We start from the raw sequence: 57,671 nt of genomic DNA on the forward strand, positions 1-57,671 counted from the left end.
CTCAATCGAGATATACTATGGCCATTGGATCTTTGTTCATTCATAAGGCTAAGGTAAAGTTTTTAGAAGCTAAAGCGAAATGCACTAAAGTACATAGTTTGAACTACCTTTGAGACCAATCAAGGTTTACTATTAGCTCAGATAACATCCAAATCTAATCATTTAGATTTTCTTTCAAGCAAGGTATTAAGCGGAGACACCTCTAATATGGAAGCCGTAGCGGCTAGTTACTATTGGAAAGCATTTTTCGAAATTAGTTTTAAAAGAGAACGTTTTGGAACATATCCCAATAATTTTTTAAATTATGGTTATGCCATATTAAGAGCAGCAACTGCTCGGGCACTATCCGCCAGTGGATTATTAAATACTTTAGGCATACATCATAAAAGTAAGTACAATGCTTTTGCCTTGGCAGACGATATTATGGAACCGTTCCGCCCAATTGTAGACGAAGCTGTACATAACATTATGCAGCATTGCGATAAAGAAGAGCTAGATACAGAAATAAAATCTTTACTTCTACAAATACTTACCAAAACCGTCTATTTCAAAAATGAAAAAAGCCCTTTAATGGTAGCTCTACAAAAAACAGCAAGTTCGTTGCAGCAATGTTATTGCGGCGAGCGAAAAAAAATGAAGTACCCCAAATTATGGAATTAAACGGATATAGAATTATGTGGCTATTTGTGTTTTTTGATTTACCTACCGATACGGCTAAAGACCGAAAAAATGCCTCCGGTTTTAGAAAAAATCTACTAAAAGATGGATTTAATATGATGCAATATTCGGTTTATATGCGGCATTGTGCAAGTAGCGAAAGTGCTGATGCCCATGAAAAGCGAATTAAACATTTATTACCACCTCTAGGCAAAGTAAGCGTATTAAGAATAACCGATAAACAATTCGGAAAAATAATGAATTTCTGGGGAAGGGCTGAAGTCCGCAAGGAACCTCAACCCACGCAACTCGAATTGTTTTAAATAAAAAAACGCATCAATCTTGCCTTATCACTGCAAAAAAGAAGCGTTTTTTTAAACGATATTCACTATTAAACACATGGTAATCAATACACAACAGCTTAACTAATATCGTGTTTTCTAATCTTTAATCAAACCACAACCGCCGAGCTGTAACCGAATTACAGATTATTAATATCGTGTTTTCTAATCTTTAATCAAACCACAACACTTCCTAGATTGTTTAGAATCTTAGAAACAATATCGTGTTTTCTAATCTTTAATCAAACCACAACATAGTTGTCTTGTCATAATTAAAATGGTATAATATCGTGTTTTCTAATCTTTAATCAAACCACAACATTCTAATGGCTGTATGTAAAACATACGGCAATATCGTGTTTTCTAATCTTTAATCAAACCACAACGTCGTGCTTAAAATGTGATCGGATGTAATAAATATCGTGTTTTCTAATCTTTAATCAAACCACAACGTTGGAGAACTTAATAAGCAACATGCCGAAAATATCGTGTTTTCTAATCTTTAATCAAACCACAACACATGATCTACTACTACACCCGTGTAGCTAATATCGTGTTTTCTAATCTTTAATCAAACCACAACATAATTTGATTTCTGCTACTGGCATCATTTAATATCGTGTTTTCTAATCTTTAATCAAACCACAACGTTTGTATGAAACAGTCTTCTTTAATTGATAATATCGTGTTTTCTAATCTTTAATCAAACCACAACATGTTCGCATCAATGTGTGTTGATGCGTTGAATATCGTGTTTTCTAATCTTTAATCAAACCACAACTTACTGGTGACGTTTTAGGAGTAGTCAAGGAATATCGTGTTTTCTAATCTTTAATCAAACCACAACATCTTAACCACGAATAAAATTGAAGTCTATAATATCGTGTTTTCTAATCTTTAATCAAACCACAACTCGATTTATAGGATTCAGTAAATGAATATTAATATCGTGTTTTCTAATCTTTAATCAAACCACAACCATTTGCCAGTGCAGAGCTTCCAGAAGAAAATATCGTGTTTTCTAATCTTTAATCAAACCACAACTGCAGCACGGCGCATGGTGTTTGTAGGCTTAATATCGTGTTTTCTAATCTTTAATCAAACCACAACGATATAGTAGTAATGCAGAAGTTGATACAGAATATCGTGTTTTCTAATCTTTAATCAAACCACAACAGTCCTGCGGAGTTAAAAGGAATGAAAGATAATATCGTGTTTTCTAATCTTTAATCAAACCACAACGATAAAGTGAATATTAACGAGGCTATTTTTAATATCGTGTTTTCTAATCTTTAATCAAACCACAACCTCTTTTACCTCCTTACCGTCCGAACCCTTAATATCGTGTTTTCTAATCTTTAATCAAACCACAACACGGTGAACGCTATGAAAAAAGGAGGTTCAATATCGTGTTTTCTAATCTTTAATCAAACCACAACATTGTCACTTGCAGGGGGATCGCTTGGTTCAATATCGTGTTTTCTAATCTTTAATCAAACCACAACTATAGAAGCGATTTAACCGCTAGTATTAGAATATCGTGTTTTCTAATCTTTAATCAAACCACAACTTACACAAGGGGGCGGACGTCCTCTGGTGAATATCGTGTTTTCTAATCTTTAATCAAACCACAACTCGTTACGGCGTACAGGAGCGTCGCGGTTAATATCGTGTTTTCTAATCTTTAATCAAACCACAACTTAATAGTTGTAATTTGAATTATATACCAAAATATCGTGTTTTCTAATCTTTAATCAAACCACAACTTTGGTTGTTTCCTATTCATCGGACGTTTTAATATCGTGTTTTCTAATCTTTAATCAAACCACAACACTTTCGGCAGAAGTACATTTTTTACTAAGAATATCGTGTTTTCTAATCTTTAATCAAACCACAACCAGTTAATATCAGCTGTGTTAATTAACACAATATCGTGTTTTCTAATCTTTAATCAAACCACAACAATGTCCTGCCAGAACGTGTTCATGTTATAATATCGTGTTTTCTAATCTTTAATCAAACCACAACCCTTCATCACCTGCGGTTCAAAAAAAAATAAATATCGTGTTTTCTAATCTTTAATCAAACCACAACACATTTAAAGAGCCTTCTAATTCATGATATAATATCGTGTTTTCTAATCTTTAATCAAACCACAACGCGTTGCATATCATATCGCTGTAAATTATAAATATCGTGTTTTCTAATCTTTAATCAAACCACAACTATTTAACATCATATCCTAATAAACTAAACATTATCGTGTTTTCTAATCTTTAATCAAACCACAACTGTGAACCCTCCTATTACAAACATTCAGAAATTATCGTGTTTTCTAATCTTTAATCAAACCACAACATCATCAATGCGGTTAGGGTAGCAGCACCAATTATCGTGTTTTCTAATCTTTAATCAAACCACAACCATCTACGAGACACTTTAAAGTTTTCAGTTATTATCGTGTTTTCTAATCTTTAATCAAACCTATGTCAAAGAACTAAATGTAAAATTTATATTTTCTCAAATTTACCTGTTGGTAATACTTTAAAATCAATACCTTCAATAAAAGCAGAAAATTGATTGTGATTCATTTTACGTAATGGTTTCTCTTCATTTAATTTAAAAGTACCATCTGGTTTAAATTTATCTTTTTTAATATCGTCTGCCTTTCTAGCCTCTTTATAATATCTCAACTTGATATCTCCATATTCATCAACCTTACCTGATTTCCTAGTAACTCTATTAATAGACAATCCTTCTATAATATAAATGCGATTCCTAAAATCTAATATTTCTGTAATATCCTTTGGGGTTTCAGTGTCTCTTTCATAAAAAACAACTTGTTGTCCTTTTTTTAAAACCACATCTCGATTATTACTTTTAGCAATTGTCATATCTACCATATTGCCTTTAATTTCTTTTGATTTAAATAAAGGATAAAAACCTTGATCTTGCTTTATCAATTTGGAAACATCAAAATTATTTATGAGTTCAAAATCCTTTTTACCGCTTAATTCATAAATAGCCATACAGTAGTTTTCGTCATTTTGCCCATAAACCATTTGCTTGTGTTCATGTCTTGATTTAGATAACAAACTATGTTTCTTTATTTCTAGAGGATTTTTCACCGAATTGGAATAGACTCGTACTTTTTTAATAGGCACATGCTTTTCCTTATTCATCCAAACAATTTCAGTTAATTTGTTCTTTTGCTGTGCGTTTGAAGAAAATACTAAAGTTTTTTCTACTATAGCCTGTTTAATCTTTTCCCTAACAACCTCATCGATTATATTTTCAACATCATTTTTGCTAAGACTTTCTAAATCTTTTCTAATAACATATCTAATATCATCATTATTTAATGGGTCTTTAATAGCTCCATAAATACTGTCTTGATGCAGTGAACCCCTTACCGTATCTCCTTCTTGATATCTAGGTATTCGATTCCCCTCATTATCTAACTTATAAATGGTCTTTCCTTTAGAATCTGTTTTAGCTATTGCTTTTCCATTAATATCTCGCTCAATTTCTGCTACATATTGCTTTTTGCCTCTTAGTCTAACTATTTTTTTAGATTGTTTTTTTAATTTGTCTGGCGTATAATGAGATACTAAAATTTCTTCTTCTAACTTTTCTAAATCCTCTTTAAACGTTTTCCAAGGTTTTGCTACTTCAATAATAGCCTTAGCTTCTTTTTTATTTTGTTCATCTTCAAGCTTCCAAGCATTTGCCAAAACATCATATTTGTCTTTAGTCATACAGGCTATGGTTATAGCATCAATGGTATGATGTGTATGACTGCTTCTATCTTTTGGTTTATATTGTTTAAAGCCATTTTTATCTATATAGGATTCTTGAATTCCCCATTGTTTTCTGAACTCCGCAACCATACCTCCTTTTACAGATTCTACTCTTTTAAAATACGATTTTAAATAAGCTTGGGCATAACGGGTAATAATTCCCGTATCTGGAATTTGACTATTTTTAAAGCCTGCTTTTGGTTCTTCCAAAATAAATCGGTCGTACTTTTCTTGTAAATAATTGCGTTTTAGGTTTAAATAATGTCTTCTACGTATCTTTTTATCTTTTGCCTCTTTAGTTGCAACAGACTTAATAGAACGTGTAATAATTTCTATTTCCTTTGCATAATTTTCTGCTTCTTTTTTCCAATGTGCTATTCGGGGAAGTATTTCTAAATGATTTACCAATTCAAAAGGCATTTTACTCCCTTTAATGTCTCTATTAAACGCTTTGCTACAAAGCGTTTTATTCATCTGTGAATTATCTTGCGAAATACTTCTAGGAATCGTATGCTCAATATCAAAATCTGGATTACTACCTATAATTTGAGAAACGCCTATACAATTGCCTTCTTCGTATATCTCTTTTTTGTCTTGTTCAATCCATAGCTGATAACGTAATATATCATCTTCTGTTGGTTCAACGTCTTTATGGTTTTCCTCTAAATAAAGTTTCTTTATTTCTTTTATAGCATCTTCGCGTTTCTTTTTATTTTCATTCTGATAATCTTGAATCGCTTTTCGTTTATTTGCATTATTAAGTTCACGAGCCATTTCTATATGGATTATCGTTTTTTCATCTATTAGATCTTCCAAAATTAAAGTATTCAACACTTTTCGTAGTTGATGTAACGCGCGCATTGCCATTGGATTTTTAATTGAAGCTGTTATTGGGCTTCCTAAAACCACTTTTTCGTTACCATTTTCATCTTTAATTAATTTCTTTTTAAAAACATCTATATCTGAAGGATGATACAGATTAGTTAGTTGCTTTTCATTGGCACAATAAATCTGTCCATCTTCATTATTACCCAAAATGAAATCAATTACTTTTTCATCTAGCCTCTTAATTTTAGCATATTTATAAACTTTTAATTGCTTTATGAATAAGTTATAAGTTTCACTTCTAATAATTTCTTTGTTAACGCTATCTTCAATTTTAAATCTATTATAAAATGGAACTAATATGTCATTTAATTGTTTTTCATATAAAGGTTTTGACTCTTGGGAATAAAAATAATTATTCTCTTTGCTGTCTTTTATTATAGAGTTAATAATACCTAAACGTACATTTTCAAATGTATGATTTTCAATAATCTTTGCAATTCCATGTTGAATATTTAATCTCTCTTTCTCATTTCCCCATATTTCTTTATCAACTACTTTCTCTATGTTTGCCATAAATACAGCGTGAGAATATAGCAAACCTTGCTTGAGATAAGGTGTAATTTTAGTTATAGCATTTAGGCTTAAACCTGAAAAATCTTTTTTTAGATTAATTTTACTAAAGGCTTTAGAAGTTCTTTCATTCAATTTTAATTTTTCTTTTGCAAAGTCGTATAAGTAAGCATCCGAAGTTGATACCGAAAGTAAGTGCCATAAATCAGTATAGTTTACTGTCCTGTTTACTTCTTGATTTTTCGAATTATACGTTTTATAGATGTATGTTTTTGTTTTCCACTCGTCTCCAAAAATAGTTTTTAATGAAGCCGAAACTGGACATCCAGAAACCGTATCTGTTGGCCTATAATTAAACCAATAATGATAATCGTTCCGTTTAGATGATTTATAAAATCCGAAGGAAGCACCTTTTTCAATTAATTCCTTGGCTAAATCCTCAAAATTGAAATGCACTTTTTTTCTTAAAAATTTTGGAATTATTAGCATTTTCTCATCATGAGTTAAAAATCGCATCACTTTTTCTGATTGCCTTCCTATTTTTATAGTATTCAAATAAGTCCACATTCTGTATTCTTCAAAGTCTGGATGAGAGACAGCACACCGTGATTTATTTTTTTCAAAGGAACATTTGCCAAGTAAACCTTTTTGAGATTTTAAAGGACGTTGAAAAAAAATAGCTCGATATAAATCTCTTACTAATCCTGAAAACCGTTTTTCAGGTAATTTTTCGCTTTCATTAATATCCTGAAGCCCTTGTGCTTTACATATAATTACAAATTCTTCTAAATAATGCTCTTCTCTTGATGTATATTGATTCCTAATTCTCTCCTTATTATATAAACTATAAAAATACTGTCCAAGTGTTTTATAATTTCCATCAGCCATAGCTTGAGAAATCTCTTTAATTTTCCCTTTTACTTTTCCTAAATCCTCTTTTTTGTTTAATCGTGCAATAAGTTCATCATTACATTTTTCAAAATCAGTTCTATTTTTATTTATGATGGCTTTTAAAGAATTATATAACGTTCTCAGCTTCTTTTCGCCTTCGTCTAAATCTTTTATAAAACCTGTTTTATTACTATCATCAAGAATTCCAACGTTTTGAAAATAATCTTTCAATTCTTGTAAAATAGCATCAGGAGAATTTAAATCTTCAATTTGATTTTGAATCTGTGGACAATGTTCTTCAAAAATTCCTTCTGCAGATTGATCTAATCGATTACTCAAAAAACCTCGTCTTTGTGAGATATGGTATAAGGCTCTACCTAACTCAAATAAAGAAACTTTTTGCTTACTCGCTCTATCTCTAAATGCATAAGGATTGGTATTGCTATCTTCACTAGTTCTCAACCATTTTAAAAATTCTGGATTTAGAGGATAATTTTTAAAACCAGATTTTTTCCATTCTTTAACCTCATCGACAGACAATGGACACATTCCATTTTTAGAAAGCACTTTTAAAGTTTCATACTTTCTTAATTTTCTTCTGTATTTAAGTTTTCTTGCACTTCTAAAACCTGTACGTTCTGCCGCACGCGAACTTTCAATACCTTTTTCTGTTTTTACCCCTTCCGAAAATATTCTTACACCCTTATCAATTAAAGAAAATTCAGTATCACCTTTTTCTACTACAGCCCAACCAATCGAGTTAGTCCCCAAATCCAATCCTAAAATCTTACTCATAATGCCAAAATTTATATCCGACATCAAAATACAAAAAAGTTTATTGTCCGCTTTACGGAAATCCGTAATGCCTATTAAAATTTATTTTCTATATTTGGAATAGATTAAAATTTCTAATCTTTAATCTTATCACAATAAGGCTATATGCCGTAGACGAAAGTCTTAAGTCCTGCTTCGGTGGGACTTTTTTATGTGTGTGTTTTTAGATTAAAACGAATCTTAAATCGAGTTAGAAGGAGTTTAGGTACACAAACCATCAGTACTTAATAGTGGTATGTATTTAACATAGAATTTTAGTTTTAAACAATTAATTTAGTCACAAAAAAAATAACACTATCCCTAAGTTATAAAACAAACTATAATAATGCAAATGATTAATATCTATATACCAAGTATATACCGACTATATAACATATTAATATAATAACAGCTTACAACTAACAGCGAAGAACTAAAAAAAACTGTACTAACATAATTCATATTAAGAACAGTAAACTATAAAAGCAAATGAAGCATACAGAATTACACACAAAAGAACACCCAAAACCGTTTCAATAATAAAAAGATTATATATACAACATCAATATAATACCTATCCAAAAAACCTATTAAATTAATGAATATCTAAAACATAAATTTTAAATATCATAATAATCATCCCCACAATACCACCAACGATGGCACCGTTTAAACGAATATATTGAAGATCTTCCCCGACTTTACTTTCAATTTGTTTTACCAATTCTACATTCGATAGTTTCTCTAAACTTTCACCTACCAATTCCCCTATTTTATGATGATGAGTTTCTATAAGTTGAAGTAAAGTGGATTTTAACCACAAGTCCGTTTGTTCTATTTTTGAAGCATCGTCGTGAAACGAATGTAACATAGTATTCACTTTATCGCGTATTAATAACGTGTACTCATTTTCATCTTCAAACAAATTCTCTTTAATCATCGCTTTTAATCGCGTTAAGGCTTGCTTCACAATACCTGAATCGACTAAACGTTCTAAAAATTGTTCTCCAAACTCATTAACATCGGCTTGAGCCTTTTCGTCTCCAGAAGTTAATCGTTCTCCATATTGGTAAAGTTGCTCATCTAAAGCGATAACAATTTTATGATTTTCCGGATCGTCTTTAATATCTTCTATAAGTTGAATTAATTGAGCTTGAATACCTTCAGCAATACGTTGTGGTTTTATTGCACCAAAAAGCTGCCCAGCACCAACTAACCATCCTTTTATTTGGGAACCTTCTTTTTGCTTATTCACTAAAACTTGCACTTCGGCAACTAAAAATTCTAAAGTAGAATCTAAACTTACTTTATCTTTCACCACATCTAAAAACACGTATAAAATACGATAATGATCTTTCTGATTTACGGTTTGCTTTAATAAATCTCCAAGTGGTTTTGCTAAATTATTACCTTTAACAGCTGGTCTGATAATGCCCTCCAACGTATGAACAACATCTTCATGATCTAATTTTAACACTAAAGCCTCTAATTCGGGTTTTAAAGTTTTTCGAATAGTTTCTTGATTATCGGCTTCCAATAAATAATCGACTATAGGTTTTGCCAAAGATATTGCCGAAATCTTATCGCGAATCATGTCTTTAGACAACCATTCGTTATTTACTAAATCGACTATACCAGCCGAAAGTTTCTCACGACTTTTAACAATAATGTTAGTATGTTTTCTAACTATAGGAATAGGAATTTCCTGAAACAAGGCACGAACAGCAAACCAATCGGCTACACCACCAACAACGGCAGCTTCAAAACCAGCAAGTAAAATATCGAGAGCGTTGCCTTGGTAAATATTTAAGTATTTTAAAACCAAACATCCAGCCATACATATAACGGCGATGGCCAAGGAGCGATTTCCTAATCTGTTTTTTTTCATGACAACTTCTATTTACAAGACAAGGTTATAAAAAAAACTGAGATACGATATCTTTATTCAATTAAATACAGACTGAAAAGCATCCAACCAAAAAAAGATAATGCAATATATTGTTTAGTCTAAACTTCAAACTTATAAGCATCAAACATAAAAGAGTTTTCAAAACGCTCTAATCTAGAATCAAAAGCATCTGCAAATACGGCATATTGACATTTATTGACACTTTCTGCCAAACGTAATACTTCGTTATAGGTGTTTTGACGGATTAAGAACTGAGCATCTTCAATACAAATTAATTGCACATCGGTTAAATGAATACTATTTAAAAAGTACAATTTATTTAAACGCTTTACAGTCGCAATTAAAATATCTGTACCCATATAAATTTCGTTACGCTGTGTCTCAATTATAAGTTCGTCGTAAATGCAATACACACGTAAATCTGTAGGTTTAGTAAAAACATCAAATTTCTCTTTTAGCGCCAGAGCTTCTGCTTTATCTTTTACTAAAATAATAGCTCTAGGAGCATCTCCAACAGCTTCGCCTTGTAATTTCTGAATTACACTTAAAACTATGGCGGTTGTTTTTCCGCTACCTTCTGCTCCAATACCGAAAACATTTGCTCCACTTTTTATTGTAGAAAGCACTTTTTTCTGCAACGGCGTTGTAGTTTCAAATTCTAAATGATCTAGAGTTTCTTTAAGAACAGGAAGTATTTTTTTAAAAGACATAAATTTAAGATTATTTTGAAGTTGCAAAGAACGTGCTTATACAGTCTCCTACCTAATTTGAAGACGGTTTTCAATACGAAACTAAATTGAGTTCTCTTTTTTATTCTAAAGTATCCTCTTATTTTTGCTAGATGAGTGACGACACCTTACCAAAGATAATACAGAACGACGATGAGCAACTGCAACTTCAAATTTCTATTGAAGCCATTAAGCAAGAACTTGAAACAATTACAATTCAAATTCAAGCTTTCGAAACTGTTTTAAGACAACATCTTACTGATTATATTATAGAATCGCAAGAACTAAATACGCTTTATAAGCAACAAAAACGCGCTAAAAAAGATAAGCGTTTATCGCAAAAACAGCGTGGGAAACATTATATATCGCCTACAGGCTTGCAAACTAAAATACAAGAGGAACCGTCGAATTCTAATTTAGATTCTGAAACACTTCAGCATAAAAAACGCTTATATCGTGAAGCGATGTTACAAGTGCATCCAGATAAATTTAGTTTATCTCCGCACGAGCAAGAATCGGCTACAGAGATTACAACTCAGCTTATTCATATTTATAAGAATGAAGATTTAAATGCCTTGCAGACATTTCATGCACACATTTTTTCGGAGACTCTAGGTTTAAATTTAAACGATAAAACGGTGACTAAACCTTCAATTAACAAAATGGAAGCGTTGCAATTCACATTAAAACAATTGGAAATAGAACTGCAAACAATAAAAGAATCGGAACTTTATAATATTATTTCGACTTATCAAAATCCGTTACATTTTATAGATGAATTGATTTTGTATTACAAAGACAAAATTGCGAAATTAAAAAAACGTACCCGTACAAAAAATTAACAATTTCCTTAAAACGGAAACAAATGAGAAGTTTTATATTTGCTCAAAATTTTGAAATACATAAAAACACATATCACATGAAAAAAAATTACATCAGTTTAGTGATTTTCGCACTTTTTACAAGCATAGGTTGGGCTCAAGACTTCAATGTTAACTTATATGGATCGTATACGTTCGCAGATAGTTTTGATTCTTATTACGATGCTAACAATTATTACGATGGAAAAATTGAAGACGGATTCCAATGGGGAGTTGGTTTAGAGTACAAGGCCGATCTTCTTACCGGTGTTGAATTATTATATCTGCGTCAAGATACTACTGCTCCTACATCTTACTTAGATCAGGGCTTTTTTCCAACTTTACAAACTACAAATTTTGATTTAGCAATTAATTACATTTTACTTGGTGGTACTCGATATTTTGGAGCACCTGATTCTCAATTACAAGGATTTGGAGGTTTAATGGCCGGTGCTGTAATTGCAAATTTAGAAAACCCTAGAAATGGAAATACTGAAACAGCTACCAAGTTTGCATGGGGCGCTAAACTAGGAGGAATTTATTGGATGAGTCCTAAAGTAGGTATAAAAATGCAAGCACAATTATTATCTGCGGTACAAACTATGGGAGGTGGATTTTACTTTGGTGGCTACGGAGGTTCTGTTGGTTTAAGTACATACTCTACAATATACCAATTTAGTTTAGGTGGTGGTTTAGTATTTAATATGAACTAAATCTCTTTTTAGATTAATCAACCATTTAAATCATAAAAAATCCCGAGCAGTTCTGTTCGGGATTTTAGCTTTTATATACTTATAGCTTTCATTTTATATCTTGGAAAATTAAAATACACGTATTTATAGGTAAATCTCTTCGGCATCAAATCCTTCTTTTATAAATTAATTGCACCAACAGTATCAATACTGAAAGTACCAATCCTAATACAGAAACACCAATCCATTGATAGTATTCCCAAGCCAATGCTCCTAAAGTTGTCCCTAAAGCACCACCGATAAAAAACGACACCATATAAATAGTATTTACTCGATTTCTACCCTCTGGATTCTTTGAAAAAATGATATTCTGATTGGTAATATGTAGTGCTTGCATACCTAAATCAACTAAAACAACTCCTATAATTAAGCCAAAAATAGAATACCCTGAAACTAGAAAAATTATCCAAGACACTATAAGTAGTAAAGCCGAGAAAAGAATGATACGATTTTTCGGGAATTTATTGTTCAATTTTCCCACAACAGTTGCGCCTAGCGCTCCCACCATTCCTATTAAACCAAATAATCCAGTTATGGTACTTCCATATCCAAAATGGTCTTCCATTAAAAATACTAAAGTCGTCCAAAAGACACTCAAGCCTGCAAAAGCCAATGCGCCACGAAGCGATGCTAACCGTAATTCTGGCTCTGTTTTAAAATAATGAATCATCGATTTCAATAACGTCCCATAACTTCCTTTAAAATGCGGAGTCAGTCTAGGCAACTTAAACCGAAGCAATATAAAGAGCAGGATCATTAAAGCAGTAGCTGCAAAATACATAGTTCGCCATCCAAACTGTTCTCCTACAAATCCACTAATTACACGACTACCCAAAATACCAATTAACAAACCGCTCATTACAATACCAATGGCTCGTCCGCGTCCTGCATCGTCACTTAATTGTGCAGCCATCGGCACGAAAAGTTGTGGCAAAGCTGAAGTAAAACCAATAAAAAAACTACTGATTATAAGCACCCATAACGACCCTGCGGTAGCCGCAACTAGCAACGAAATAACCATAAGAACAAAATCGATCTGTAGTATTTTATAATTAGAAAGTTTATCTCCTAACGGAATTATAAAAAACAAACCAAACGCATATCCTAATTGTGTGCTTAAAGCAACTTGACTTACTTGAGATTCTGTCACGCCTTAATCCACGGCTATTTGATGTAATAACGGCTGGTTATAGTACAAATTTGCTACTACTAAACCAGCCGAAAAACTCATTAAATATAAAACCGAATTACTTAATTTGTTCATAGTATATATTATGAAGCAAAATTAAGCAAAAATTCTAAACATGAATACTTCTATAACTATAGAATTACAACTTATATATTTGCACTACATATTTCTTCGATATTGACCTCCAACTTCAAATAGAGCTTCTGTAATTTCACCTAAAGAACATATTTTACAAACATCCATTAATGCATCAAAAATGTTTTCGTTATGAATGGCTTTATACTGAAGTTCTTGTAATAAATCTGCTGTATCGTTTCCTTTATGAAGATTTTCCAGTGTTTTAATCTGAAATTGTTTCTCTTCTTCTGTAGCGCGAATTACTTCTTTTGGCACAACTGTAGGCGACCCTTTTGAGCTTAAAAATGTATTTACACCAACAATAGGAAACTCGCCATTATGTTTTAAGGTTTCGTAATACAAACTTTCTTCTTGTATTTTACTACGTTGATACATGGTTTCCATGGCTCCTAAAACACCACCTCGTTCTGTAATTCTATCGAATTCTAAAAGCACAGCCTCTTCTACTAAATCGGTTAATTCTTCAATAATGAAAGAACCTTGAATTGGGTTTTCATTTTTAGCTAATCCCAATTCTTTATTAATAATTAACTGAATTGCCATCGCACGACGTACAGATTCTTCGGTTGGCGTTGTAATGGCTTCATCGTAAGCATTTGTATGTAATGAATTACAATTATCGTAAATAGCATAAAGCGCTTGCAATGTTGTACGAATATCATTAAAATCAATTTCCTGAGCGTGCAAACTACGTCCAGACGTCTGAATATGATATTTTAACATTTGTGCTCTTGAGTTTGCTCCGTATTTCAACTTTAAAGCTTTCGCCCAAATTTTACGAGCCACACGACCAATAACAGCATATTCTGGATCGATACCATTCGAGAAAAAGAAAGATAAATTCGGTCCAAATTTATTAATATCCATACCACGACTTAAATAGTACTCTACATATGTAAACCCGTTAGACAATGTTAACGCTAATTGAGTGATTGGATTTGCTCCTGCTTCGGCAATATGATATCCTGAAATAGATACCGAATAAAAGTTACGCACATTATTATCGATAAAATACTCTTGCACATCGCCCATTAAACGTAGAGCAAATTCAGTAGAAAAGATACACGTATTTTGTGCTTGATCTTCTTTTAAAATATCTGCTTGAACCGTTCCTCTAACTTGAGCTATGGTTTTCGTTTTAATATCTAAATACACATCGGCAGGTAAGACTTTATCTCCTGTAACTCCTAAAAGCATTAATCCTAATCCATTATTACCTTCTGGAAGTTCTCCATTATATATAGGACACTCAACTCCTTTTACTTTATAAATAGACTGAATTTTAGCATTAACGTCTCCCTCTAATCCGTTGTCCTTTATATAAAGCTCACATTGCTGATCGATAGCCGCATTCATAAAAAAGCCAAGCAACATTGGAGCAGGCCCATTAATAGTCATACTTACAGACGTCATAACATCGGCTAAATTGAAACCAGAATATAATTTTTTAGCATCGTCTAAACAACAAATACTAACTCCTGCATTACCAATTTTACCATAGATATCTGGTCGTAAATCGGGGTCGTTACCATATAAGGTCACACTATCGAAAGCAGTAGATAAACGTTTTGCAGGCAACCCGGCACTTACATAATGAAAACGTCTATTTGTACGTTCTGGTCCACCTTCTCCAGCAAACATACGTGCTGGATCTTCGCCTGTACGCTTAAACGGATATAATCCCGAAGTGTACGGAAATTCTCCTGGTACATTTTCTTGCAAACACCAACGCAAAATGTCTCCCCAAGCTTTATACTTTGGCAAAGCTACTTTTGGAATTTGTAAATGAGAAAGCGATTCTGTATGTGTTTCTATTTTTATTTCCTTATCTCTCACTTTAAATGAATAGATAGGATTTTTGTATTTGCTTACTTTTTCATTCCAATTTAAGATAACTTCCCAGTTATAAGGATCAAGATTTAATTTCACCTTTTCAAATTGAGCAACAAGTAAGTTAATAAATGGAACATCATCTTTTTGAACATCCTTTAGAATGTCATCTAAATCCAATCCTGTTTTAGTAATTTCCGAATCTACATTTGTTATAGATTCTATAGTTTTAAAAATTCCATATAATTTCTGAGCAACAACAACTTGATCATTTGCCGTTTTATCGTAAGCACGATTATTCTCTGCAATTTCAGATAAATAACGTGTACGAGCTGGCGGAATCACATAAATTTTCTCGCTCATTTCTTTCGAAATTATAAAACTGGATTTTAAATCGGAATCCAATTTATCTACTAAACCATCCATTACAGCTTTATAAAGCGTATTCATTCCTGGATCGTTAAATTGAGATGCAATAGTTCCAAAAACCGGCATAGTATTCGGATCTGCATGCCACATATTATGGTTGCGCATGTATTGCTTTTTCACATCGCGAATGGCATCAAGTGCTCCACGTTTATCGAATTTATTAATAGCAACCAAATCAGCAAAATCCAACATATCAATTTTTTCCAATTGTGTAGCTGCACCAAATTCTGGTGTCATAACATATAATGATAAATCACTATGCTCGATAATTTCTGTATCCGACTGACCGATTCCTGACGTTTCTAAAATAATTAAATCGTATTCTGCAGCTTTTAAAACTTCTACAGCTTCGTTAACATGCTTAGACAATGCTAAATTAGATTGACGTGTTGCCAAACTACGCATATACACACGAGAATTATTAATTGCATTCATGCGAATACGGTCTCCTAAAAGAGCTCCACCTGTTTTTCGTTTAGAAGGATCTACAGAAATTAATCCGATAGTTTTCTCAGGAAAATCGACAAGGAAACGACGTACTAACTCATCGACTAAAGAAGATTTACCTGAACCACCAGTTCCTGTAATCCCTAAAACGGCTGTATCTTTTCCCGTTTTCTCTACAGAAGAAAAGCTTTCTTCGAATGAATCATGGTCATTTTCCGCAAAAGAAATTAACCTTGCAATGGTAGTAATATCTTTGTCTTTTAAAGATTCTGATATTCCCTTTCCTTTGGGAAGCGTTAGTGATGGATTTTTAAAATCGGCTTGTTTAACCAAATCGTTAATCATGCCTTGTAAGCCAAGTTCACGACCATCGTCTGGAGAGTAGATTCTAGAGATACCATAATCCATAAGTTCTTTGATTTCCGAAGGCAAAATAACACCACCACCACCACCAAAAATCTTGATGTGTTCTGAGCCTTTTTCCTTTAGTAAATCGAACATATATTTAAAATACTCATTATGTCCGCCTTGGTAAGATGTTAAACAAATGGCATTCGCATCTTCTTGGATCGCTGTGTTCACAACTTCTTCTACACTGCGATCATGACCAAGATGAATCACTTCTACTCCGGTCGATTGAATAATACGACGCATGATATTAATAGACGCATCGTGCCCATCGAAAAGCGATGCTGCGGTTACTATACGTACTTTATATGTTGGTTTGTATGGTTCTATTTGTTTCATTATCAATAAAAACTATTTAATTGTTACGCAATTTACGGAATATTCAAAAAATACTAAGATTTAAGTTAATTTATCTAAAATGATTTTAAATTGCAACGGCCTACATATTTCTCAGTATTTTTACTCACATATAGAAACAGACTTAAATGAATAAAATCACGCTTTTAATGCACTGCAATGACCAATCTGGAATAATAGCAGCTGTATCTAATTTTATCGCCAAACATCACGGAAACATTGTATATATTGACCAACATGTAGATCGTGAACAGAATATCTTTTTTATGCGTTTAGAAAGTGAATTCGAAACAGACGTTTTGGATCTAGAGCATTTAAAAAAGGCTTTCAAAAACACTCTAGTTAAACAATTTCTAATGAAATGGCGTATTTATACTTCGGAAGTCCAGCCACGTATGGCGCTTTTTGTATCTAAATACGACCATTGTTTATACGATATATTAGGACGTTACAAATCAGGTGAACTTAAAGCTGAAATCCCTTTTATTTTGAGTAATCACCTAGACTTAAAACCTATTGCCGATAGTTTTAATGTTCCGTTTTATTATGTTCCAGTTACTAAAGACACTAAGCCTGAGGCTGAAGCTAAACAACTTGAACTGTTAAAAAAGCATAAGATTGATTTTATCGTGCTAGCTCGTTATATGCAAATTATTTCTCCAAAGTTAATTAGCGAATACCCTAATAAAATTATTAATATTCACCATTCGTTTTTACCCGCTTTTGTTGGTGCCAAACCTTACCATTCTGCATATAAACGCGGAGTTAAGATTATTGGAGCAACAAGCCATTACGTTACAGAAGACTTAGATGCTGGACCAATTATAGAACAAGATGTTGCAAGAGTATCACACACACAAGCTATTGAAGATTTAATTGCTAAAGGTCGTGACTTAGAAAAAATTGTATTAGCGACAGCAATAAAACATCATATAAATAGAAAAGTAATGGTGTTTAATAATAAGACACTTATATTTTATTAGAAATTATTTATTGATTTAAAGCTGACTTTAATTTTCACATTTGTTGGAAACTTTTTTTGGAACGTAAGTAGATAGAACAAAATAGACGTAAAAACCGTTTAATTATGAATATTGCTCCGATTAGAAAATAAATTTAGACCTTCAAATTCCGTTAATATGTTAACTAACATAAATCCTAAATTACCGATGCGTGACAAAAATGTTACCAGAGCGTTTTATATTAATAAGTTAGGGTTTAAGGAATTTGGAGATGCTGATTTTGAAGGTTATTTAATGATGGAAAAAGACAAAATTCAAATTCATTTTTTTGAATTTAAAACACTTGATCCTAAAGAGAATTACGGTCAAGTTTATATTAGGACTGACAATATTGATGGTTTTTATCAATCTTTATTAGCAATTAAAACTCCTATTCACCCTAACGGAAAATTGGAGGTCAAACCTTGGGGACAACGGGAATTTTCAATACTGGATCCTGATAGTAATCTATTAACTTTTGGGCAACCTATTTAATAAGAAAACATTCGGAAACCTTTAAGCAATTCGATTTACTAATTACAGTGCTCAACATCTAAAGCCGATTTTATTAAATCCTGTAATTCTAGCTTACACGATTGTTGTATATAGGTAGATTGTAAATTAGACAAGAAAGATCGCAAGACATAAACTTGCAAATCAGTATTGTTTAAACACAGTAATTCTTCTTGCCAAATTAAAAATAAGGCCTGAATAATTTTAGAGTTTTCGGTATAATTCACATTAATTTGATGACATAAACTTTTAGAGTAGCTTTTAAACAGCATAGGATGCTCTATTAATCGTTTAAAAAAAAGATGCGTGTTCAAGCTAATATCTTCAGAAGTATTGAAATCTCTAATAAAAAAATCAAAAATACTCCTACCCTTCTTTGCTAATAATAAAAGAATGCTATTTTCTATTATTACTTTCTGATTTTTTATACTAACATAATACACATCTAAACCCAAGTTTGTGTTTATAATTAAGACTTCACACGACAGACTTTCTATCAAAAAGGTTCGCAAAACGGCGACTTGCTTCGAAGAAATAATCAGTTGTTTTTTATATCCTTTACTAGAAAAACTAACCATTTTAAGTTGAGACGTTTTCATTTGTATATCGTTTTGCAGAGTTTTATCGTTTTGATTTTAATTAATAATCTATGATTACACTTACCTTTTCTTACTAAATATTAATAAAATACAAAATAATCGACTAATAATTAACTAATTAAAAACAAACAAGCTTCTTTAATAACAATTTGTTTGATTATTGAATTCATATAAATTTATGCAATATTTTAAAATTATACACATATTTTTGCATCTCAAATCTTAAACACAAAACTTTTGAAATTTACAATTATAGCTTGCCTTCTTGTTTTTACGTTAAACACATCGGCTCAGTCATTAGGAGATCTTGCGAATTCTTTGAAAAAAGCAGCAACATCAACATCAAAAACATCATCAACCTCGGAATCCGAATCAGAAACAACTTCTTCTTCTTCTTCTTCATCTTTATCAAATTCGATAATAAACATGTCTAATACAGACATTGCAGCTGGATTAAGACAAGCATTAAATTTAGGTATCGAGGATCAGGTTAATAAACTGACGCAACCGAACGGTTTTTACAATAATAGTTTAGTAAAAATTATGCTACCTGAAGAATTAGAGAAAGTAGATAGTGGATTACGCTCGGTAGGATTAGGAAGCTTAGCAGACGAAGGTATTAAAGTATTAAACAGTGCTGCAGAAGATGCCGTAAAAGAAGCGACTCCTATTTTTGTTAATGCAGTAAAAGGTATTTCTTTCGACGATGCTAAAACTATTTTATTAGGAAACGACGATGCAGCAACGGTTTACTTGACAGATAAAACACAATTGGAACTTTACGAAAAATTTCAACCTATAATAAACCAATCATTTAAAAAAGTAGGTGCGGATACTGTTTGGAACACAATAATTACGAAATACAATAGCTTACCTTTTGTATCTAAAGTAAATCCAGATTTAACAGATTACGTAACCAGCGAAGCATTAAATGGAGTGTATATTATGATTGCTGTGGAAGAAAAAGAAATTAGAAGCTCGACAGCAGCACGATCTACAAACCTTTTACAATCCGTATTTAAATTACAAGATTAGCCTGCTAACTGTAAAATAATTTAGCGGTAACATAAAACTAACACCATACAGATTGTTTTAAAATATCTTTGATGATATTTCATATACATTTAGTTAGTTAGTTTGTAAACAATTAGAAGCAACTCTTTAATTAGGGTTGCTTTTTTTTTAAAAAAATTTTATGATTTATCTTTTCCATGATTCCTTTTTTTTAGTGTATATTTAAAACACTAATTTTCAGCAAGATGGATCGTAACGATATAATAACAAAAACCCAAAAGAGACTCAATAAACGTTACAAGCAACTTATTGAGCAGGCATACAATTTTAGACAAACAGATTGCGCAATGAGTGATATTTCTGAATTTCAAGCCATTAAACTTTTAAACAAATTAAACCGCTTAAAATATTTGCACAGAGGTGAAGCCACCAATATTCCAATACAATAAAATTTTATCATTTTATTAACTAATCCAGTATATGCTCTGGCATGATTTTTACGTTATTACTAATACAAAGAATGTAATATTATGAAAAATCAATTTAGTAAAGTGGGACAAATAAAACCAAATTTAAAAAAACTATTAAAGATAGAAGAACTACAAAATCTTTATAAGTCTTTTATAGAAGAAGCATATAACGTTATGCAAACAGATAGTGGGTTAAGCGATTATTTATATTTTGAAGCTTCGAAATTAAGAAAACAAATGATTCGTGTTGAAACTAATAATAACAATAAGTTTCCCTCAGCGCTTTAAAATAGTCGAAAGCCTTTAGTAAACGAGATCCATACCAAGAGAACATCTCTCCATCGACCAAAATAATTTTTGATTCGGGGAAATATGTTTTAAATTCTTCTATGTGATCTTTTTTAAACGGATAAGGTTCGCTCGACAAAAACACCAAATCGGGTTTGATTTTAATATTATTAATATCAATTTCAGGATAACGCTCTATATTAGAGTACAAGTTATCTAATCCGTTTTGTAATAATAAGTGATTGATAAACGTATCATTTCCGGCAACCATCCAAGGTGATTTCCAAATAAAGTAAGCAACCGTTTTTATGGGTTTTATAGCAATAAAATCTTCAAATTCTGACTTACTTTTTTTTATGCCTTCTATTATTATTTTAGCTTTTTCTGCAGTATTGAAAAGCTCGGCATACATTGCAATTAATTCTAGGCTATCCTCTATAGTATAAATATCGGAAATATGTACAGGTGTAATTTTTTCGAGATCAGGAATCATACCCTTAGCATTTTCCTCTTTATTACATAAAATAATATCTGGCTGTAATGCTATTATTTTATCGTAATGAACTTGTTTTGTCCCTCCGACTATTGTTTTCTCAGATAATAAATGATTAGGATGTACACAGAATTTTGTAATTCCAACAATTGTATTTTCTAAACCTAAATCACATAAAAGTTCCGTCTGACTAGGCACTAAAGATACGATGCGTTTTGGCACACCATTAGTTAGAAAAACTCTTTGTAATTGGTCTTTAAAAACTGACATTAGTAACTTATTGAGCGTTTAAAATGGCTTCCATTTCTTGCTGAAGTACTTTAGCGTTTTTTGCTGCAGCTTCAGCAAAATCAGTTCCGTTAGATGCATAAATAATACCACGAGACGAATTGATTAATAGACCAATATCTTTGGTCATTCCGTATTTACAAACGTCTTGTAAACTTCCGCCTTGAGCGCCAACACCAGGAACTAACAAGAAACTATCTGGAATAATTGTTCTAATATCTGTTAAGTATTCTGCTTTTGTAGCACCAACAACATACATTAGGTTTTCTGAATTCTCCCAAGTTTTAGACGTTTCTAAAACATGTTTGTAAACTTCTTTTCCATCTATTAATTTCGTCTGAAAATCGAAAGCACCTTGATTGGATGTTAATGCCAATAATATGGTATGTTTATCTTTAAAAGCCAAGAATGGCTCGACAGAATCTTTTCCCATATATGGAGCAACTGTTACACTATCAAAGGCTAAATCTTCAAGAAAAGCTTTTGCATACATAGAACTTGTATTCCCTATATCTCCACGTTTAGCATCGGCAATTGTAAAAATCTCGGGGTAGTTTTCATTTAAATAATTAATTGTTTTCTCTAAAGCCTTCCACCCTTGTAAACCATAAGCTTCGTAAAACGCCGTGTTTGGCTTATAAGACACACATAAATGATGAGTGGCATCAATAATCGCTTTATTAAATTCGAAAATAGGATCTTCCGTTTCTAATAAATGTTTTGGAATCTTATTTAAATCGACATCTAGACCAATGGCTAGAAATGATTTTTTTAATTTTATTTGTTCTACTAATTGGTGTTGGGTCATGTTTTTTAGGTGTTGGGTATTAGAGCTTCGATTAATATTTAGATTTGGATTACTTCATTAAAGCCTTTATTCTTTTTGGAGTAGATTAATTTTTTCAGTCAATAACGATTCATCTTCTTAACTAATAAATGAAAGTTCTCTACAAATTATAAGGTGTGTTTCTAATTCAAAAGCAGATCCCAAACTGATTTGAAGAAAACCAACAAAATCTTTTTGGGAATCTTTAGCACAACCTTCGGCTATATTAGCTGGAATAGAAACAACACACCTAGATATTTTAAGATTTTAAGCTAAATTTTTCAGAATCGGGGAGTTTTTCAACTAATTCATAGACTTCTTTCACAAGAACTACTGAATCTTTCCAAACACTTAATACTCTAAAATTTCTCATTGAAATATTAATTCATAAAACCAAAACCTAATACCTAAGATTAAATGACATCGTCATTAGCTTTTAACTTTTCAGTATTATCTGCCAATCGCAATTCATCAATTATTTTCTGAATATCACCATTTACTATATTTCCTAGATCGTAAAGTGTTAATCCAATTCTATGATCGGTTACACGACCTTGCGAATAATTATAAGTTCTAATTTTAGCACTTCTATCTCCAGAAGTTACCATCGTACCACGTTTTTCTGCATCGGCAGCATTCTTTTTCGCCAATTCCATTTCGTATAAACGAGAACGTAATACTTTGAAAGCTTTTTCTTTATTCTTATGTTGTGATTTCTGATCCTGACATTGTGCCACTAATCCTGTTGGAATATGCGTTAAACGCACTGCCGAATAGGTCGTGTTTACCGATTGTCCTCCTGGTCCTGATGAACAGAAAAAATCGACTCTTACTTCTTTCGGATTAATTTCTACATCAAACTCTTCAGCTTCTGGGAATACCATAACAGTCGCGGCACTTGTATGCACACGCCCTTGAGTTTCTGTTTGTGGCACACGTTGTACACGGTGAACACCAGCTTCAAACTTCAATGTTCCATAAACATCTTCACCCGTAACTTCAAACTGAATCTCTTTAAATCCGCCATTTGTTCCTTCACTATAATCTACAGTATCAACTTTCCAACCCCTAGCTTCACAATATTTAGAATACATTCTAAACAAATCTCCAGCAAAAATACTCGCTTCATCTCCACCTGTTCCTGCTCGTAATTCTAGAACAGCATTTTTAGTATCTTCCGGATCTTTCGGAATTAACATCACTTTAATTTCTTCTTCTAAAAGAGGTATACGTGTTTTAGCTTCATCATATTGCATTTTGGCCATATCAACCATTTCTGCATCGCTTCCATCCGATATAATGTCTTCAGATTCTTTAATGTTTTCCGTTAAGGCAATGTACTCCTCACGCTTATCCATTAAACCTCTTAAGTCTTTATATTCCTTGTTTAATTGTACATAACGTTTCTGATCTGTAATAATATCTGGCTGAATGATTAAATCACTCACCTCATCAAAACGTTGTTTTACTATTTGTAACTTGTCTAACATCTACCTAATTAAATTGTGGTGCAAAAATACGATAATTTATGAATACTCCATATCAATATTAAATACATAATTTGAAGCTGAAGAAATACGATTAACCCGAGTTATTTGATACTTTTCTTAAGTTTAGTCTGTATACAATTCTTCTTTAGGAAAAGGAAGTACAGCATATCCTGTTAAAATAGCAAGACCCAATATATAGAAGATTCGTGTAGGATAATAAAACGAGTGTATCTTCAAACAAATTGCTAAAGCCGCAAATAAATCTGAGACTACAAACGAAAATAAAAAATACATACAAGCTGTAGATTGAATGGAGCTGTACCTGAAATTATAATTTCCGACTAAAATAAGCAAAGCCAATAATACTGTAGCGTAGAAAAAATAGAGATATTCATGCAGCATTCCCTTATAAGTCATAGACATAATTTGAATAAGCTCGAAAAACATAAAGGCACCGAATCCTATAATTATTAAATAGACAATTAATGTTTTTCTATTTTCTACCACTAGCTTGAATTTAGATAACAAATGCATACCAATAAACAAATAACCAAGAGATCTTACTACTGAAGTCAGGTTATTATAAAACAATAAGTGGTAATTTATTATAAAAAAATCTGATATAAAAAATAACACAAAAGCTATCGTTAATTTAGTCTGTTTAAAACCACCGAATATAGCAAATAGGAAGAGAAATGATAACGTTACTATACTCCTTAGAGGTATAATATAATCTAACGAGAAATGATTAATAACATATACATTTATTAAAATCATTACAAAGGTTAAAATAATAATACTTGTTTTTTTGGGGAGCATATATATTCGAAATCACAAACTTAATAAAACAGAAGTTTTAACAATCGATTTTCTACATTTAAATCGTAAAGTAATATTAAAAAAAAAGCGAGGAATAACCCTCGCTTTAATAATTTTTTATTTTTATAATGGTCCTTTATATTAACCACATTTTGAAGAGCCACAATCTTTACATGTAAGACAACCTTCTTGGTAAATTAAATTTTCAGAATCACAGTTACCACACGTTTGTCCTTTAGCATATGTACCATCTGCAACAAAACGTTTTAACGCTCTAACCACACCATTTTTCCAAGTATTTATAGATTCACTATCTAATTGTAAGCTATTAATTAAGTCTACAATTTTATCGATGGGCATTCCATGTCTTAATGTACTTGAAATTAATTTCGCATAATTCCAGAATTCCGGGTTGAATTTATGTGATAAACCTTCGATGGTTGTTTTATAACCTCTTTTATTTTTATACTGAAAATCGTAGCGTGTACTTCCGTCTTCATTTTTATTCTTAATAATTACACCTTCGTTTACCCAACGTGGAATTAAAATACCATCTTCATCATCGGTTAACCCAGTAAAAACTTCGTAAGGCTGATCGTCTATTAAACCAATAAAAGCAATCCACTTTTCTTTATTATTCTGAAAACGCACTACATCGGCTTCCAGAATTTGAGGACGTTTAGTAGGAAAGGTGGTTAACATTTCTGTAGTTTCCTCTTCTTTCTTTTCGTCGTTAGAAATTAAAACTCCAGAACGAGAACCATCACGATACACCGTTACGCCTTTACAACCAACTTCCCAAGCTTTTAAATATAACTGACCTACTAATTCTTCTGTAGCATCGTTTGGTAAATTGATAGTTACACTAATAGAATGATCTACCCATTTTTGAACCGCACCTTGCATAGTCACTTTGCTCATCCAATCTACATCGTTAGATGTCGCTTTGTAATATGGTGACTTTTCAATTAAATCATCAATCTCTTTTTGAGAGTAATTTATAGATAAATCGAAACCATTAACTTCCATCCATTGTTTAAAACGGTGATGAAAAACCACGTATTCTTCCCAAGAATCTCCAACCTCATCTACAAAATCAATACGCACATTTTTATCGTTCGGGTTTACTTTTCGTCTACGTTTATAAACAGGCATAAAAACAGGCTCGATCCCAGAACTTGTTTGCGTCATTAAACTTGTTGTTCCTGTAGGTGCAATGGTTAATAAAGCAATATTACGACGACCGTATTCCAGCATATCGTAATACAATTTACTATCGGCTTCTTTAAGACGCTGAATAAATGGGTTGTTTTTTTCTAATTCTGCATCGTAAACACCAAAGGCACCACGATCTTTTGCAGTATTTACTGAAGCTCTATAGGCTTCGATTGCTAATTTTTTATGTACTTCTACAGAAAAAGCATTTCCTTCTTCACTTCCATATTGAATTCCTAATCCGGCCAACATATCGCCTTCAGCAGTAATACCAATTCCTGTTCTTCTTCCTTCTTCCGCCTTATTTTTAATATTTTCCCAAAGGTTTTTCTCTGTAGCTTTTATAATATCTAATTCTGGATCGGCATTAATTTTTGCTAAAATACCATCGATTTTTTCTAATTCAAGATCGATAATATCATCCATGATACGTTGTGCCACGGCAATATGCTTACTGAATAATTCAAAGTTGAAAGACGCCTCTTTTGTAAACGGCTTTTCGACGTAAGAAAATAAGTTAATGGCTAATAAACGACAAGAATCGTAGGGACACAATGGAATTTCACCACAAGGGTTTGTAGATACTGTTTTATAACCAAATTCAGCATAACAGTCTGGAACCGATTCATTAATTATTGTATCCCAGAATAAAATTCCTGGTTCGGCAGATTTCCATGCATTATGAACAATTTTTTTCCAAATACCATCAGCCTGAATCGTTCTTGTAAACTGAGGATTTTCACTAAAAATTGGATATTTCTGAGTGTATTCCGTGTTTAATTTTACAGCTTTCATAAAATTATCATCAATACGAACAGAAACATTCGCTCCCGTTACCTTACCTTGCTCTAGCTTAGCATTGATAAAATCTTCAGAATCTGGATGATTTACAGATACTGATAACATTAAAGCTCCACGTCTTCCGTCTTGTGCGACTTCTCTAGTAGAGTTTGAATATCGCTCCATAAATGGCACGATACCGGTAGATGTTAACGCTGAATTTTTTACTGGAGATCCTTTTGGACGAATGTGAGATAAATCGTGACCAACACCTCCACGACGTTTCATTAATTGCACTTGTTCTTGGTCGATTTTCATGATTCCTCCATAAGAATCGGAATCACCACTATTACCAATTACAAAACAATTTGAAAGTGACGCAATTTGAAACGGATTACCAATTCCTGCCATTGGACTTCCTTGAGGAACGATATATTTAAAATCTTTAATTAAATCGAAAATTTCATTTTCTGATAACGGATTTGGATAACGAACTTCTATTCTAGCAATTTCTTTCGCTATTCTACGGTGCATTTCGTTTGGTGTTAACTCATAAATATTTCCATCGGAATCTTTAAGAGCGTATTTATTTAACCAAACTCTTGCCGCTAAATCATCGCCTTTAAAGTATTTTAAAGCGGCTTCGAAAGCTTCATCTTGAGTGTATGTTTTACGTGGAATAGGTAAGGAATCTATATTCATTGTCTTGCTAATTTAGTTGTTACTAGAATAATTATCAGACTACAAATATAGGTAAGTATTTGAAATAAATAACACCTTTTAAATCAAAAAGTTTTCAATAAAAAAACATAAAAAACTGAAAATCAATATAATAAAAATTTATCAACATTAAAAAGTTAACAAATATTTTTTATTAACAATTATTAATAATTTTAAAAATCTACAGTAAAACCAATACCTAAAGCCTGCCTCCACTGCACTTTAGCTCCGCCTTGAGCATACTCATCGGTTTCCTCATTTATAACAATTAAAGTTTTAACATCGTTGTCATAAATAAGGTGCGAACCTAATGATGCTTTTATATAGTTATTCACTTTAAAATCTATAAGCAATGCCCAGTCCACATCAATATTTCCGAAACTATTTAAATAATCGGTATAAAAACTTGCTGTACTTTTTAAAATTACATTTTTAGTTATAGTTAATTCGTAGTAGTTTGTAACTAAAATCCCTAGCTCTTCTCTTACCTGTTCTCCTGGAACTAATACATTCCCTTCCTCGTCGTAAACTGCAGGAGTTACCCCAAATGCTCCAGCATTCGCTAATTCTTGGTCTAATACAAATGTAGATTTAAAGGTTAAAGGAGATAAGTAAAACGACAATAACTTAATATCTTTTCCATATTCCATACCACCCCCAACAAACATATAACCAGGTGCCATAAATTTTGAAATAGGATTTGAAGTATCCGGATAAGAATATCCGTTAGCAAATTGTGTTTTAAAATTTAAACGTGCAGAATAATACCATTTAGAATTTTTTGATTGTCTATAGCCCAATGTTGAAGTTATCTCTAATAAATCATCAGTCTTTTTTAAAGATTCACTTTCTTGTTGGTTAATACCATAACGCATATTTAAAGTGTTATTCCAAATAAAATCGTAATGAGTATAATTTAAAGTTGATTTTCCACTTACTATAGCAGATATAGAATTGCTACCCCCAGAACTCCAATTCACAAAAGCAACTTCATTTAAATCGATACCTGCTTTATTTTTATTTTCCCATGTTGGAGTTGCAGTAGGATCTAAAATAATATTTTTTTTCTTAATATATAAAGAGTCAGGTTGCGCAAAAGAATATTGAACAATTAAACAAAAAAAAACAAGAATACTATATTTCATATTAGGCTAAACTCTATTTTCAGCTTTAAAAGCTTTTATTTATTCATATTCAAACAGACCAAACTCACTTTTTATTGATAAGCGCTTATTCTCTGAAGCTTCTACACGACCAATGATTTGTGCATTCACGTTAAAGGACTTAGATATTGCAATAATATCTTCGGCGATATCTGGTGACACATAAAGCTCCATACGATGACCGCAGTTAAATACTTGATACATTTCCTTCCATTCTGTTTTAGATTGATCTTGAATCAACTTAAATAACGGTGGAATTGGAAACAAATTATCTTTAATGATATGAAATTCGTTTATAAAGTGCAGAATCTTTGTTTGTGCACCACCTGAACAGTGCACCATGCCATGTATATGTTCTTTATTATACTTCGACAATATAGCCTTTATAATAGGTGCATAGGTTCGCGTTGGAGACAACACCAACTTACCGGCATCTAACGGAGAGTCTTCAACTTTATCTGTAAGTTTCATGTTTCCAGAATACACCAATTCGCTTGGTACTGCAGCATCAAAACTTTCTGGGTATTTTTCGGCTAAATAGTTATGAAACACATCGTGTCTTGCAGATGTTAATCCATTACTCCCCATTCCTCCATTATACTCCTTTTCGTAAGTTGCTTGACCAAAAGATTCTAATCCAACAATTACATCTCCTGCTTTAATATTTGCATTATCAATAACATCTTCACGCTTCATTCTAGCCGTTACTGTAGAGTCTACAATAATAGTTCTTACTAAATCTCCAACATCTGCAGTTTCGCCACCAGTTGAATGAATTGTAACACCAAATGATTTTAAGTCTTCAATTAACTCTTCTGTTCCATTAATTATAGCTGAAAGCACATCGCCAGTAATCACATTTTTATTACGACCAATTGTAGAAGATAGCATAATATTATCGGTTGCTCCTACACATAATAAATCGTCTATATTCATTATAAGAGCATCTTGTGCAATCCCTTTCCATACTGAAACATCTCCAGTTTCTTTCCAATACATATAAGCTAAAGCACTTTTTGTACCCGCACCATCTGCATGCATTATTAAACAGTATGCATCATCCTGAGACAAATAATCTGGCACAATTTTACAGAACGCTTTAGGAAACAATCCTTTATCAATATTTTTAATAGCGTTATGAACATCTGATTTTGAAGCTGAAACTCCTCGTTGCGCATATCGCTTACTGACTTCTTGACTCATATGAATTTTAAGTTGAAATGATTTACAAAAGTAAGCATTGTAAATTAGTTTTTTGAGATAATTTAAAGGAAAAAAGAAGGCAAAAAAAATATCTCCAAACATCTATTTAGAAATAAATGACTGAAGATATATTAACTTTACGTTTGCTTTTAACTTATAGAAACTTTTCTTTAGATAAGTTCTACAAGCGCGTTTTCCATTTGTACTGGCTGCTCTTTAACCGCCTCATTCGTGGCACTTTTATCTTGCGAATCACTTTCCGCCTGAGAAAATACCAGAGTAGCAACTAGGAGCAACAGCAGACTGACAATGAGCTGTTTCATAATTAAATTGTATAGATTAATAGCGTTACAAATATATTGAAATTATAACTAACAAACTCTAATACAACCCCCTAATTCAATCCATTTCAAGAGGTTTTCGACAACACACATTTAAGATAGACAAAGCGCATTGTTCCGATTTAAATGACACTACAAACTGTAAGAATCATCTTGTTAACGACAATTCAAAAAAGAGATTTATCCTTATAAAACAAATTCAATTCACCTTCTCAAGCACTCAAATACCTTAATCTAAAAAAGGTATAATATAAAAAAGCCATCTTTTTAGGATGGCTTTTTTATGTAATTCTCGCTATGTTTTACTTTGTAAACAAGAGCTCTCTATACTTTGTTAATGGCCACAACTCATCGTCTACCAATAGTTCTAATTTATCGCAATGGTAACGAATTTCGGCAAACATTGGGTTAACCGTAAACGAATACCCTAATGCTTTCTTTTCTATATCTGTTTCTAGATTTATCGTTCTTCTTGCATCCGTCATCTTAGTTACTTTAGAATTTATGGATTCTATATGACTAGAGATTTCTTCTATTAAAGAGAGTTGTTCTTTTGCTACTGTTTTAAAAGTCGTACCGTAAATCTCTTTTAAACCTCTTACATTTTCAATCAATACATTTTGATAACGTACTGCTGTAGGCACTATGTGACTTCTCGCAATATCGCCTAACACACGTCCTTCTATCTGAATACGATGCACATAATCTTCCATCTCTATTTCGTAACGTGCTTCAGACTCTACCCTATTCATCACTCCTAAACCATCAAAAAGATCGATTACTTTTTTAGAAATCCTAACTTTTAAAGCTTCAGGAGTCGATTTATTATTACTTAAACCCCGTTTTTTAGCTTCAATTTCCCATGCTTCACCATATCCATTTCCTTCAAAAAGAATGTTTTTAGATTTTTTAATATACTCACGTAACACATTAAAAATAGCATCATCTTTCTTCATGTCTTTGTTATCTATAAGAAAGTCTACTTCAACTTTAAAATCGATAAGTTGTTTTGCCACAATAGAATTTAAAATAGTCATCGGGTTAGCACAATTCGCTTTAGAACCTACAGCTCTGAATTCAAATTTATTCCCCGTAAAAGCAAATGGAGATGTTCTATTCCTATCTGTATTATCTAACATAATCTCAGGAATTTTACCAACTACATTTAATTTAAGTTCTGTTTTTTCTTCAGGAGACAATTTACCACTAGTTACATTTTTAAGCTCGACTAGCACTTTAGTTAACTGCTCTCCTATAAATACTGAAATAATTGCTGGAGGCGCTTCATTTGCACCTAATCTATGGTCGTTACTTGCAGAAGCAATTACCGCTCTTAGTAATTCTTCGTTATCATGTACCGCTTTAATCGTATTAATAAAGAAGGTAAGAAACTGAAGATTGCTCATTGGTGTTTTTCCAGGCCCTAACAAATTCACACCTGTATCTGTACTTAAACTCCAGTTATTATGTTTTCCGGAACCATTTACTCCCGCAAAAGGCTTTTCGTGAAACAATACCTTAAAGTTGTGTCGGTCTGCAGTCTTATCCATTAAATCCATTAATAAGGAGTTATGGTCTACTGCTAAATTGGCTTCTTCATAAATAGGTGCCAACTCAAACTGATTTGGCGCCACTTCATTATGACGTGTTTTTACAGGAATTCCCAACAACATACATTCGTGCTCTAAGTCTCGCATAAAAGACATAGCGCGATTTGGGATCGTTCCGAAATAATGATCTTCTAACTGCTGGCCTTTAGCCGATGAATGTCCTAATAACGTACGTCCTGTAGCGACTATATCTGGTCGAGATGCCACTAAAGCTTTATCGATTAAAAAGTATTCCTGCTCCCAACCTAACGAGGCATTTACCTTTTTTACGTTTTTATCGAAATATTTACAAACTGCAACGGCAGCTGTATCAATAGCTTGTAAAGCTCTTAAAAGCGGTGTTTTATAATCTAAAGCCTCACCGGTATACGACACAAATACGGTTGGAATACAAAGTGTTGTACCATATACAAAGGCTGGAGATGTAGGATCCCAAGCGGTATATCCTCGAGCTTCAAACATATTCCGAATACCACCATTTGGAAAACTAGATGCATCCGGTTCTTGTTGAACCAGTTCACCACCTCCGAATCTTTCAATTGCAGCACCTTCACCAATCGTTTCAAAAAAGGCATCATGTTTTTCGGCAGTAGCTCCTGTTAAAGGCTGAAACCAATGTGTATAATGTGTTGCACCTTTAGATATAGCCCATTCTTTCATTCCTGTAGAAATATGGTCGGCAATTAATCGGTCAATTTTTGTTCCTTTTAATATAGCATCCATAACTTCATTATACGCCGTTTTCGTTAAATACTGGCGCATTGAAGACTCATTAAAAACGTTGGCACCAAAAATACTAGATCGTCTTTCCTTTTCCTCTATATAAATAGGAACTCGATTTAAAGTTTGCTTTAATGCATGAAATCTTAGTATAGCCATACCCTTGTCATTTTTTTTACAAATATAAAAATTCTGAGTCGTGTTTTTACACAAAAAACAAATACCCCTAAAAAACCAAGGGTATAACTAATAATTCCATAAAAATTTAGAATAGACCCCACTATTTTAGCCGGTTAATCAAAAAAAAATTATATTTGTTAACGACATTAATAACTATTATTTAATAATTATGGCCAAAATAAAATTAGAGTACCTGTGGTTAGACGGGTATTTTCCAACTCAAAACTTGCGAAGCAAGACTAAAGTAGAAGAACACGAAGATTTTCAAGGAACCTTAGAAGAACTAGGAAACTGGTCTTTTGATGGGTCTTCAACAAGACAAGCAGTAGGAGGTTCTTCAGACTGTTTATTAATACCTGTTGCAATTTATCCAGATCCAGATCGTATTAACGGTTATTTAGTTATGACTGAAGTTATGAATGCTGATGGAACGCCACACGTATCTAATGGTAGAGCTACAATTGATGATGATGATAATGATTTCTGGTTTGGTTTTGAACAAGAGTATTTCATTATGGATACTAAAACACAATTACCTTTAGGATTCCCTATCGGTGGTTATCCTGCACCTCAAGGGATGTATTACTGCTCTGTAGGTGGTAAAAATACTCACGGTAGAGATTTCGTTGAAGAGCATGCAGATTTATGTATCGATGCTGGTTTAAACTTCGAAGGAATTAACCAAGAGGTTGCATCTGGACAATGGGAATACCAATTATTCGCAAAAGGCGCTAAGTTAGCTGGTGACGAATTGTGGATTTCAAGATATTTACTAGATCGTTTAACTGAAAAATATGGTTACTACATAGAGTATCATCCAAAACCTTTAGGTAAAGATATGGACTGGAATGGTTCTGGTATGCATGCAAACTTCTCTAACAACATATTAAGAACTTGTGGAGACAAAGAGGTTTACGCAGCTATCTGTGAATCTTTCAGACCTAGAGTAAAAGAACATATTGCTGTTTACGGAGAGTTTAACGACCAACGTTTAACAGGTTTACATGAAACAGCAGCTATCCATGATTTCTCTTGGGGAATTTCTGATAGAGGAGCATCTATTCGTATTCCATTAATTGCAGTCGAAAAAGGCTGGAAAGGATGGTTAGAAGATAGACGTCCTGCTTCAAACGCAGATCCATACAAGATTGCTGCAGTAATTGTAAAAACAGTTAAATCTGCTAAAATTTAATTTTTAAGTTATTTTTTTTATAGAAAACGCCATCTGATATTTTCAGATGGCGTTTTTGTATTATATCATTTTCGATATATATAAATCAATTCTAGAAGCAAAGCTTTTCCCTCAACACACAGCTTTACGATTATGTGTACTGAATATAAAACTAGTAACAGATAGCTATTCAAAAATAAATCACGTGTATTTTCACAACGATAAATTGAATAACGGTAAAAGCAGAAATGGAAATGCTTAATATTAAAATAAAGCGTACTAATGTATTTTTAAAAGTTAATTTAAATTCTGCTACAGTTATTCAGAAAAAGTTGTCACTAAGAACACAGCATAAGCAATAAAGATCAAGGCACCTTTTAATCTTCCTAACACAAATCGTTTAGGTAAAAACACCAACGGAATAAGAACAGCTGAAAATCCTAACATCCAAAATATATCAGAAGTTAAAATCTCTGAACTATTTACTGTTATAGGTTGAATCATTGATGTTAATCCTAAAACACAGGCAATATTAAAAATATTAGAACCTATTAAATTCCCTAAAGAAATGGCCTTTTCCTTTTTAAGAGCAGCAATAACAGACGCTGCCAATTCCGGTACACTTGTTCCAATAGCAACCATGGTAACAGAAATAACACGCTCACTAACCCCTAAAGTTGTAGCCATATCTATCGCTCCTAGCACTAACCATTCACTTCCAAAATAAAGTGCAAGTCCTCCAATTAATAACCAAATAAATATTTTAAAATTCGAAGTTTGTTGTAAAGAATCGTCAACCTCGTCTACAGCCAAATCATCTTTTGAAGAATTTCTTATCAATACCACCAAGAAAATAATTAATGATACGAAAAGAGCAGCACCTTCCCAAAATTCTAGAACATTACCACTTTTTAAAAAGAAATAAAGCACAACAGACAATAACATCATTACAGGCCAGTTAAGCTTATAGAATCCATGATCTACTGTTAAGGGAGAAATCATTGCTGTAATTCCTAACACTAATCCTATGTTTGCAATATTAGAACCAATTACGTTTCCTAAGGCGATATCTGGTGCACCATCTAAGGCTGCTTGCAAACTCACTAATAGTTCTGGTGCAGAAGTAGCAAAAGACACCACCGTCATACCAATTACCAGTTTTGAGATTTTTAATTTAAAGGATAATGCTACAGAAGAGCGCACTAGGAACTCCCCACCTACTACCAATAACAACAATCCTAAAATAACCCAAACTAAACTCATAGTGCAATATATTTTATGCGAATATAACACAGAAATACGAATTACATTAACCGTTCCTTTAATTCAGTTAAAAATTAAATCAATCTAATTAAAACTAAAAAAAACGTTATAAAACTACTTACATAGTTTTATAACTACAAAAATAGTTATATATTTGACTCAGTTAAAAATTAAACCTATTATACAATGCAGAAATTAACTAACAAAGAAGAAGAAATCATGCATATTTTATGGCCCCTTGAAAAAGCGTTTGTAAAAGATGTGCTAAAAGAAATAAAAGAAGACAAACCACATTACAATACCTTATCTACAATAATTAGACATTTAGAAGAAAAAGGTTATGTTAGCTACACTGCCTACGGAAAAACACATGAATACTACCCTATTATTACAAAAGAGGCCTATAGAAAACGCTTTATGAATAATGCTATAGAACACTACTTTAATAACTCCTATAAAAACGTAGTATCATTTTTTGCGAAGGAAGAAAAAATTAGTGTTGAAGAATTAAAAGAAATTATTAACGTGATTGAGAAAAACAAATAAGCATGGACTATTTTCTAAAAGCATCGGCTATAATTTGCATATTTTACGTGATTTACGCTTTATTGTTGCAAAAAGAAACCTTCTTTAATACCAATCGTTGGTTTCTACTTTCAGGACTTATACTTGCTGCATTCTTGCCTTTTTTGGTCATTCCTATATATGTAAACGAAGTTCCCTTAACTCTAAATTTTAACGATATTGTAACTGTTAAAAGTACAGAAACCGCATCACGTTATACATGGTTAGATTTAGGGATCCTTATATATACTTTAGGGATCGTATTCTTTTCCATCCGTTTTGTTATAGAACTACTATCTCTTAAATCGTTTATAACGGTTCAAAACACAACTTTAGAAAATAGTTATAAAATTTCTGAAACGAAAGATGATATTCCGCCTTTTTCATTTTTTAAACGTATCGTGTATAATCCATCTCAGTTTACGGAAATAGAACTAACACACATTCTAAACCATGAGAAAATTCATGCGTCAGAATATCATTCCATTGATATATTGCTATCCAAATTAGCAACTATTGTCTTTTGGTGTAACCCAATCATTTGGTTGTACCAAAAAGCACTCATTCAAAATTTGGAATTTATTGCTGATTCCAAATCTATAACTATAAATTCATCAACTAAAACCTATCAAAAGGTATTATTAAAAACATCGGTGTCTTCTCATCAAATGACACTGACTACTAATTTTTATAATTCATTAATCAAAAAACGAATCCTTATGTTAAACACTTCAAAATCAAAAACAATTCACGCCATAAAGTATGCGATTATCGCTCCTGCTCTATTAATTTTTATGATGAGTTTTAATACTAAAACAGTTTATAAATCTGAAAAGCAAACGCATTCAATGCTTTTAAATTCTGAAAGTGAAATTTCTGTTATCATCACAAAAGACGATTCCGATGCCCAATTGGACGCTTTAGTTAAAACGTTTGCCATTCAGAAAGTCACATTGAAAATTAAAAATGTAAAACGAAATGTGTCAAACGAAATCACTGCAATTTCAATTAATGCTAAATCTGAACGTAGTGCATTAAAACACGATATTGATTCTGACAATCCGATTGCTCCTATTAAAATTTCATTTAACAATAACACCCAATTATTGAACGTTGGCGAATCTCAACCTAGTTCAGACATTGTATTTACCTCTACAAAAAACGCTTCAAAAACCAACCCAAATAACAAAAACGCGTTTGTAGTTAACACCACCGATGGATCAAGTATCACAATTAAAAAACTCAGTGAAGATATTACCGACCAAAATGTAATGTTTATTAGTGATGATCTAAAAACATCTCAGATCGAAGTCGTAGGATATGCTGAAGACATAAATAATGAAAACACTATCCAAACCTCTGAAACCTCTGAAACCTCTACAGTTCGATACAGGAATAATAGTAACGAAACACCATTGATTTTTGTTAATGGTAAAGAAACATCTCAAGAAGACATGGAAAAAATTGATCCAGATACTATAGCAAAGATAAATGTCCTAAAAGGGGAACATGCAATCGCTAAATATGGAGATAAAGCTAAAGATGGTGTTATTGAAATTACTCTAAAATAAAACAATTACATGAGAAACTTAGTCATACTAACCTTTATGCTTTTTGGAATATTATCCTTCGGACAAGACAAAAAAATAATAAAGCCTGAATATGTTATTATTGCCAATAGCGAAATCATTACAAAAGCACAGCTTAATAATTATGGAAATGACGGTTATATTAAAAGCATGAACAAAGGAGTTTCTGAAGCTTACAGAAATGAACTCGCGGAAGAATTTGGAGATAAAATTGGAGAAAAAGAATTTATAATTATCATTGATTTATTCACGGAAGAAGAAAAAACAGAAAACCAAAATAAAACAACTGAGTCACCAAAGCAACCTAAAGGACATGAAAATGCGAATCTTACTTTAAACGTTAACGCTGTTGCTAAAGATTTTACAGTACAAATGATTAATGGAGAATCTGTCACTCTTTCCGACTTAAAAGGAAAAGTTGTGCTTTTAAATTTTTGGGCTACTTGGTGTGCGCCTTGTTTAATGGAATTTTATGAGATACCAGACAAGATTATAGCTCCTTTTAAAAATGATGATTTTGTATTTCTTACCATTTCGGCTGGAGAAAACAAGGATATTGTAATAAAGAAAATGCAAGAGTTAAAAGAAAAAGGAATTGATTTTAATTCCGGTTACGACACAGATAAGAAAATAGTAAACTTATATAAAACGAAGTCTTTTCCTAAAAATTTTATAATAGACAAAGAAGGAATTATAAAATATATTGCGACAGGTTATACTGATGAAAATATAGATGTTATTGCTTCAGAAATTGAGAAATTACTAGAAGAATAAACCTTTGCTTCTTTAATAATAATTAAACAATCCGTTTTACAAATCGTAAGGCGGATTTTTTATTGCAAATAAAATTTGATTAAACGATAACAAAACCGTTTCATAATTTAAGTTAACCTATTATATTTGTGACATGAGAATATACAACCCAAAAGAATGGTTTAGAGCCGTTTTTTATGTAACAAAGTCTGACACATTAAGAATTTTATATCCTTATTTATTCCTTACAGCTGCATTTTCAGGCAGTATTGCTTACATAGAGCTTGAATATTTAAATTTATCTTCCAAAAGTTGGTTAAATAACATAACTGTTGTTCATAGTTTATTAGGTTTTGCTTTATCCCTTTTATTGGTTTTTAGAACAAATACTGCTTACGATAGATGGTGGGAAGCAAGAAAACAATGGGGATCATTAACCAATGTCAGTCGAAATTTAGCTTTAAAGCTCAATGCTTTTTTGGAAGAAGATGATGTTGCCATTCGACATTTTTACAGAAAAGCAATCCCTATGTATTCACAAAGCTTATTTGCCTTTTTAAAATCCGATTACACAACATTTATGCTCGATGAAAATGAACACCCAGAATTAGGTGATGCCTTTAGCCGGAAAAAGCATGGTCCAAATCAAGTGGCTGCGCTAATTTTTAAAAAAACCAATTTACTCTACAAGCAAAACAAAATTTCTGGAGAACAACTTATAGTTCTTAATCATGAATTAGAAGGATTAACCAATATTTGTGGAGCATGCGAACGCATTAAAAACACACCTATTCCCCATTCTTACAGCACTTTTATCAAAAAATTTATAGCAGTATATGTTGCGACACTCCCAATAGGTTATGTGTTTTCATTAGGATATTTTGTAATACTAGCTGTTCCTTTTATATTATATGTTTTAGCGTCATTAGAATTAATCGCAGAATCTATTGAAGATCCTTTTGGAAATGATTACGATGATTTACCGTTAGAAAAGATGGCTGATAATATGAAAAAACATACACACGAAGTTTTACATCCTTAAACAAAACATTTATATCAAAACACTAAAGACACCTTAAATTAGGTGTCTTTTTTATACTAAAATAATTTCTAGAATCGCTTTTCGGAAGTCATTGGATTCAGCCAACGCTCTGAAATCTTCGTATTCTTTTTGCTAATTACAGCAGACTGGTCGCGTTTTAAATAACGTGCTCTTGCCGCTTTTAATTCTGTTTTAAACTGACTACTGCTAAAAATTGCTGTAGTATTTCCATTAGCCCGTTCTTCTAAATTATTATATTCTTTTTTTAAAGCTTCATTACCGTAAACAGTAATAAATGCCTGCATACTAGGAATGTCCGAGTCTAATTTTAGCAACCAAATTTTAAGATGATTTAGAATCTTATACTCATCTCGATCTTCTAAAGAACGTACTAGATTACGAAACGCATAGTGTTCTGAAGCATGATAGGTTTTATATCTCGCTCGTGTTTTTCTAAACAACCAGGGCAACAATTTATATAGTATATATAGAAGTAAAATTCCAAGCACTAAGTACTCAACAAAGGTTTTTACCGTTAATCCTAGAATTAAAAACGGTTGTTCTTCTTCAGGAACTATTGTAGCCTCAGCTTCAAGTTGCTTTTTAATCCCCGCCAACATACTTAAATCTGGATTCGCTTCCACATGAATCGTCACGGAGTCTATAACTTTCTTATAAAATTTACGATTGTTATAATTCCAATACACAAACTCTATTCTAGGTAACGTAACATCACCTTCTTTTTCAAATAAATAATTTGCACCATCTGTACGACTCGCCGAAACATACGTTTTGGTTTTATTGGTATTTACAGAAGGGCGCTTCGGATAAATACTCACACCTGCAACACTATCCCAAACGACAGCTGGAATAAACTCACCTAAAGTTCCAGAAGCACTTCTATGTATTGAGCGCTGTAATACATCTCCAACCTTAACCTTTTTAATACTTACATTCCATTTTTCATTTACATTTAGCGTGCTAGACACTAACCAATTATTCGGATTATAACCAGGAGGAACACCTTTAACTGTAATAGCTTTTGGTTTGGTATGAATGGTATGTTTTATCCCTTCATAACCTCCAGGTTTTGGAGATTCGACATGAATAGTTAATTCTGGAATGGTAATGACGCCTTCCTGTGTCGGGAATACATTATAGATAAAATCGACACCAGCAAACTGCTTTCCACTAAACGTTCTCGTGTTTGACACCGATCTAAAATATACCGTAAGCGCACCTTCAACTTGAATATTTCCAACATCAACTCCTTTAGTAAACCATGTATTAGAATACACAGAAACCGTCATCTGTACAGGTTGTCCAATATAGGCTTCTGTATGATTTATTGAAGTATAACTAATTAACTGCTGAGCATAACCAAAGTTAATCCCCAACAAAAACAACACCGCTACTATTTTAAATTTTGCTACCATGTTGTTTGTGTTTTTTCAACCTCAACTTGTTGCTTCTTCACTTGATATTTAAACTTCCGAGTTAAAAACAAGGCTGGATCATCGTCTACTTTACGCATTAAAATATTCTTAGGAATTGTACCTTTACCCGATTTAAAATCGTCTGGCAATTCATCTAACTCTTTTCCTTTACGCTTACCTGTTTCAACCGTTTCCTCCAAGCGTTCTTTCTCCATATCCTTTTTGGTTGCTTTTTGTCCACCACCACTAAGATCTTCCGGAGATTTATTTTGTTCGTTTTTGGCATTTGGTTTCTCCTCGCCTACTTTACTTTCTTCAGCCGACATTTCGTCAACGCCTGCCATTACTTCATTTATGTTTTGAAGATTCTTTTTGGCCTGTTCCATATCTGGATCATTTGCAACAAGCGTTGTAAATATGGCTTGTGCTTTTTCTAAATTTCCCAATTTAGCATAAGTCAGTCCTAAATTATATTGTCCGTTAGGCGTAGCATCTTTTTCAAAGGCTTGTCTTGCTTTTGTATAATCTCCGCCTTTATAGTAGGCCACACCTTGACGTAATGGATCTTTAAAACCTTCCGCTGCAGCGATATAATTTTCAGCATCAAATTCTTGCTGTGCTTGATATGCCTTAGTATACCATAAATCTTTAAACTGAAATTTTTCTGAATTATCTGTTTTCTGATTTTCTGTAGAACTACAAGACGACAAACTGACGAGTAAAATAATACTCAATAAGCTCCAGCCTTTCCTAAAACTGAACAGAAATAAAATCATCAGAGGAATAATTAACCAATGTCCTTGATCTTCCCAATTCTCCTCTTCATTTTTAGGTTTTTCTTCAAAAATAAGATGATCGCTAACGTCTTCTGCAAATAGGGTTACATCACTTTTATCGAGTGTAACATCCATAACATTTACACCTTCTATACTTTTTAGGGCATTTAGATTAACTGTTTGTAAAGCTGAATTGATTGTTTTTCCCTTTACTTTTAAATCTAATTTAGGGTTACTAAAAGCAGGAACATGTCCACCAGATTCAGAAGCAAACGGATACACATTAAGCGACACATTATTTTCCTGAACAAAAGCACTAACGGACTGTGTGTCTAATCCCTCCAAATCGTCGGTAATTAGAAGAATTTGTCCTGGAGCCTTATTATCTATAAACAAACTCTCCAACTTATCAAACAACATCGTGAATCCTGTTCCTTGGGCAGGCATCATACGCGGTTGCAAACCATCTAAATTATCTTGAATAATTTTATAATCTGTTGTAAACGGCACTACGGTATGTGATGATCCTGAAAATACAATAAGTGCAGTTTCTGCTCTTGGATTGGCTTTTAAGAGATCGTTTATTTTGAATTTTGCACGCTCTAAACGGTTTGGCGACACATCTGTAGTCAGCATACTTTGTGATAAATCCAGAGCAATTACCAGTTTTGAAGCTACCTTTTTTGCCGGTGCTTTTTCTTCACTCCTTGTTGGACCAAGAAATCCTAAAAATCCAATACTAAATAACACCAACAAAGACACATGTATAAATCTCGATTTCCAAGTGGTGCCCTTTTGAATCACATAGGGCTGTAAATGTTTCGCGATGTGCTTTTTCCAACGGTTACTTTCTCCATAAGCGAAAATCCCGACCAGGATAATAATGCCCATAGGAATAGCTAGCCAAAGATATTCGGCGCGTAAAAAATGGAATTTATCCCAATCTATGTCTTCTAAAAACGCCATAGATTAGTTGCTTTTAAATCGTTTCACAATGAGTATTAAATTATTTATAGCCACAGCCAGAATCCCCAATGCCAGTGCTATTCCTAACGGAATATAATACAACAGGGTTTTAGGCGTATAACTTTCTTCTTCGTATTCTATAGGTTCAAGCGTATCTAATTCTTTATATATATTTTGAAGTGCTTCTGCATCTTTGGCTCTAAAATATTTTCCATTAGTCATTTCTGAAATTTCTCGAAGCGTACGTTCATCTAAATCTGAATCCTGACTTTCCGGATCACCAATACCAATGGTATAAATAACAGTAGAATCTTTCTTGGCTAAATTAGCAGCATCTAAAGGCAGAATTTCCATACCACTGTCTACACCATCTGTTAAGATAAGCATGACTTTATGCGGAATGGTATCGCGTTGAAACAAGTCCATCCCTTTAACAATAGCTTTACCAATATTTGTCATTTGCCCAGCCATACCCACATCGGCTTCTTCCAACATGGTACTCACTGTTTTTAAATCTGATGTAAATGGTGCCTGAACATAGGCATTAGAACCGAAAAACAATAAGCCCATGCGGTCACTTTTTCGCTCCTGAACAAAATCTTTCATTATGTCTTTAACAGCTTCCCAGCGTGTATCACGTTTACCGTCAATAGCCCAATCGGTATTTGCCATACTGAAAGAAATATCGGCTGCTATTAAAAAATTACGTGATGTTTTAATCTTTTTTTCAGGCTTGCCTATCAACTCTGGAGATGCCAATGCAACGATTAATAACAACCAAATACTGTACATTATAGTCCATGTAAACCAGTTACGTTTTTTTATGTAGGATGCCTTTTTAGCTTTCTGTCCAGAAACCTGAACTGCGCGATTAAAGTAAGGAAAACGCAAGGCACTACTCTTATTTTTTATAGCAGGTAGCAACCAATATACCAATAGCGGCAATGGCAGCAGTAAAACAACAAACGGATATGCGAATTGAAAATTATCTGGCATGATGCTGTATCCAATGGATGCTTTTGTTAGTAAATTGATCTTTATTAAAGGATGAATTCTCGTGAAATTCGTGCTTATAAACAGCATCCAGAATAACAGTTTCATCGTTCTTAAAATTTGCAGTAGCCTCTTTAGAATCTAAAAAACTAATCCATTCACTTCCATACAAACCCGCAACTTCTTGTCGGCTGAAGGATTGCATCGCTGTATCTTTTAACACAAATAAAATAGCATTTATAAGTTCTACAGGAGACAACTCTGTTTGTTGTTTCAATTTTTTAATTTCAGTAACAGCTTCTCTTAGATACTGTTTCTTTTTGTAATTCTTATATATTTTATAGCCTACAAAAGCGATAAGAAGCGCCAATAGAAAAAACACGGTTTTCCATCCCAAAGTTTCAAAAGTAAATGCGACAGGAGTGGGTTCTATAACATCTCCTAACTCTAATGTTTTACTTTGAGTTGGGTCTTGAAGCATGAACAATGTATGTAGTTTAAGCAAAGTCATAAACTATTTTGGTTTATATTGTGTGAACACATTAACTAATTGTTCTTCTAAAGGATCGACTGTATTTATTTTAAAAAGTGTGATGTTGTATTTTTCGATGTCTTGTTTAAATCCATCATAATTGGTTTTAAAATCGGACTTTAAATCTTTTATAATTTTTTCTTTCTTTTTAGAAATACTGATCTGTTTTTCATTGTTGGTAAGCGTCATTTTTTCTGAAGGTAATTCTTCTTCCATGGGGTCGAAAACCTTAATTAAAACCACATCGTTATGCTGAGACATCGCACTTAAATACTGAATCATTTCATTATTATAGCGATGAAAATCACTAATGATAATCACCAAATAATCATGTGTAATGATATTGTTAAGTTTAGCAATCATGCTTTTTAAAGACTCAGAAAAATCAAAATCTTTTCGGTTGTAAATATCTTGATTGGCATCTACAATTTTCTGAAAAAACTGAAGCATATTTCGTTGATCACGCTTAGGCGTTAATAAATCGTAAGTCTCGTCTTTCATAACCAAACCACCAATACGATCGCCACCTTTTAATATTTTATATGCTGCAATAGCGGCCAATTCGCCTGCAACAACAGCTTTTGTTTTAAGTACTGAACCAAATCCCATAGTTGGTGTTTGATCGACAAAAATGAAAGCCGGTTTTTCTTTTTCTTCGGTAAATACTTTGGTGTGTGTTATTCCTGTTTTAGCGGTAACTTTCCAATCTATATTTCTAATATCGTCCCCAATAACATAAGGTCTAGACTCTTCAAAATCCAATCCTCTTCCGCGTAAGCGCGATGCATATCGTCCAGACAATACACTATTAGATTTTTGCTGACCGACGTTAAAATTAAGCACCGTATTTAACCACTCGTATTGCAATAAATGCTCGAGCGTTAAAAACACAGTATTATCTTTAGGTATAGACTTCATAGAGAATCGTTTTACTCGTGTTAAGCCACTACGGCAACAACTTCTAAAATTTTATCGATAACTTGATTGGTCGTGATACCTTCTGCTCTGGCTTTATAACTTAATGAAATACGATGTCTAAGCACATCTTTTATAACGGCCTGAATATTATCTGGCGACACAAAATCCTTACCTTCCATCCATGCATTTACACGACTACAACGGTCTAAAGCAATGGTCCCTCTTGGACTTGCTCCAAAGTCAATCCATCCTGCTAATGTTTCATCAAAACGTTCTGGATAACGTGTTGCAGAAATTAAACTCACCATATATTTTTCTAATGCTTCGGTGACTTTAATGACGTTAATTTCGTTTCTAGCATCGAAAATATGCTGCTGAGAAATCGTTTCAAGTTTAGTTTTAGAGGTTTTTGAAGCAACACTTTGTTCTGCTTTATTTAAACGAAGAATCCCTAATTCTGAAGCATCATCTGGATAATCGATAACAACATGCATGATAAAACGATCCATTTGTGCTTCTGGTAACGGATAAGTTCCTTCTTGTTCAATCGGGTTTTGGGTTGCCATAACCATAAACAAGTCTTCCATTTTATAGGTGCTCCCTGCTACGGTAACTTGACGTTCTTCCATGGCTTCCAACAAAGCAGATTGTACTTTTGCTGGGGCACGGTTAATCTCATCGGCTAGAATAAGGTTACTAAAAATAGGCCCTTTCTGGAAACTAAATTTTTCTTCTTCGTCTGGCTGATAAATCTCTGTTCCAGTAATATCTGTAGGTAATAAATCTGGTGTGAATTGTATTCTACTTAAATCGCAATCTAAATGTTTAGACAAGGTTTTTATCGCTCTAGTTTTTACTAAACCAGGCAAGCCTTCTAGAAGCATATTCCCATCGGCGAGTAAAACTAAAATTAAACGATCTATAAGTTCTTGTTGTCCGATTATAGATTCAGACATGGCTGATTTTAACTTAACAACAGCTTCAAATGACGTCATATGAGTTGGTTTAATGAAAAAATATTGAATTTTAAATATAGCTAAAAGCATCTAACTTTCAACAACTTAAATGGTGTTTAAGAAAAAAAAAGACTGATACAATTGTAAAATTGGATCAGTCTTTTTAAAGATTATTTTTTGTTAATTTCTAACAGGAGTCTGTAAAGTCTCGACAACTTTATCAATACTTAAAGAACTTCCTTTTCTAGGAGGGAATTCTTTAAAAGTCCCTAAAAATTCACCAACATAATTTTGAGCTGGTACCATCATCCACATTTGGTCTGCATAATATCTAATATATAAGGCAGCATCCATAGAAACTTCAAATGGATTGTTTCTTAAGTTTAAGATAATTGGCCAACTTGGAGTTTTTCTATACGCTTCATTTATTGAACCTTCCATAATTGAGAAATGTAATTTCCAATCCTTATAACGCAATGCATTTAAATTTATAGCAGAATCAAAGTAAAAAATCTCTTCTCTAGGTCCTTCCCCTTTTTTAAGTTCACCTGTTAATAATGGTAATTGGTTATACCCATCTAAGTGCGCTTTAAACGTTTTTCCAGAATAAGACTTCCCTTTTAATAATTCTTCTTTAACATTTGCATTACCTGCAGCTGCTAATAAAGTTGGCATCCAGTCTTCTTGAGAGAAAATATCGTTAATAACAGTTCCTGGCTGAATGTGACCTGGCCATCTTACCATAGCAGGTACTCTAAATCCACCTTCCCAAGTTGTTCCTTTTTCTCCTCTAAATGGAATAGTTCCACCGTCAGGAAAAGTAAATTTCTCAGCTCCGTTATCTGTAGAGAATACTACAATTGTATTGTCTTCAATACCAAGTTCATCTAATTTATCTAACACCATTCCTACACCATCATCTAATTCCATCATAGCATCTGCATAGATACCATAACCAGATTTGTGTAAATATTTGTCAGATAAGTGTGTCCAAACATGAGTTCTTGTAGAGTTTATCCAAGCAAAGAAAGGCTTGTCTGCTTTCGCATTTTTTTCGATAAACTTTAAAGCAGCACCAATAAATTCAGAATCTGCAGTCTCCATACGTTTAACGGTTAATGGTCCCGTATCTTCTACTTTACCATCGGCAGTAGATTTCAGCACTCCTCTTGGTCCATATTTTTTATGGAATTCTGGATCTTTAGGGTAGAATTCTGTTTCTGGCTCTTCTTCAGCATTTAAGTGATATAAATTTCCGAAGAATTCATCGAAACCATGGGCTGTTGGTAAATGTTTATCTTGATCTCCTAAGTGATTTTTACCAAATTGACCACTTGTATATCCTAGGGGCTTTAATAATTCTGCAATTGTTGGATCGGCAGCGTTAATTCCGTGTTCAGATCCTGGCATACCAATAGTAAGTAAACCTGTTCTAAATGGTGCTTGTCCTAAAATAAAAGATGCACGACCTGCAGTACACGATTGTTGTGCATAATGATCTGTAAAAATAGCGCCTTCTTTAGCAATTTTGTCAATGTTAGGTGTTGTTCCTCCCATCATACCATTATGGTATGCGCTAATGTTCCACATTCCTACATCGTCTCCCCAAAAGACAACAATGTTGGGCTTTTTCTGTGCAAATGCTGCAGTAGCAAAAGCCAAAAGCATGATTGTAAAAAATTTATTTTTTTTAATAAAAGTTGGATTAATTAAATTCTAAATTGTTAAATAGCTATAAATCAAACCTCTCATTCTTCAGAAGTTTAAAATTCACCCTACAAAAATAGTCGATTTAAAAACACACTTTTATGAACAAAACATGGACAGTTGTAGTATTTTTAAAATGCTGAAATGTATCTATCTAATTTTTGTTCTTTAGACAAGCCCAATTTTTTCTTTAAACGATACCTTTTTTTCGCCAAACTTTCTTTTGAAATATTCATTATATTACAAATTTCTGACGCATGCATCTGAATCTTTATGTAAGCACAATATTGCGATTCACCCTTAGTTAAATCGGGGTGACATTCTTCTAAGTCGCGGAAAAAATGAAAATGAATTTCTCCAAACATTTTTTTAAAAACTTGCCAATTATCATTAAAAGAAAAATGATTATTAATCTCTTTTCTTAACGATTTTATAGCAATTGCATTGGATCTATTAGAAACATTATTTTCTAAAGTCTCTAATTTGAATAATACATTCTGAAGCAATTCTTCTTTTTTCTGTTCCTGTATAGCCACAGAAAACAATTTCTTTTCCTTCTGATGTTTTTGAAATTCCAACATTTTGATTTGTTCCTTTGCCGATAAAAGGTCTGAAACATCTAAACCTAACCCCATGAAATACACACCCTTTTCCACACTAAAACGGACGCCTTCAAACACATATGGTGTAATATCTCCAGATTTAGACAATATATTTCCATAAACATTTTTAACGCTACCATTTAAAACCAATGCAGTAATCCCCTCTTTAATAGAAGATATACTCGCCTCGTCTACAAAATCTGTAGCGTCTTTATTCATCATTTCATCATCACGACAGCCTGTAACAGTAACATAGTTATCATTCCATGCTTTTAAATATGATTTTTCACCTTCAACATAATACAGATAAAAAATTCCAGGCAAAGAATTGACTAGATTTTTATTTTGAAAATTGTCTAATGAAAGTTCTTCTTTCTTAAAATATACATTTTAAATTAGGATTAAATACTAATAAAACAAATTGCTGATTTTTTAACATTTACTCATGTCAAACGTTAAAAATACTTCAATAACAAAAACTACACCTTTAAAAGAGACAGAAACACAGCTGTATTTAATACTTTAAAACAGAAGCTACAGCATTTGAGCCTAATTTATCTCGCCCATTTAAGAACTCTAATTCCATAATAAAATTACACTGCACAATCTCTCCTCCCAGACGTTCTACTAATTTACAGACTGCAGACGCTGTTCCTCCTGTTGCCAAGACATCGTCGTGAATTAAAACACGGTCACCAGGTTTTATATCATCCTCATGTATTTCTAAAATATCGCTTCCATATTCTAATGCATAGGTTTCCGAGATTATATTATAAGGTAGTTTTCCAGGTTTTCTAACAGGTATAAATCCAGCATTTAAAGCTTGTGCGATTAACATCCCAAAGAAAAACCCTCTGGCTTCCATACCAACCACCTTATCTACTTTCTGATCGCCTATTAGGTTTAATAATTCCTGTAAACACAACCGTGTAGCTTCTGGACTATTAAGTAAAGGGGTTAAATCTTTAAATATAATTCCTGGTTTAGGAAAATCGGGTATATCTCGAATGTAACTTTCAATTGCTTTCATATAACGAAGATAAAAAAAGCGGTTAAATTAAAGGTATAACACCAATCAGTTTCTGATTTATACAATTTCTTTCATACTTTTGTTAAAACCATGTTACTATTCTATGAAATTTAGCTACCATTTTTTGTTCGTTTTTATTTCAATGTTCCTAATGTATAATTGTCAATCTTCATCTAAATTTCAGTTAGAAGAAGGCGATTTACTATTTCAAGATGGTGACTGCGGTCCCTTTTGCGATGCTATTGAAGCGGTAACAAAAGGTATAAACGATTACAACTTTTCGCATATAGGCTTAGTGATGAAAAATGAAAAAAGCGAATTAAATGTCATGGAAGCTGTTTCTTCAGGTGTGGTTTTAACCCCTTTAAAGGATTTTTTAAATAGAAGTTTTGATGTTAATAAAGATCCCAAAGTAATTGTTGGCAGACTAAAGCCCGAATTCAGACATTTAACACCAGCCACAATTGCGTTTATTAAGTCTAAAATGAAAGCAGAATATGATAAGTTTTTCGACTTAAATAACGATAGTTATTATTGCTCTGAACTTATTCATTTAGCCTTTAAATCTGCAAATAATAACGACCCAATTTTTGAAGAACAACCCATGACGTTTATAGCTCCGGACACAAAGGAAACTTACGCCATTTGGGAAACTTACTTTAATAAATTAAACTACAAAATACCTGAAGGTGAGCTAGGATTAAACCCTGGAGGTATGTCTCGTTCTCCCTTTATAGAGATTGTACATTATTATGGAGAGCCCAGTAAATCGGAGTATTAATTCTTGCTTTAAAATTTTACTTACCATACTAGTAATCAATTTTTAATTTCAAATTTATGCAAAACGAAATCGTTCCGTGTTTATGGTTTAATCAAGAAGCACAATCTGCAGCTACATATTACTGTTCCATTTTTAATGATTCTGAAATACTCTCGGAAAACGAAATGGTGGTAAACTTTAAGATTAACGGAAAGCTCTTTATGGGATTAAATGGCGGACCAGCATTTACCATAAATGAATCTACTTCCTTTTTTGTGTATTGCGGTTCGGATACAGAAATCGAACGATTACACAAAGCGCTATCCTGCGACGGCTCTGTGCTTATGCCATTGGGAGAATATCCATGGTGCAAAAAATTTGCTTGGGTTAAAGATAAATTTGGAGTCTCATGGCAACTCGATGTCGACCCTATAAATTCAAATCAAACCATAGTTCCTGCACTTTTATTTACTGAAGAAAAATTTGATAAACTTAAAGAAGCTTCTGTGTTTTACCAATCGGTATTTCCCAATTCAATGTCTTTATTGGACATGCCTTACGGAAAAGGCGCTCCAGAGGTTCCTGAAGACACCGTATTATTTACTCAATTTAAATTGAATACTAATATTTTTAATCTAATGAGTAGCAACATTAAACATGAATTTGATTTTAATGAAGGCGTGTCTTTTGTTGTGTACTGCGAAACTCAGAATGAAATTGACACACTTTGGGAACAATTTACAACCAACGGCGGACAAGAAAGTCAGTGTGGTTGGCTAAAAGATAAATACGGAGTCTCGTGGCAGATTGTACCCACCGTTTTAGAGCAATTATTATCTGATCCAGAACGTGCTCCAAAAATAGTAGAAGCATTTTTGAAAATGACAAAATTTGATATTCAAACATTATTAAATTCTTGATTTTATTCGTCAGACTAAACACGTCTCAGCAGATTATAAATTACGATTTTAATCACTTTAGTGTGACTCTAAAATAAATTCAAATCGACTGTTATATTATGTTGAATCTTTGATTCAATTTTACCTTAGAAATCAGAAGTACTGCAACTTTCACTCTCAAACGGTTTTGTTTTTCCAAAGTATAATTTTTAGTCATTTAATCTTCAAAATAATTTTAATTGCCTTTAGTTCGTCGTATTTTTACTTCATTCAACTTTAAAATCAGAACTAATGAATATCGCAAAATATATAGATCACACACTTTTAAAATCTTCTGCAACACCAGAAGAAATTACAAAAATTTGCGATGAGGCTATAACATTTCAATTTTATTCGGTTTGTGTCAATAGTTTTTATGTGCCATTAGTAAAACAATTATTAAAAGGAACAGATGTAAAAGTTTGTGCTACCATAGGATTTCCATTAGGAGCTGTTACAACCGAAACTAAGGTGTTCGAGACTAAAATGGCAATAAACCAAGGTGCTGAAGAAATCGATATGGTCTTGAATGTTGGTATGCTAAAAAGTAAAGATTATGATTTTGTATACGAAGACATAAAATCTGTAAAAGCATGTATGGGACAAGTGCCTTTAAAAGTGATTTTTGAAATTAGTGAATTGTCTGATACTGAAATTATAAAAGCAAGCGAACTAAGCATAAAAGCACATGCCGATTTTATAAAAACCTCAACCGGATTCTCGTCAAGTGGGGCAACACTTTCTGCTGTAGAACTTATGAAAAAAACGGCTAACGGACAAGCAAAAGTAAAGGCTTCTGGAGGTATTCGTGATCTGGCAACTGCTTTAAAATTTATTGAAGCTGGAGCAGACCGTATCGGAACATCTTCTGGCGTTGCTATTGTTGAGGCCCACAAAATACAACAGTAATTAAATTATTATATTGAATTAAATTTTACCACCCATGAGTATACACATTGAAGCGGAAAAAGGAGACATTGCAGAAACCATTTTATTACCAGGAGATCCGCTACGTGCAAAATGGATTTCTGAACATTATTTAGAAAACCCAGTGTGTTTTAATACGGTTAGAAACATGTTTGGCTATACAGGAACATTTAAAGGCAAACGAATTTCTGTAATGGGTACAGGCATGGGAATCCCTAGCATTTCTATTTATGCAACAGAATTAATTAAAGAATTCGGTGTTAAAAATTTGATTCGTGTGGGGAGTGCTGGTTCATATCAAAAACACATACATATTCGAGATATTGTTTTCGCTATGGCTGCATCGTCGTCAGGAATTAATAAAACTAGATTTAATGGTGCAGATTATGCTCCAACAGCTAGTTTTGAGCTTTTACAAAAAGCAGCTCAAATAGCGAAAGACAAGCAGATTCCAATACAAGCTGGAAATGTATTATCTAGCGATGAATTTTATGCAGACAATTTTGATTCTTATAAAAAATGGGCGGATTTTGGCGTACTTTGCGTAGAAATGGAAGCAGCCGGATTATATACTGTAGCAGCTAAATATAACGTAAATGCCTTGGCTATTCTTACCATTTCAGATTCACTAGTTACCGGCGAACATACAACTTCTATGGAACGTGAAACGACATTTAAAGATATGGTTGAAATTGCTTTAAATTTAGCATAAACCAAAATACTAAACTTGCGCATCTCTAATTATCGAATTACGCTAAACAACTGACTGATCAATTATTATCTATTTAATAAAAAAACATAAACACAACCTCGTATCAATATGATTAAAAAATATTACAAAAAAAAGAGACAATACAGAAATCTTATTATCGGAGTTCTTTGGGCCATATTTGCATTTTCTGGATTTGTATTTCAGGATAATTACAGCATGAGACTCCTCGATTATGCTTGGCTTGTGCTTTCTATTTTACATTTTGGTCTCTACTTTTTTGAACACTACACTGCATATGTAATGGTAAAAAACAATGTTATTTCTACCTATTCACCATTTCCGAAACGAATGGACATAAAAGACATTATAGACATTAAAAAATCCCCAACCAACTACATCTTAAAATCTAATACTAAAGAACTTAAGATAAATCCTGAATATATTAACGACGATGATCTTGTTAAGCTTAATTTATTCTTGGATGGTATTCAACCCAAAGCATAATAAATTATTTTAGTTTCAATTATCTGATTGAGATTATTTTCACTAATTTAATCTCAATAAAAACTTCTATGACCTTGAATTTATGTCAAGGTCATATTAGAATTATCAGAAATAGGCACGTCGATATTAAAGCCTGTTATCTGAGTATAAAATTACTCTTTTATACCCTTACTATCAGTTCCTAGATATTTAACAATATCTGAAGGGTTTGTAATAATTAAACTTTCTTTTCCGTTAATAACAATACATCCATTTAAAACTTCTGGCTGTTTTTGCAGTACTTTAATCCAATCTTCAGAATTAAGGTTTACCTCTTTATCTCCATAATTTTTAATAAAATTAGTATGATTCTCATCTACCAAATTGGCGATTTTCACTCCTAAATTCGATGCTATTTCTGCCCATTGGGTACCTGTTATTTTTGTTTTAGAAATATCTATAGCCAACAATTTTTTATCTGATGCATTGGCATAGGCCAAAGTTTGTTTTCCTACAGATGTTTCCGAATTATATACTAAAGTCATTTGTTTATTATCTTCTGCTAAAACTCCCATAATATCCATAATTTAATGTTTTAAATTTTCTAATTAATATTTATTTTCATTTCAAAATCACGTTAAGATTTTAAAGTAATTACAGTAATTTCTGGCCGCATACCTAATCGTCCAGGAAACCCCAACCACCCTAAACCACGTGTAACGTACAGAAATTGATTGGTTTCTTTATACAATCCCGCCCAATGTTTGTATTTATATTTTATAGGACTCCACGCTTTGTTTTTAATACGAAGTCCGGCTTGCATACCGTGTGTATGGCCCGCAAGCGTTAATGCAATATTGGTATGCGCAACAACTTCTTCACTCCAATGTGTAGGGTCATGCGACATTAATATTTTAAAGTCTAAAGGCTTTAAACCGTTTATACTCTTTTCTAAATCACCATATTGTTTAAAAGGAGGTATCCCCCAATTTTCTACACCAACCATATACAGCTTTTCATTGTTTTTAGAAATCACTTCCCATTCATTCATTAATAATTTAAAATGAATTTTATCATAAAACTGTGTAATAGCATCTAAATTAGCTTGTTTCTCCGCTTCCGTTTTCCACAAACTATAATCGCCATAATCATGGTTTCCTAAAACCGCATATTTTTTAATATTTGGCGACAACTTCAAAAAACAGTCTTCCCATCCTTTCAATTCCCAAGCATAATTATTCACCAAATCACCGGTAAAACAAACAATATCTGGTTTTATATTATTTATAATTTGAATGGCTCTGTCTAGTACTTTATAACGAAAATTTAAACTCCCTAAATGCAGATCGGAAATATGCACCACTTTCAATCCTTCAAAAGCTTTTGGTAATTCCTTATGATGCACATTAACATGATAAGTTTTAAAATGATACACAGCCTTAAAAATGGCATATATAATAGCGCTTAATGGAGATATCCATGCTATAATTCCTAAAAACGGAACGACCCAAATAGACTCTGTATCATAAAACACACTATTTGTTAATGTGAAAATGGTAATAAGAATTACAAAAATTATTTTCGGCACAAATGAAGCAACTGTAATTCCGTAAAATGAAGAAATAATACGTTGCTTCTTTTTTATATCAATATGGTCTAATCGTACTTTCAATATTAAAATAGCAATTACTAAACCAAAAGATATTAATATAAAAATGGCATTTATTAAAAAAACTATAGGCTTTGAGGGAATGTGTTTTAAAACCGATTGCAACCAATAAAAGGCGGCAGCATCAACCAGTAAAATAGCCAAACAAAGCAATATAATTACTGACAATGGATACGATTTCATAACTCAATATTTTAAAAGAATAAATGTACAATGTAGTGTTTTGAAAAGTTAACTCATTCAAATCTCTTTGTAATTCGAAAACGTATTTTTGTTATAATTAGTCATACTTCTTTAAATTATTATCAAAAAGGAGAAGAAAATATAAAAACTACGTAAAAATACTTAGTTTATGTAATTTGATTGTTTTATTTCGTTATATTCGGCAAGACATAACGCTTTTATTTATGATTTCAGTACAGCAAGCATTACATATAATAGACTCTACATTGGTTTCTCATCATATAAAGAAGGTGAAAATAACTAAAAGTTTAGATCACATTTTAGCTGAAGATATTTCTGCTCCCATTAACATGCCGTCGTTTAGACAATCGGCTATGGATGGATATGCCTTTATATACAATGATGCCAAAGATTATACTGTAACTGAAGAGTCTAAAGCAGGGGATTCTAAAAAAATCTCATTAAAACCTAATGAAGCTATACGTATTTTTACAGGCGCAAAAGTTCCTGACGAAGCAGATACAGTAGTCATGCAAGAACATGTAAATAGACATGAAAACAATATTACGATAACAAACCTTCCTAGAAAGGGCGCAAATGTAAGACCCATTGGGGAACAAGTTAATGAAGGTGATATTGTACTTAAAAAAGGACTAAAATTAAATGAAGCTGCCATAGGTTTTCTCGCAGGTTTAGGCATCGAGAAAGTTGCTATATATAAAACACCAAAAATAGCGATTTTGGTTACAGGAAACGAATTACAAAAACAAGGAGAGCCATTAAGAGAAGGCGCTATTTACGAGAGTAATTCGGTGATGTTAGAAATGGCTTTAAATCGTTTTGGAATACATAACATAAAAACCTTTGTAGCAAAAGACACGTTAAAAGCCACAAAAAAAAGCATAAAAAACGCCTTAGCACAAAGTGACATTCTTTTAATTTCTGGAGGTATTTCTGTTGGTGATTACGATTTTGTAAAAGAAGCTTTAGACATAAATCATGTAGATGAATTGTTTTATAAAATCAATCAGAAACCAGGAAAACCGCTTTGGTTTGGAAAAAAAGATCAACAATTTGTATTTGCACTTCCAGGAAATCCGGCTTCAGCATTAACCTGTTTTTATATTTATGTTTTGCCTTTATTAAAAAAATGTTCTGGATTTAGTGACCACCATTTACCAACATTTCAAGCGAAAAGTGACAGTGAATTCAAAAACACTTCTGGAAAAACCTTGTTTCTTAAAGCATTTTATAAAGATGGAAACGTGAGCATCTTACAAAGTCAGCAATCATCAATGCTTAATACGTATGCAACTAGTAATGTTTTAGTAAAAATCCCTGAAGATGTAGTAACAATAACAAAACAAGATACCGTAACCTGCTTAAATTTAGATGGCCATGGAAATTAAAAGCAGAATTTGGATTGAAAAAGACGGGAAACCTTTTATAGGTTATGGAAAAATTGAACTCCTTAAAAAAGTAGATTCTGAACATTCTATAACAGCAGCTGCAAAAGCTTTAAAAATGTCTTACAAAAAGGCATGGAATTTATTAAACGACATGGAACTGTTGTCTGAAGAGCCTTTACTTATTAAAAATATAGGTGGAAAATCTGGTGGAAGCTCGACTTTAACTCCTTATGGCAAACAGTTAATTGAAGCATTTGAACAACTTAACGACAAATGTGAAACTTTTTTAAACAACGAATTTAACCCTGTTTCTAATGGAATTTCTTAGCACCAATCTTTTCATTGTATTCGCAGTGATTCTTGTATGCATCTCATTTTTATATGCATCGGTTGGACATGGAGGAGCAAGTGGATATTTGGCTTTAATGGCATTATTTTCATTCCCCATTTTAGTTATAAAACCCACTGCCCTATTACTAAATATTTTTGTTAGCGGAATTGCTTTTTGGTACTTTAAAAAGAACAAGCATTTTAACTGGAAATTATTTTACCCGTTTTCTATTACATCAATACCAGCAGCATTTATAGGCGGATATCTCTCTATAAACACCACCTTATACAAGCAAATTTTAGGTGTATTTTTAGTTATAGCAGTGTTACGTATTTTAGGTGTTTTCGGAAAAGAACAAACAGCAAAGAAACCTATAAATCTTCCTTTAGCTTTACTTGTTGGATGTGGTGTCGGATTATTTTCAGGAATGATAGGTATTGGTGGCGGTATAATTTTAAGTCCGATAATTTTACTATTAGCTTGGGGAGACACAAAAGAATCTGCAGCAGTTTCGGCCTTATTTATATTTGTTAATTCAATATCAGGCATTATTGGATTTGTAATAAAAAATGAGAGTTTCCCAACAGCATCATTTTACCTGATACCTTTTGCTATAATTGGAGGAACATTAGGAGCCATTTATGGGAGCCAGAAATTTTCAAACTTAAAATTAACGTATGTGCTCTCTTTCGTATTAATATTAGCATCTTTTAAATTATTCTTATTTTAATGCAGACACAAAAACACATATCAATCTATATACTTTGCGGTGGAAAAAGTTCCAGAATGCAAACAGAAAAAGGCTTGGTTGTGTTTAATAACAAGCCTTTTATTGAGTGGATTTTAGATGCAGTAAAACCCATTTCTAATCAGATTTTTCTTATTACCGAAAATACAGATTACAGTATTTACAACTATCCTTTATTGGCAGACATTTATAAAAACAAAGGGCCTGTTGGAGGTATTCATACAGCATTGTCTCATACTAATACGCAACAAAATTTAATTTTAAGTTGTGATATTCCAATGATATCAACCCACATTATAAACCATTATTTAATCAATTCAAAAGTGATTAATTCCGATATCGCTTTTGTATCAGATAGTACACGAGATTACCCTTTAATTGGTATGTATAGCGTCAATAATCTTCAAAAATTTGAAGATGCCATTCAGCAAAATCATTTAAAATTAATGCAGCTAATACAAGGATCAACATTTCATCGGATTCAAGTGGCTTCAAGAGATTTTAAAGCGCTTTACAATATAAATACAAAAGTA

At 32.6% G+C, this 57,671-nt stretch carries 51 protein-coding genes and 1 CRISPR repeat array (1 of these 52 running past the window's edge); of the genes, 23 read left to right on the forward strand and 28 right to left on the reverse strand.

The features are described 5' to 3' along the window. Positions 1–141: 141 nt before the first annotated feature. A complete protein-coding gene (cas1, locus tag R6X41_RS02245; RefSeq protein ID WP_318497784.1) occupies positions 142–660 on the forward strand; it encodes a type II CRISPR-associated endonuclease Cas1 in 519 nt (172 codons plus the stop codon). Further along, entirely contained in the window at positions 651–980 is a 330-nt protein-coding gene (cas2, locus tag R6X41_RS02250) for a CRISPR-associated endonuclease Cas2 (protein ID WP_318497039.1), read from the forward strand. The genes cas1 and cas2 overlap by 10 nt, the downstream gene beginning before the upstream one ends. Before the next feature lie 104 nt (positions 981–1,084). Beyond that, positions 1,085–3,488: direct repeats of the CRISPR family, unit length 36 nt; unit sequence AATATCGTGTTTTCTAATCTTTAATCAAACCACAAC. 20 nt (positions 3,489–3,508) lie between these two features. On the opposite strand, the gene cas9 is transcribed toward cas2, so the two are convergent. The 3 genes from cas9 to R6X41_RS02265 form a co-directional block, all read right to left on the reverse strand. Next, entirely contained in the window at positions 3,509–7,882 is a 4,374-nt protein-coding gene (gene cas9 / locus R6X41_RS02255; protein ID WP_318497040.1) for a type II CRISPR RNA-guided endonuclease Cas9, read from the reverse strand. A gap of 613 nt (positions 7,883–8,495) precedes the next feature. Then, positions 8,496–9,788, reverse strand: coding sequence for a DUF445 domain-containing protein (locus tag R6X41_RS02260; protein ID WP_318497041.1), 1,293 nt, complete (start codon positions 9,786–9,788; stop codon positions 8,496–8,498). A gap of 119 nt (positions 9,789–9,907) precedes the next feature. Then, entirely contained in the window at positions 9,908–10,519 is a 612-nt protein-coding gene (locus R6X41_RS02265) for a DEAD/DEAH box helicase (RefSeq protein ID WP_318497042.1), read from the reverse strand. Positions 10,520–10,650: 131 nt separating this feature from the next. On the opposite strand from R6X41_RS02265, the gene R6X41_RS02270 reads away from it, so the two are divergent. Further along, positions 10,651–11,379, forward strand: a complete 729-nt coding sequence (locus R6X41_RS02270) for a hypothetical protein (protein ID WP_318497043.1) — start codon at positions 10,651–10,653, stop codon at positions 11,377–11,379. A 77-nt stretch (positions 11,380–11,456) separates the two neighbouring features. Continuing rightward, positions 11,457–12,110: a hypothetical protein gene (locus tag R6X41_RS02275; RefSeq protein ID WP_318497044.1), complete on the forward strand. Its 654-nt coding sequence runs from the start codon at positions 11,457–11,459 to the stop codon at positions 12,108–12,110. Positions 12,111–12,255: 145 nt separating this feature from the next. Here the strand turns inward: R6X41_RS02275 and R6X41_RS02280 are convergent, their stop codons facing one another. Both R6X41_RS02280 and R6X41_RS02285 read right to left on the reverse strand, forming a co-directional pair. Further along, positions 12,256–13,299, reverse strand: a complete 1,044-nt coding sequence (locus R6X41_RS02280; RefSeq protein WP_318497045.1) for an MFS transporter — start codon at positions 13,297–13,299, stop codon at positions 12,256–12,258. A gap of 198 nt (positions 13,300–13,497) precedes the next feature. After that, positions 13,498–16,929 carry a methylmalonyl-CoA mutase family protein gene (locus tag R6X41_RS02285; RefSeq protein ID WP_318497046.1) on the reverse strand — a complete coding sequence of 1,144 codons (3,432 nt, stop codon included), beginning with the start codon at positions 16,927–16,929 and terminating at the stop codon, positions 13,498–13,500. A 146-nt stretch (positions 16,930–17,075) separates the two neighbouring features. Here R6X41_RS02285 and purU point away from each other — a divergent pair, with 146 nt between their 5' ends. Together purU and R6X41_RS02295 are read left to right on the forward strand one after the other, a co-directional pair. Further along, a complete protein-coding gene (purU, locus tag R6X41_RS02290; RefSeq protein ID WP_318497047.1) occupies positions 17,076–17,930 on the forward strand; it encodes a formyltetrahydrofolate deformylase in 855 nt (284 codons plus the stop codon). Between the two features lie 156 nt (positions 17,931–18,086). Beyond that, complete coding sequence (locus R6X41_RS02295; protein ID WP_318497048.1) at positions 18,087–18,443, forward strand: bleomycin resistance protein; 357 nt, start codon at positions 18,087–18,089, stop codon at positions 18,441–18,443. A gap of 38 nt (positions 18,444–18,481) precedes the next feature. Here the strand turns inward: R6X41_RS02295 and R6X41_RS02300 are convergent, their stop codons facing one another. After that, the gene (locus tag R6X41_RS02300; protein ID WP_318497049.1) at positions 18,482–19,060 is read right to left on the reverse strand and encodes a hypothetical protein; all 579 of its coding nucleotides are present in this window, start codon (positions 19,058–19,060) and stop codon (positions 18,482–18,484) included. A gap of 318 nt (positions 19,061–19,378) precedes the next feature. Between R6X41_RS02300 and R6X41_RS02310 the strand changes: the two genes are divergently transcribed. The 3 genes from R6X41_RS02310 to R6X41_RS02320 all read left to right on the forward strand — a co-directional run bounded on the left by R6X41_RS02310 (position 19,379) and on the right by R6X41_RS02320 (position 20,832). Further along, positions 19,379–20,095, forward strand: a complete 717-nt coding sequence (locus R6X41_RS02310) for a DUF4197 domain-containing protein (protein ID WP_412176254.1) — start codon at positions 19,379–19,381, stop codon at positions 20,093–20,095. Between the two features lie 224 nt (positions 20,096–20,319). Then, entirely contained in the window at positions 20,320–20,523 is a 204-nt protein-coding gene (locus R6X41_RS02315) for a Lacal_2735 family protein (protein ID WP_318497052.1), read from the forward strand. Positions 20,524–20,604: 81 nt separating this feature from the next. Then, positions 20,605–20,832, forward strand: a complete 228-nt coding sequence (locus tag R6X41_RS02320; protein WP_318497053.1) for a Lacal_2735 family protein — start codon at positions 20,605–20,607, stop codon at positions 20,830–20,832. Here R6X41_RS02320 and R6X41_RS02325 read toward each other — a convergent pair. The 10 genes from R6X41_RS02325 to R6X41_RS02365 all read right to left on the reverse strand — a co-directional run bounded on the left by R6X41_RS02325 (position 20,798) and on the right by R6X41_RS02365 (position 32,659). Continuing rightward, a complete protein-coding gene (locus R6X41_RS02325) occupies positions 20,798–21,595 on the reverse strand; it encodes an ABC transporter substrate-binding protein (protein WP_318497054.1) in 798 nt (265 codons plus the stop codon). The genes R6X41_RS02320 and R6X41_RS02325 overlap by 35 nt on opposite strands. 7 nt (positions 21,596–21,602) lie before the next feature. Continuing rightward, positions 21,603–22,421, reverse strand: a complete 819-nt coding sequence (gene pyrF / locus R6X41_RS02330; RefSeq protein ID WP_318497055.1) for an orotidine-5'-phosphate decarboxylase — start codon at positions 22,419–22,421, stop codon at positions 21,603–21,605. Between the two features lie 117 nt (positions 22,422–22,538). Further along, positions 22,539–22,697, reverse strand: coding sequence for a four helix bundle protein (locus tag R6X41_RS19740; RefSeq protein WP_412176255.1), 159 nt, complete (start codon positions 22,695–22,697; stop codon positions 22,539–22,541). 155 nt (positions 22,698–22,852) lie between these two features. Beyond that, a complete protein-coding gene (gene prfA / locus R6X41_RS02335; protein WP_318497056.1) occupies positions 22,853–23,929 on the reverse strand; it encodes a peptide chain release factor 1 in 1,077 nt (358 codons plus the stop codon). Positions 23,930–24,052: 123 nt separating this feature from the next. Beyond that, the gene (locus R6X41_RS02340) at positions 24,053–24,520 is read right to left on the reverse strand and encodes a hypothetical protein (RefSeq protein WP_318497057.1); all 468 of its coding nucleotides are present in this window, start codon (positions 24,518–24,520) and stop codon (positions 24,053–24,055) included. Between the two features lie 369 nt (positions 24,521–24,889). Beyond that, a complete protein-coding gene (locus tag R6X41_RS02345) occupies positions 24,890–27,445 on the reverse strand; it encodes an adenosylcobalamin-dependent ribonucleoside-diphosphate reductase (RefSeq protein ID WP_318497058.1) in 2,556 nt (851 codons plus the stop codon). Positions 27,446–27,636: 191 nt separating this feature from the next. Then, positions 27,637–28,608: a DUF3078 domain-containing protein gene (locus R6X41_RS02350; RefSeq protein ID WP_318497059.1), complete on the reverse strand. Its 972-nt coding sequence runs from the start codon at positions 28,606–28,608 to the stop codon at positions 27,637–27,639. 39 nt (positions 28,609–28,647) lie between these two features. Continuing rightward, positions 28,648–29,829, reverse strand: coding sequence for an AIR synthase related protein (locus R6X41_RS02355; RefSeq protein WP_318497060.1), 1,182 nt, complete (start codon positions 29,827–29,829; stop codon positions 28,648–28,650). Between the two features lie 170 nt (positions 29,830–29,999). After that, positions 30,000–30,152: a hypothetical protein gene (locus R6X41_RS02360; protein WP_318497061.1), complete on the reverse strand. Its 153-nt coding sequence runs from the start codon at positions 30,150–30,152 to the stop codon at positions 30,000–30,002. A 320-nt stretch (positions 30,153–30,472) separates the two neighbouring features. Then, positions 30,473–32,659: a glutamine synthetase III family protein gene (locus R6X41_RS02365; protein ID WP_318497062.1), complete on the reverse strand. Its 2,187-nt coding sequence runs from the start codon at positions 32,657–32,659 to the stop codon at positions 30,473–30,475. 190 nt (positions 32,660–32,849) lie between these two features. Here R6X41_RS02365 and R6X41_RS02370 point away from each other — a divergent pair, with 190 nt between their 5' ends. Then, a complete protein-coding gene (locus R6X41_RS02370) occupies positions 32,850–33,872 on the forward strand; it encodes a glutamine synthetase (protein WP_318497063.1) in 1,023 nt (340 codons plus the stop codon). Between the two features lie 297 nt (positions 33,873–34,169). Here the strand turns inward: R6X41_RS02370 and R6X41_RS02375 are convergent, their stop codons facing one another. Beyond that, positions 34,170–35,114 carry a calcium/sodium antiporter gene (locus tag R6X41_RS02375; protein ID WP_318497064.1) on the reverse strand — a complete coding sequence of 315 codons (945 nt, stop codon included), beginning with the start codon at positions 35,112–35,114 and terminating at the stop codon, positions 34,170–34,172. Between the two features lie 186 nt (positions 35,115–35,300). Here R6X41_RS02375 and R6X41_RS02380 point away from each other — a divergent pair, with 186 nt between their 5' ends. From R6X41_RS02380 to R6X41_RS02395, 4 genes are all read left to right on the forward strand, one after another. After that, a complete protein-coding gene (locus R6X41_RS02380) occupies positions 35,301–35,660 on the forward strand; it encodes a BlaI/MecI/CopY family transcriptional regulator (protein ID WP_318497065.1) in 360 nt (119 codons plus the stop codon). A gap of 2 nt (positions 35,661–35,662) precedes the next feature. Further along, the gene (locus R6X41_RS02385) at positions 35,663–37,249 is read left to right on the forward strand and encodes a M56 family metallopeptidase (protein ID WP_318497066.1); all 1,587 of its coding nucleotides are present in this window, start codon (positions 35,663–35,665) and stop codon (positions 37,247–37,249) included. Between the two features lie 9 nt (positions 37,250–37,258). Continuing rightward, positions 37,259–38,041, forward strand: a complete 783-nt coding sequence (locus R6X41_RS02390; protein ID WP_318497067.1) for a TlpA family protein disulfide reductase — start codon at positions 37,259–37,261, stop codon at positions 38,039–38,041. A 133-nt stretch (positions 38,042–38,174) separates the two neighbouring features. Next, positions 38,175–39,062 carry a bestrophin family protein gene (locus tag R6X41_RS02395; protein WP_318497068.1) on the forward strand — a complete coding sequence of 296 codons (888 nt, stop codon included), beginning with the start codon at positions 38,175–38,177 and terminating at the stop codon, positions 39,060–39,062. 68 nt (positions 39,063–39,130) lie between these two features. Here the strand turns inward: R6X41_RS02395 and R6X41_RS02400 are convergent, their stop codons facing one another. The 9 genes from R6X41_RS02400 to R6X41_RS02440 all read right to left on the reverse strand — a co-directional run bounded on the left by R6X41_RS02400 (position 39,131) and on the right by R6X41_RS02440 (position 48,978). Beyond that, positions 39,131–40,498: a BatD family protein gene (locus tag R6X41_RS02400; protein ID WP_318497069.1), complete on the reverse strand. Its 1,368-nt coding sequence runs from the start codon at positions 40,496–40,498 to the stop codon at positions 39,131–39,133. Further along, positions 40,492–42,240: a VWA domain-containing protein gene (locus tag R6X41_RS02405; protein WP_318497070.1), complete on the reverse strand. Its 1,749-nt coding sequence runs from the start codon at positions 42,238–42,240 to the stop codon at positions 40,492–40,494. Before R6X41_RS02405 ends, R6X41_RS02400 begins: the two co-directional genes overlap by 7 nt. 3 nt (positions 42,241–42,243) lie before the next feature. Then, positions 42,244–43,236, reverse strand: a complete 993-nt coding sequence (locus R6X41_RS02410) for a vWA domain-containing protein (protein WP_318497071.1) — start codon at positions 43,234–43,236, stop codon at positions 42,244–42,246. Beyond that, positions 43,226–43,744 carry a DUF4381 domain-containing protein gene (locus R6X41_RS02415; protein ID WP_318497072.1) on the reverse strand — a complete coding sequence of 173 codons (519 nt, stop codon included), beginning with the start codon at positions 43,742–43,744 and terminating at the stop codon, positions 43,226–43,228. The genes R6X41_RS02410 and R6X41_RS02415 overlap by 11 nt, the downstream gene beginning before the upstream one ends. A 3-nt stretch (positions 43,745–43,747) precedes the next feature. Continuing rightward, entirely contained in the window at positions 43,748–44,683 is a 936-nt protein-coding gene (locus R6X41_RS02420; protein ID WP_318497073.1) for a DUF58 domain-containing protein, read from the reverse strand. A 20-nt stretch (positions 44,684–44,703) separates the two neighbouring features. Further along, complete coding sequence (locus R6X41_RS02425) at positions 44,704–45,678, reverse strand: AAA family ATPase (RefSeq protein ID WP_318497074.1); 975 nt, start codon at positions 45,676–45,678, stop codon at positions 44,704–44,706. 141 nt (positions 45,679–45,819) lie between these two features. Beyond that, complete coding sequence (locus tag R6X41_RS02430) at positions 45,820–47,307, reverse strand: arylsulfatase (RefSeq protein ID WP_318497075.1); 1,488 nt, start codon at positions 47,305–47,307, stop codon at positions 45,820–45,822. Between the two features lie 170 nt (positions 47,308–47,477). Then, the gene (locus R6X41_RS02435) at positions 47,478–48,272 is read right to left on the reverse strand and encodes a hypothetical protein (RefSeq protein WP_318497076.1); all 795 of its coding nucleotides are present in this window, start codon (positions 48,270–48,272) and stop codon (positions 47,478–47,480) included. 190 nt (positions 48,273–48,462) lie between these two features. After that, complete coding sequence (locus R6X41_RS02440) at positions 48,463–48,978, reverse strand: adenine phosphoribosyltransferase (RefSeq protein WP_318497077.1); 516 nt, start codon at positions 48,976–48,978, stop codon at positions 48,463–48,465. Positions 48,979–49,129: 151 nt separating this feature from the next. On the opposite strand from R6X41_RS02440, the gene R6X41_RS02445 reads away from it, so the two are divergent. The 5 genes from R6X41_RS02445 to R6X41_RS02465 all read left to right on the forward strand — a co-directional run bounded on the left by R6X41_RS02445 (position 49,130) and on the right by R6X41_RS02465 (position 52,819). Further along, positions 49,130–49,759, forward strand: a complete 630-nt coding sequence (locus R6X41_RS02445) for a YiiX/YebB-like N1pC/P60 family cysteine hydrolase (RefSeq protein ID WP_318497078.1) — start codon at positions 49,130–49,132, stop codon at positions 49,757–49,759. A 56-nt stretch (positions 49,760–49,815) separates the two neighbouring features. After that, the gene (locus R6X41_RS02450; RefSeq protein WP_318497079.1) at positions 49,816–50,658 is read left to right on the forward strand and encodes a VOC family protein; all 843 of its coding nucleotides are present in this window, start codon (positions 49,816–49,818) and stop codon (positions 50,656–50,658) included. Positions 50,659–50,928: 270 nt separating this feature from the next. Then, complete coding sequence (deoC, locus tag R6X41_RS02455; RefSeq protein ID WP_318497080.1) at positions 50,929–51,585, forward strand: deoxyribose-phosphate aldolase; 657 nt, start codon at positions 50,929–50,931, stop codon at positions 51,583–51,585. Positions 51,586–51,619: 34 nt separating this feature from the next. Continuing rightward, positions 51,620–52,315 (forward strand): purine-nucleoside phosphorylase, encoded by a 696-nt coding sequence (gene deoD / locus R6X41_RS02460; protein WP_318497081.1) that lies wholly within the window; start codon positions 51,620–51,622, stop codon positions 52,313–52,315. Between the two features lie 108 nt (positions 52,316–52,423). Next, entirely contained in the window at positions 52,424–52,819 is a 396-nt protein-coding gene (locus R6X41_RS02465) for a hypothetical protein (protein ID WP_318497082.1), read from the forward strand. A 152-nt stretch (positions 52,820–52,971) separates the two neighbouring features. On the opposite strand, the gene R6X41_RS02470 is transcribed toward R6X41_RS02465, so the two are convergent. Beyond that, the gene (locus tag R6X41_RS02470; RefSeq protein ID WP_318497083.1) at positions 52,972–53,382 is read right to left on the reverse strand and encodes an arsenate reductase family protein; all 411 of its coding nucleotides are present in this window, start codon (positions 53,380–53,382) and stop codon (positions 52,972–52,974) included. A 53-nt stretch (positions 53,383–53,435) separates the two neighbouring features. Further along, positions 53,436–54,650, reverse strand: a complete 1,215-nt coding sequence (locus R6X41_RS02475; protein WP_318497084.1) for a metallophosphoesterase — start codon at positions 54,648–54,650, stop codon at positions 53,436–53,438. A 224-nt stretch (positions 54,651–54,874) separates the two neighbouring features. Between R6X41_RS02475 and R6X41_RS02480 the strand changes: the two genes are divergently transcribed. The 4 genes in view from R6X41_RS02480 to R6X41_RS02495 are tightly spaced (each overlapping or abutting the next) and all read left to right on the forward strand, a layout consistent with a single transcriptional unit that may run on beyond the window. Next, positions 54,875–56,059, forward strand: coding sequence for a molybdopterin molybdotransferase MoeA (locus R6X41_RS02480; RefSeq protein ID WP_318497085.1), 1,185 nt, complete (start codon positions 54,875–54,877; stop codon positions 56,057–56,059). Continuing rightward, positions 56,049–56,387 carry a winged helix-turn-helix domain-containing protein gene (locus R6X41_RS02485; protein ID WP_318497086.1) on the forward strand — a complete coding sequence of 113 codons (339 nt, stop codon included), beginning with the start codon at positions 56,049–56,051 and terminating at the stop codon, positions 56,385–56,387. Before R6X41_RS02480 ends, R6X41_RS02485 begins: the two co-directional genes overlap by 11 nt. Further along, the gene (locus R6X41_RS02490) at positions 56,374–57,120 is read left to right on the forward strand and encodes a sulfite exporter TauE/SafE family protein (protein ID WP_318497087.1); all 747 of its coding nucleotides are present in this window, start codon (positions 56,374–56,376) and stop codon (positions 57,118–57,120) included. Before R6X41_RS02485 ends, R6X41_RS02490 begins: the two co-directional genes overlap by 14 nt. Beyond that, positions 57,120–57,671: the 5' portion of a molybdenum cofactor guanylyltransferase gene (locus R6X41_RS02495; RefSeq protein ID WP_318497088.1), read on the forward strand. The gene runs 33 nt beyond the window's last position; the window shows 552 of its 585 coding nt (coding positions 1–552); it begins with the start codon at positions 57,120–57,122; the stop codon falls past the right edge of the window. Before R6X41_RS02490 ends, R6X41_RS02495 begins: the two co-directional genes overlap by 1 nt.

Source organism: Formosa sejongensis, assembly GCF_033447105.1.
Lineage (GTDB): Bacteria > Bacteroidota > Bacteroidia > Flavobacteriales > Flavobacteriaceae > Formosa.

Bases quoted from the DNA above. Each gene is read 5' to 3' on its own strand.
- cas2 (WP_318497039.1), top strand. From the start codon at position 651: ATGGAATTAAACGGATATAGAATTATGTGGCTATTTGTGTTTTTTGAT.
- cas9 (WP_318497040.1), bottom strand. From the start codon at position 7,882: ATGAGTAAGATTTTAGGATTGGATTTGGGGACTAACTCGATTGGTTGG.
- R6X41_RS02260 (WP_318497041.1), bottom strand. From the start codon at position 9,788: ATGAAAAAAAACAGATTAGGAAATCGCTCCTTGGCCATCGCCGTTATA.
- R6X41_RS02265 (WP_318497042.1), bottom strand. From the start codon at position 10,519: ATGTCTTTTAAAAAAATACTTCCTGTTCTTAAAGAAACTCTAGATCAT.
- R6X41_RS02270 (WP_318497043.1), top strand. From the start codon at position 10,651: ATGAGTGACGACACCTTACCAAAGATAATACAGAACGACGATGAGCAA.
- R6X41_RS02275 (WP_318497044.1), top strand. From the start codon at position 11,457: ATGAAAAAAAATTACATCAGTTTAGTGATTTTCGCACTTTTTACAAGC.
- R6X41_RS02285 (WP_318497046.1), bottom strand. From the start codon at position 16,929: ATGAAACAAATAGAACCATACAAACCAACATATAAAGTACGTATAGTA.
- purU (WP_318497047.1), top strand. From the start codon at position 17,076: ATGAATAAAATCACGCTTTTAATGCACTGCAATGACCAATCTGGAATA.
- R6X41_RS02295 (WP_318497048.1), top strand. From the start codon at position 18,087: ATGTTAACTAACATAAATCCTAAATTACCGATGCGTGACAAAAATGTT.
- R6X41_RS02300 (WP_318497049.1), bottom strand. From the start codon at position 19,060: ATGAAAACGTCTCAACTTAAAATGGTTAGTTTTTCTAGTAAAGGATAT.
- R6X41_RS02315 (WP_318497052.1), top strand. From the start codon at position 20,320: ATGGATCGTAACGATATAATAACAAAAACCCAAAAGAGACTCAATAAA.
- R6X41_RS02320 (WP_318497053.1), top strand. From the start codon at position 20,605: ATGAAAAATCAATTTAGTAAAGTGGGACAAATAAAACCAAATTTAAAA.
- R6X41_RS02325 (WP_318497054.1), bottom strand. From the start codon at position 21,595: ATGTCAGTTTTTAAAGACCAATTACAAAGAGTTTTTCTAACTAATGGT.
- pyrF (WP_318497055.1), bottom strand. From the start codon at position 22,421: ATGACCCAACACCAATTAGTAGAACAAATAAAATTAAAAAAATCATTT.
- prfA (WP_318497056.1), bottom strand. From the start codon at position 23,929: ATGTTAGACAAGTTACAAATAGTAAAACAACGTTTTGATGAGGTGAGT.
- R6X41_RS02345 (WP_318497058.1), bottom strand. From the start codon at position 27,445: ATGAATATAGATTCCTTACCTATTCCACGTAAAACATACACTCAAGAT.
- R6X41_RS02350 (WP_318497059.1), bottom strand. From the start codon at position 28,608: ATGAAATATAGTATTCTTGTTTTTTTTTGTTTAATTGTTCAATATTCT.
- R6X41_RS02355 (WP_318497060.1), bottom strand. From the start codon at position 29,829: ATGAGTCAAGAAGTCAGTAAGCGATATGCGCAACGAGGAGTTTCAGCT.
- R6X41_RS02360 (WP_318497061.1), bottom strand. From the start codon at position 30,152: ATGAAACAGCTCATTGTCAGTCTGCTGTTGCTCCTAGTTGCTACTCTG.
- R6X41_RS02365 (WP_318497062.1), bottom strand. From the start codon at position 32,659: ATGGCTATACTAAGATTTCATGCATTAAAGCAAACTTTAAATCGAGTT.
- R6X41_RS02370 (WP_318497063.1), top strand. From the start codon at position 32,850: ATGGCCAAAATAAAATTAGAGTACCTGTGGTTAGACGGGTATTTTCCA.
- R6X41_RS02375 (WP_318497064.1), bottom strand. From the start codon at position 35,114: ATGAGTTTAGTTTGGGTTATTTTAGGATTGTTGTTATTGGTAGTAGGT.
- R6X41_RS02380 (WP_318497065.1), top strand. From the start codon at position 35,301: ATGCAGAAATTAACTAACAAAGAAGAAGAAATCATGCATATTTTATGG.
- R6X41_RS02385 (WP_318497066.1), top strand. From the start codon at position 35,663: ATGGACTATTTTCTAAAAGCATCGGCTATAATTTGCATATTTTACGTG.
- R6X41_RS02390 (WP_318497067.1), top strand. From the start codon at position 37,259: ATGAGAAACTTAGTCATACTAACCTTTATGCTTTTTGGAATATTATCC.
- R6X41_RS02395 (WP_318497068.1), top strand. From the start codon at position 38,175: ATGAGAATATACAACCCAAAAGAATGGTTTAGAGCCGTTTTTTATGTA.
- R6X41_RS02400 (WP_318497069.1), bottom strand. From the start codon at position 40,498: ATGGTAGCAAAATTTAAAATAGTAGCGGTGTTGTTTTTGTTGGGGATT.
- R6X41_RS02405 (WP_318497070.1), bottom strand. From the start codon at position 42,240: ATGGCGTTTTTAGAAGACATAGATTGGGATAAATTCCATTTTTTACGC.
- R6X41_RS02410 (WP_318497071.1), bottom strand. From the start codon at position 43,236: ATGCCAGATAATTTTCAATTCGCATATCCGTTTGTTGTTTTACTGCTG.
- R6X41_RS02415 (WP_318497072.1), bottom strand. From the start codon at position 43,744: ATGACTTTGCTTAAACTACATACATTGTTCATGCTTCAAGACCCAACT.
- R6X41_RS02420 (WP_318497073.1), bottom strand. From the start codon at position 44,683: ATGAAGTCTATACCTAAAGATAATACTGTGTTTTTAACGCTCGAGCAT.
- R6X41_RS02425 (WP_318497074.1), bottom strand. From the start codon at position 45,678: ATGACGTCATTTGAAGCTGTTGTTAAGTTAAAATCAGCCATGTCTGAA.
- R6X41_RS02430 (WP_318497075.1), bottom strand. From the start codon at position 47,307: ATGCTTTTGGCTTTTGCTACTGCAGCATTTGCACAGAAAAAGCCCAAC.
- R6X41_RS02440 (WP_318497077.1), bottom strand. From the start codon at position 48,978: ATGAAAGCAATTGAAAGTTACATTCGAGATATACCCGATTTTCCTAAA.
- R6X41_RS02445 (WP_318497078.1), top strand. From the start codon at position 49,130: ATGTATAATTGTCAATCTTCATCTAAATTTCAGTTAGAAGAAGGCGAT.
- R6X41_RS02450 (WP_318497079.1), top strand. From the start codon at position 49,816: ATGCAAAACGAAATCGTTCCGTGTTTATGGTTTAATCAAGAAGCACAA.
- deoC (WP_318497080.1), top strand. From the start codon at position 50,929: ATGAATATCGCAAAATATATAGATCACACACTTTTAAAATCTTCTGCA.
- deoD (WP_318497081.1), top strand. From the start codon at position 51,620: ATGAGTATACACATTGAAGCGGAAAAAGGAGACATTGCAGAAACCATT.
- R6X41_RS02465 (WP_318497082.1), top strand. From the start codon at position 52,424: ATGATTAAAAAATATTACAAAAAAAAGAGACAATACAGAAATCTTATT.
- R6X41_RS02470 (WP_318497083.1), bottom strand. From the start codon at position 53,382: ATGGATATTATGGGAGTTTTAGCAGAAGATAATAAACAAATGACTTTA.
- R6X41_RS02475 (WP_318497084.1), bottom strand. From the start codon at position 54,650: ATGAAATCGTATCCATTGTCAGTAATTATATTGCTTTGTTTGGCTATT.
- R6X41_RS02480 (WP_318497085.1), top strand. From the start codon at position 54,875: ATGATTTCAGTACAGCAAGCATTACATATAATAGACTCTACATTGGTT.
- R6X41_RS02485 (WP_318497086.1), top strand. From the start codon at position 56,049: ATGGAAATTAAAAGCAGAATTTGGATTGAAAAAGACGGGAAACCTTTT.
- R6X41_RS02490 (WP_318497087.1), top strand. From the start codon at position 56,374: ATGGAATTTCTTAGCACCAATCTTTTCATTGTATTCGCAGTGATTCTT.